At 68.5% G+C, this 56,093-nt stretch carries 56 protein-coding genes and 2 tRNA genes (2 of these 58 running past the window's edge); 32 read left to right on the plus strand and 26 right to left on the minus strand.

The genetic code is table 11. The features are described from left to right. The 7 genes in view from pyrH to ACT53O_RS06360 are tightly spaced (at most 56 nt apart) and all read left to right on the plus strand, a layout consistent with a single transcriptional unit that may run on beyond the window. Positions 1–98, plus strand: the end of a protein-coding gene (gene pyrH, locus ACT53O_RS06330) for a UMP kinase (protein WP_036316647.1). Its footprint begins 622 nt before the window's first position; only the last 98 of its 720 coding nucleotides appear in the window; its start codon lies beyond the left edge, outside the window; the stop codon is at positions 96–98. A 56-nt stretch (positions 99–154) separates the two neighbouring features. Continuing rightward, positions 155–709 (plus strand): ribosome recycling factor, encoded by a 555-nt coding sequence (gene frr, locus ACT53O_RS06335; protein WP_036316663.1) that lies wholly within the window; start codon positions 155–157, stop codon positions 707–709. Positions 710–713: 4 nt separating this feature from the next. Next, entirely contained in the window at positions 714–1,736 is a 1,023-nt protein-coding gene (locus ACT53O_RS06340; RefSeq protein ID WP_036316648.1) for a phosphatidate cytidylyltransferase, read from the plus strand. Next, positions 1,733–2,299, plus strand: a complete 567-nt coding sequence (locus tag ACT53O_RS06345) for a DivIVA domain-containing protein (RefSeq protein WP_036316650.1) — start codon at positions 1,733–1,735, stop codon at positions 2,297–2,299. The genes ACT53O_RS06340 and ACT53O_RS06345 overlap by 4 nt, the downstream gene beginning before the upstream one ends. A gap of 48 nt (positions 2,300–2,347) precedes the next feature. After that, positions 2,348–3,085, plus strand: coding sequence for an aggregation-promoting factor C-terminal-like domain-containing protein (locus tag ACT53O_RS06350; protein ID WP_239498585.1), 738 nt, complete (start codon positions 2,348–2,350; stop codon positions 3,083–3,085). A 4-nt stretch (positions 3,086–3,089) separates the two neighbouring features. Further along, a complete protein-coding gene (locus ACT53O_RS06355; protein ID WP_476151601.1) occupies positions 3,090–3,371 on the plus strand; it encodes a hypothetical protein in 282 nt (93 codons plus the stop codon). A gap of 1 nt (position 3,372) precedes the next feature. After that, positions 3,373–4,086 carry an alpha/beta hydrolase gene (locus tag ACT53O_RS06360; protein ID WP_036316654.1) on the plus strand — a complete coding sequence of 238 codons (714 nt, stop codon included), beginning with the start codon at positions 3,373–3,375 and terminating at the stop codon, positions 4,084–4,086. 3 nt (positions 4,087–4,089) lie between these two features. Here the strand turns inward: ACT53O_RS06360 and ACT53O_RS06365 are convergent, their stop codons facing one another. After that, the gene (locus tag ACT53O_RS06365; RefSeq protein WP_036316666.1) at positions 4,090–5,169 is read right to left on the minus strand and encodes an AI-2E family transporter; all 1,080 of its coding nucleotides are present in this window, start codon (positions 5,167–5,169) and stop codon (positions 4,090–4,092) included. A 167-nt stretch (positions 5,170–5,336) separates the two neighbouring features. Between ACT53O_RS06365 and ACT53O_RS06370 the strand changes: the two genes are divergently transcribed. Then, positions 5,337–7,094 carry a DUF8094 domain-containing protein gene (locus tag ACT53O_RS06370; RefSeq protein ID WP_476151602.1) on the plus strand — a complete coding sequence of 586 codons (1,758 nt, stop codon included), beginning with the start codon at positions 5,337–5,339 and terminating at the stop codon, positions 7,092–7,094. Further along, the gene (locus tag ACT53O_RS06375) at positions 7,095–8,021 is read left to right on the plus strand and encodes a tetratricopeptide repeat protein (RefSeq protein WP_476151603.1); all 927 of its coding nucleotides are present in this window, start codon (positions 7,095–7,097) and stop codon (positions 8,019–8,021) included. A gap of 31 nt (positions 8,022–8,052) precedes the next feature. On the opposite strand, the gene glgB is transcribed toward ACT53O_RS06375, so the two are convergent. From glgB to glgX, 3 genes are all read right to left on the minus strand, one after another. Beyond that, on the minus strand, positions 8,053–10,191 hold the full coding sequence (glgB, locus tag ACT53O_RS06380) for a 1,4-alpha-glucan branching protein GlgB (protein ID WP_476151604.1): 2,139 nt from the start codon (positions 10,189–10,191) through the stop codon (positions 8,053–8,055). Beyond that, a complete protein-coding gene (locus ACT53O_RS06385; RefSeq protein WP_476151964.1) occupies positions 10,188–12,155 on the minus strand; it encodes an alpha-1,4-glucan--maltose-1-phosphate maltosyltransferase in 1,968 nt (655 codons plus the stop codon). Before ACT53O_RS06385 ends, glgB begins: the two co-directional genes overlap by 4 nt. Positions 12,156–12,343: 188 nt before the next feature. Next, positions 12,344–14,443, minus strand: coding sequence for a glycogen debranching protein GlgX (gene glgX / locus ACT53O_RS06390; protein WP_476151605.1), 2,100 nt, complete (start codon positions 14,441–14,443; stop codon positions 12,344–12,346). 54 nt (positions 14,444–14,497) lie between these two features. Here glgX and ACT53O_RS06395 point away from each other — a divergent pair, with 54 nt between their 5' ends. The 3 genes from ACT53O_RS06395 (at position 14,498) to ligA (ending at position 19,235) form a co-directional block, all read left to right on the plus strand. After that, positions 14,498–15,706: a cysteine desulfurase family protein gene (locus tag ACT53O_RS06395; RefSeq protein ID WP_295774766.1), complete on the plus strand. Its 1,209-nt coding sequence runs from the start codon at positions 14,498–14,500 to the stop codon at positions 15,704–15,706. A 9-nt stretch (positions 15,707–15,715) separates the two neighbouring features. After that, the gene (gene mnmA / locus ACT53O_RS06400) at positions 15,716–16,813 is read left to right on the plus strand and encodes a tRNA 2-thiouridine(34) synthase MnmA (protein WP_476151606.1); all 1,098 of its coding nucleotides are present in this window, start codon (positions 15,716–15,718) and stop codon (positions 16,811–16,813) included. A 94-nt stretch (positions 16,814–16,907) separates the two neighbouring features. Continuing rightward, complete coding sequence (gene ligA / locus ACT53O_RS06405) at positions 16,908–19,235, plus strand: NAD-dependent DNA ligase LigA (RefSeq protein WP_476151607.1); 2,328 nt, start codon at positions 16,908–16,910, stop codon at positions 19,233–19,235. A 5-nt stretch (positions 19,236–19,240) separates the two neighbouring features. On the opposite strand, the gene ACT53O_RS06410 is transcribed toward ligA, so the two are convergent. Continuing rightward, a complete protein-coding gene (locus ACT53O_RS06410; protein ID WP_476151608.1) occupies positions 19,241–20,959 on the minus strand; it encodes a long-chain-fatty-acid--CoA ligase in 1,719 nt (572 codons plus the stop codon). 58 nt (positions 20,960–21,017) lie between these two features. On the opposite strand from ACT53O_RS06410, the gene gatC reads away from it, so the two are divergent. The 6 genes from gatC to ACT53O_RS06440 are packed head-to-tail and all read left to right on the plus strand — an operon-like array spanning position 21,018 to position 26,561. Continuing rightward, positions 21,018–21,317, plus strand: coding sequence for an Asp-tRNA(Asn)/Glu-tRNA(Gln) amidotransferase subunit GatC (gene gatC / locus ACT53O_RS06415; protein WP_036285370.1), 300 nt, complete (start codon positions 21,018–21,020; stop codon positions 21,315–21,317). Next, positions 21,314–22,825 (plus strand): Asp-tRNA(Asn)/Glu-tRNA(Gln) amidotransferase subunit GatA, encoded by a 1,512-nt coding sequence (gene gatA / locus ACT53O_RS06420; protein ID WP_476151609.1) that lies wholly within the window; start codon positions 21,314–21,316, stop codon positions 22,823–22,825. The genes gatC and gatA overlap by 4 nt, the downstream gene beginning before the upstream one ends. Continuing rightward, entirely contained in the window at positions 22,825–24,339 is a 1,515-nt protein-coding gene (gatB, locus tag ACT53O_RS06425; protein WP_036316685.1) for an Asp-tRNA(Asn)/Glu-tRNA(Gln) amidotransferase subunit GatB, read from the plus strand. Before gatA ends, gatB begins: the two co-directional genes overlap by 1 nt. Before the next feature lie 60 nt (positions 24,340–24,399). Continuing rightward, entirely contained in the window at positions 24,400–25,659 is a 1,260-nt protein-coding gene (dinB, locus tag ACT53O_RS06430) for a DNA polymerase IV (RefSeq protein ID WP_295816899.1), read from the plus strand. Positions 25,660–25,681: 22 nt separating this feature from the next. Continuing rightward, on the plus strand, positions 25,682–26,002 hold the full coding sequence (locus tag ACT53O_RS06435; RefSeq protein WP_036285382.1) for a hypothetical protein: 321 nt from the start codon (positions 25,682–25,684) through the stop codon (positions 26,000–26,002). Continuing rightward, positions 25,986–26,561 carry a nucleoside/nucleotide kinase family protein gene (locus ACT53O_RS06440; RefSeq protein ID WP_036285384.1) on the plus strand — a complete coding sequence of 192 codons (576 nt, stop codon included), beginning with the start codon at positions 25,986–25,988 and terminating at the stop codon, positions 26,559–26,561. Before ACT53O_RS06435 ends, ACT53O_RS06440 begins: the two co-directional genes overlap by 17 nt. Before the next feature lie 13 nt (positions 26,562–26,574). On the opposite strand, the gene ACT53O_RS06445 is transcribed toward ACT53O_RS06440, so the two are convergent. The 5 genes from ACT53O_RS06445 to orn form a co-directional block, all read right to left on the minus strand. Beyond that, the gene (locus tag ACT53O_RS06445) at positions 26,575–27,060 is read right to left on the minus strand and encodes a DUF2017 family protein (RefSeq protein ID WP_347417278.1); all 486 of its coding nucleotides are present in this window, start codon (positions 27,058–27,060) and stop codon (positions 26,575–26,577) included. Further along, positions 27,057–27,341 (minus strand): ATP-dependent Clp protease adapter ClpS, encoded by a 285-nt coding sequence (clpS, locus tag ACT53O_RS06450; protein ID WP_039416848.1) that lies wholly within the window; start codon positions 27,339–27,341, stop codon positions 27,057–27,059. Before clpS ends, ACT53O_RS06445 begins: the two co-directional genes overlap by 4 nt. Further along, positions 27,338–27,688, minus strand: coding sequence for a metallopeptidase family protein (locus ACT53O_RS06455; protein ID WP_036316694.1), 351 nt, complete (start codon positions 27,686–27,688; stop codon positions 27,338–27,340). Before ACT53O_RS06455 ends, clpS begins: the two co-directional genes overlap by 4 nt. 25 nt (positions 27,689–27,713) lie before the next feature. Beyond that, positions 27,714–27,789 (minus strand) — tRNA-His (locus tag ACT53O_RS06460). 34 nt (positions 27,790–27,823) lie between these two features. Then, positions 27,824–28,447: an oligoribonuclease gene (gene orn / locus ACT53O_RS06465; RefSeq protein ID WP_036285393.1), complete on the minus strand. Its 624-nt coding sequence runs from the start codon at positions 28,445–28,447 to the stop codon at positions 27,824–27,826. An 86-nt stretch (positions 28,448–28,533) separates the two neighbouring features. Here orn and ACT53O_RS06470 point away from each other — a divergent pair. After that, positions 28,534–28,605 (plus strand) — tRNA-Arg (locus ACT53O_RS06470). Between the two features lie 17 nt (positions 28,606–28,622). Here ACT53O_RS06470 and ACT53O_RS06475 read toward each other — a convergent pair. Continuing rightward, positions 28,623–29,684, minus strand: a complete 1,062-nt coding sequence (locus ACT53O_RS06475; RefSeq protein ID WP_112931424.1) for a methionine synthase — start codon at positions 29,682–29,684, stop codon at positions 28,623–28,625. Further along, a complete protein-coding gene (locus ACT53O_RS06480; RefSeq protein ID WP_036316695.1) occupies positions 29,681–30,673 on the minus strand; it encodes a putative oxygenase MesX in 993 nt (330 codons plus the stop codon). The genes ACT53O_RS06475 and ACT53O_RS06480 overlap by 4 nt, the downstream gene beginning before the upstream one ends. Before the next feature lie 118 nt (positions 30,674–30,791). Here ACT53O_RS06480 and ACT53O_RS06485 point away from each other — a divergent pair, with 118 nt between their 5' ends. Further along, positions 30,792–31,733, plus strand: a complete 942-nt coding sequence (locus tag ACT53O_RS06485; protein WP_112931426.1) for a LysR family transcriptional regulator — start codon at positions 30,792–30,794, stop codon at positions 31,731–31,733. 67 nt (positions 31,734–31,800) lie between these two features. Further along, positions 31,801–32,010 (plus strand): hypothetical protein, encoded by a 210-nt coding sequence (locus tag ACT53O_RS06490; RefSeq protein ID WP_036285410.1) that lies wholly within the window; start codon positions 31,801–31,803, stop codon positions 32,008–32,010. 53 nt (positions 32,011–32,063) lie between these two features. On the opposite strand, the gene yczE is transcribed toward ACT53O_RS06490, so the two are convergent. Then, positions 32,064–32,708 (minus strand): membrane protein YczE, encoded by a 645-nt coding sequence (yczE, locus tag ACT53O_RS06495; RefSeq protein ID WP_239498586.1) that lies wholly within the window; start codon positions 32,706–32,708, stop codon positions 32,064–32,066. A 62-nt stretch (positions 32,709–32,770) separates the two neighbouring features. On the opposite strand from yczE, the gene yczR reads away from it, so the two are divergent. After that, positions 32,771–34,186, plus strand: coding sequence for a MocR-like transcription factor YczR (gene yczR / locus ACT53O_RS06500; protein ID WP_476151610.1), 1,416 nt, complete (start codon positions 32,771–32,773; stop codon positions 34,184–34,186). A gap of 21 nt (positions 34,187–34,207) precedes the next feature. Here the strand turns inward: yczR and ACT53O_RS06505 are convergent, their stop codons facing one another. Then, positions 34,208–34,354, minus strand: coding sequence for a hypothetical protein (locus tag ACT53O_RS06505; protein ID WP_231477064.1), 147 nt, complete (start codon positions 34,352–34,354; stop codon positions 34,208–34,210). A gap of 390 nt (positions 34,355–34,744) precedes the next feature. Between ACT53O_RS06505 and ACT53O_RS06510 the strand changes: the two genes are divergently transcribed. From ACT53O_RS06510 to ACT53O_RS06525, 4 genes are read left to right on the plus strand one after another with little or no spacing between them, the layout of a single operon-like run. Beyond that, the gene (locus ACT53O_RS06510; protein ID WP_476151611.1) at positions 34,745–35,278 is read left to right on the plus strand and encodes a single-stranded DNA-binding protein; all 534 of its coding nucleotides are present in this window, start codon (positions 34,745–34,747) and stop codon (positions 35,276–35,278) included. Between the two features lie 19 nt (positions 35,279–35,297). Then, positions 35,298–35,789 carry a DUF6993 domain-containing protein gene (locus ACT53O_RS06515; protein ID WP_036316709.1) on the plus strand — a complete coding sequence of 164 codons (492 nt, stop codon included), beginning with the start codon at positions 35,298–35,300 and terminating at the stop codon, positions 35,787–35,789. 53 nt (positions 35,790–35,842) lie between these two features. Next, positions 35,843–37,522 (plus strand): energy-dependent translational throttle protein EttA, encoded by a 1,680-nt coding sequence (ettA, locus tag ACT53O_RS06520; RefSeq protein ID WP_039416832.1) that lies wholly within the window; start codon positions 35,843–35,845, stop codon positions 37,520–37,522. Beyond that, positions 37,515–37,988: an acyl-CoA thioesterase gene (locus tag ACT53O_RS06525; protein ID WP_036320082.1), complete on the plus strand. Its 474-nt coding sequence runs from the start codon at positions 37,515–37,517 to the stop codon at positions 37,986–37,988. The genes ettA and ACT53O_RS06525 overlap by 8 nt, the downstream gene beginning before the upstream one ends. Positions 37,989–38,008: 20 nt before the next feature. Here the strand turns inward: ACT53O_RS06525 and ACT53O_RS06530 are convergent, their stop codons facing one another. Then, positions 38,009–38,875, minus strand: a complete 867-nt coding sequence (locus ACT53O_RS06530; protein ID WP_135949166.1) for an acyl-CoA thioesterase — start codon at positions 38,873–38,875, stop codon at positions 38,009–38,011. A gap of 56 nt (positions 38,876–38,931) precedes the next feature. On the opposite strand from ACT53O_RS06530, the gene ACT53O_RS06535 reads away from it, so the two are divergent. Beyond that, a complete protein-coding gene (locus ACT53O_RS06535; RefSeq protein ID WP_112931429.1) occupies positions 38,932–39,600 on the plus strand; it encodes a DUF8185 domain-containing protein in 669 nt (222 codons plus the stop codon). Between the two features lie 33 nt (positions 39,601–39,633). On the opposite strand, the gene ACT53O_RS06540 is transcribed toward ACT53O_RS06535, so the two are convergent. From ACT53O_RS06540 to ACT53O_RS06570, 7 genes are read right to left on the minus strand one after another with little or no spacing between them, the layout of a single operon-like run. Further along, positions 39,634–41,295, minus strand: coding sequence for an FAD-binding dehydrogenase (locus ACT53O_RS06540; protein WP_135949167.1), 1,662 nt, complete (start codon positions 41,293–41,295; stop codon positions 39,634–39,636). 42 nt (positions 41,296–41,337) lie between these two features. After that, the gene (locus ACT53O_RS06545; protein ID WP_135949168.1) at positions 41,338–41,796 is read right to left on the minus strand and encodes a globin; all 459 of its coding nucleotides are present in this window, start codon (positions 41,794–41,796) and stop codon (positions 41,338–41,340) included. Next, positions 41,793–42,953 carry a mechanosensitive ion channel family protein gene (locus ACT53O_RS06550; RefSeq protein WP_135949169.1) on the minus strand — a complete coding sequence of 387 codons (1,161 nt, stop codon included), beginning with the start codon at positions 42,951–42,953 and terminating at the stop codon, positions 41,793–41,795. Before ACT53O_RS06550 ends, ACT53O_RS06545 begins: the two co-directional genes overlap by 4 nt. A 10-nt stretch (positions 42,954–42,963) precedes the next feature. Beyond that, on the minus strand, positions 42,964–43,686 hold the full coding sequence (locus ACT53O_RS06555) for a response regulator (protein WP_112931433.1): 723 nt from the start codon (positions 43,684–43,686) through the stop codon (positions 42,964–42,966). Beyond that, positions 43,683–44,927 (minus strand): sensor histidine kinase, encoded by a 1,245-nt coding sequence (locus ACT53O_RS06560; protein ID WP_135949170.1) that lies wholly within the window; start codon positions 44,925–44,927, stop codon positions 43,683–43,685. The genes ACT53O_RS06555 and ACT53O_RS06560 overlap by 4 nt, the downstream gene beginning before the upstream one ends. 10 nt (positions 44,928–44,937) lie before the next feature. Further along, a complete protein-coding gene (locus tag ACT53O_RS06565; protein WP_036320104.1) occupies positions 44,938–45,753 on the minus strand; it encodes an ABC transporter permease in 816 nt (271 codons plus the stop codon). Then, complete coding sequence (locus ACT53O_RS06570) at positions 45,750–46,661, minus strand: ABC transporter ATP-binding protein (protein ID WP_036320105.1); 912 nt, start codon at positions 46,659–46,661, stop codon at positions 45,750–45,752. The genes ACT53O_RS06565 and ACT53O_RS06570 overlap by 4 nt, the downstream gene beginning before the upstream one ends. A gap of 138 nt (positions 46,662–46,799) precedes the next feature. Between ACT53O_RS06570 and ACT53O_RS06575 the strand changes: the two genes are divergently transcribed. Beyond that, positions 46,800–47,174 (plus strand): SdpI family protein, encoded by a 375-nt coding sequence (locus ACT53O_RS06575; RefSeq protein WP_167487143.1) that lies wholly within the window; start codon positions 46,800–46,802, stop codon positions 47,172–47,174. A gap of 4 nt (positions 47,175–47,178) precedes the next feature. Here ACT53O_RS06575 and pepN read toward each other — a convergent pair whose 3' ends face one another. The 3 genes from pepN to ACT53O_RS06590 all read right to left on the minus strand — a co-directional run bounded on the left by pepN (position 47,179) and on the right by ACT53O_RS06590 (position 51,811). Continuing rightward, positions 47,179–49,725 carry an aminopeptidase N gene (gene pepN, locus ACT53O_RS06580; protein ID WP_135949209.1) on the minus strand — a complete coding sequence of 849 codons (2,547 nt, stop codon included), beginning with the start codon at positions 49,723–49,725 and terminating at the stop codon, positions 47,179–47,181. A gap of 74 nt (positions 49,726–49,799) precedes the next feature. Continuing rightward, positions 49,800–51,446: a SulP family inorganic anion transporter gene (locus ACT53O_RS06585; RefSeq protein WP_476151612.1), complete on the minus strand. Its 1,647-nt coding sequence runs from the start codon at positions 51,444–51,446 to the stop codon at positions 49,800–49,802. Next, a complete protein-coding gene (locus tag ACT53O_RS06590) occupies positions 51,443–51,811 on the minus strand; it encodes an ArsR/SmtB family transcription factor (RefSeq protein ID WP_039416813.1) in 369 nt (122 codons plus the stop codon). The genes ACT53O_RS06585 and ACT53O_RS06590 overlap by 4 nt, the downstream gene beginning before the upstream one ends. A gap of 90 nt (positions 51,812–51,901) precedes the next feature. On the opposite strand from ACT53O_RS06590, the gene ACT53O_RS06595 reads away from it, so the two are divergent. From ACT53O_RS06595 to ACT53O_RS06610, 4 genes are read left to right on the plus strand one after another with little or no spacing between them, the layout of a single operon-like run. After that, the gene (locus ACT53O_RS06595; protein ID WP_036318338.1) at positions 51,902–52,444 is read left to right on the plus strand and encodes a ribose-5-phosphate isomerase; all 543 of its coding nucleotides are present in this window, start codon (positions 51,902–51,904) and stop codon (positions 52,442–52,444) included. Beyond that, positions 52,444–53,442, plus strand: coding sequence for an Fpg/Nei family DNA glycosylase (locus ACT53O_RS06600; protein ID WP_135949172.1), 999 nt, complete (start codon positions 52,444–52,446; stop codon positions 53,440–53,442). Before ACT53O_RS06595 ends, ACT53O_RS06600 begins: the two co-directional genes overlap by 1 nt. 7 nt (positions 53,443–53,449) lie before the next feature. After that, a complete protein-coding gene (locus ACT53O_RS06605; protein ID WP_476151613.1) occupies positions 53,450–54,160 on the plus strand; it encodes an FMN-binding negative transcriptional regulator in 711 nt (236 codons plus the stop codon). 5 nt (positions 54,161–54,165) lie between these two features. Beyond that, positions 54,166–55,662, plus strand: a complete 1,497-nt coding sequence (locus tag ACT53O_RS06610) for an amidohydrolase (protein ID WP_476151614.1) — start codon at positions 54,166–54,168, stop codon at positions 55,660–55,662. A 59-nt stretch (positions 55,663–55,721) separates the two neighbouring features. Here the strand turns inward: ACT53O_RS06610 and ACT53O_RS06615 are convergent, their stop codons facing one another. After that, on the minus strand, positions 55,722–56,093 hold the 3' portion of the coding sequence (locus ACT53O_RS06615) for a Dps family protein (RefSeq protein ID WP_476151615.1). Its footprint extends 114 nt past the window's final position; the window shows 372 of its 486 coding nt (coding positions 115–486); the start codon falls outside the window, past its right edge — the gene reads right to left on this strand; the stop codon is at positions 55,722–55,724.

The raw sequence follows: 56,093 nt of genomic DNA on the forward strand, positions 1-56,093 counted from the left end.
ACAACGGCATCGACATGCGCGTGTTCGGCATGGAGCCGGCGGGCAACGTCACGCGCGCGCTGCTCGGCGAGTCGATCGGCACGCTCGTCAGCGTCTGAGCGACGGGGCGCCCCGCACTAGACTCGATCTGACGTACCGAACGAATGGAGTGACCGTGATCGCCGAGATCCTGGCCGACACGTCCGCCCGCATGGACCGCGCCGTGGAGGCCGCGAAGGACGACTTCGCGACCGTGCGCACGGGACGCGCGAACCCCCAGCTCTTCCAGAAGATCCTGGTCGACTACTACGGGTCGCCGACGCCGCTGTCGCAGCTGGCGTCGCTGAACACGCCCGAAGCACGCACGCTCGTCGTGACGCCGTACGACAAGTCGGCACTGAAGGCGATCGAACAGGCGATTCGCGACATGCCGAACCTGGGCGCGAACCCCACGAACGACGGCAACATCATCCGTGTCACGATGCCCGAACTGACGGCGGACCGCCGCAAGGAGTACGTGAAGCTCGTGCGCTCGAAGGGTGAAGACGCGAAGGTGCACCTCCGCGGCATCCGTCGCAAGGCGAAGGACGAGCTCGACGCTCTCAAGAGCGAGGTCGGCGAGGACGATCTCGTTCGCGCCGAGAAGGAGCTCGACGGCGTCACGCGCAGCCATGTCGACGAGATCGATGAGGCTCTGAAGCGCAAAGAAGCCGAGCTTCTCGAGGTCTGAGGACGTGCCCACCACCGACTCGCCAGGGGATGCCGGGACCGGAGGCGCTTCGGACCCGGAGGGGGATCGTACGCGCTCCGCAAGCCCGGCGAGCTTCCAGGCTCACGTGCGCGCCGCGCGCACCGAGATCGAGCACCAGATGGACCGGGCTCGGGCGGACTTCGAAGAAGTCACAGATCGCATCAACGCGCGCACCGGTCGCAACCTTCTGATGGCGATCCTCATCGGCCTCGCCGTCGGAGCGGTCGTGCTGGGCTCGTTGCTCTTCATCAAGTGGCTCTTCCTCGTCTTCGCCGTGCCGGTGTGTCTGCTCGGAGTGTTCGAGTTCAGCCGCGCGTTGCAGACGGCGGGCCGGCGCGTCGATGTGTGGCCGCAGATCGTCGCCGGCGCGGTCATCATGCTGTCGGCCTTCTTCGCCGGCCACCTGACCCATTGGGCGCTCACCTTCGGCGCTGTCACCGCGGTGATCGTCTGGCGGCTTCTCGCCCAGATGGTGGCTCGTGACGGCCGCCGCTACGGCGAGGTCCTCGGCGATGTGCTGATCGCCGGCTTCCTCCCGCTGTACGTGCCGTTCCTCGCCAGCCTCGCGCTCGTCCTGCTCCGCCAAGACCAGGGCGAGTACTGGGTGCTCGGCATGCTGATCGCGGTCGTCGCGACCGACACCGGGGCCTACGCGTCCGGGCTCGCGTTCGGATCGCATCCGATGGCCCCGCGCATCAGCCCGAAGAAGACCTGGGAAGGGTTCGCCGGGGGAGCCGTCGCGACGCTCGTCGCCTCTGTCCTGTGGGCGCTGTTCATGCTCGGCATCCCGTGGTGGGCCGGCGTGGTCTTCGGACTGCTGATCTTGGGATGTGCAACCGTGGGCGACCTCGGCGAGTCGATGATCAAGCGCGATCTGGGCATCAAGGACATGAGCTCGTGGCTGCCGGGCCACGGCGGCGTACTCGACCGACTGGACTCGATTCTGCCCTCCGCCGCAGCCGCTCTCGCCCTTTACTTCCTCTTCTTCCCCCTGGTGGTCTCATGAACGACGCCCCCGAGACGAGCGCGACGCCGTTTCCGCTGACAACCGGCCGCACCCGCGGCTACCGTGCGGATGCGGTCGACGACTTCCTCGCCCGTGCTCGCGCCGCGTTCGAGTCCGGCGACTCGACGGAGATCGATGCGTCGGCCGTCCGCACGGCCGCGTTCCCGCTGGTGCGCCGCGGATACCAGGTTGCGGCGGTGGATGCCGCGCTCAGTCGCATCGAAGACGCGTTCGCCGCCCGTGAGCGCGAGCAGGCGCTGTCGCGCCGTGGCGCTCGGGCGTGGGTCGGACAGTCGCGCAAGCTGGCCCAGGAGGTGCTCGATCGCCTCACCCGCCCCAAGGGGCGCCGCTTCCGTCGTGTCGGGCTGCTGCGCTTCGGCTACCGGGTCGACGAGGTCGATCTGGTCGCCGACAAGATCGCCCGCTTCCTCGAGAACGGCGAAGCCGTGACCGTCGACCAGGTGCGCTCCGTCGCCTTCCGCATGCAGCGGCGGGGCTACAGCGAGGCGCAGGTCGACGCCGTCCTCGACGCGACGGTCGAGGTCATGCTCGCCGTCGTCTGAGCCGACCCGCCTGACACGCCCAACGCCGGGCGCTAGAATCGGAGGACTGTGACTGCCGACGCCGATCTGACGCCCGCCAGCGCCGACGTCCCTGCGACGCGTGCCGCGCGGAGGAACCACGTCGCCGGGCGTCGCGTCCGTCCAGCCGCGACGACGGCAAAGTGGTCGCGCCGACGCGGCGTCATGAGCGTCTTCGCGGTCCTGGCCGTTCTCGGCTTCGGCGCCGCCTACATCGGCCCGATGACGGCGGCGAGCCCGCGCGCGCACGCCGCAGAGGTGGCTCCGATCTCCCTCTATGCGTCCACCATCGCGAACGCACAGGCTTACCTCGCCGCATCCGACCAGACAGTCGGACTCGGACGAGACGGCGTCGTGTACAGCGTGTACGTCACACCCAAGCCCACCCCCACCCCGACGCCGTCAGCGGCGACGGGGTCGTCCGCGTCGAGTTCGTCGTGGTCGCCTCCGTTCGTCGCACCCGATCCGGGCACGGCGCAGTCGATCGCCTACGCCATGGTGCAGCAACGCGGTTGGGGCGACGACGAGTTCGCCTGCCTGGTGGCGCTGTGGAACAAGGAGTCCGGATGGCGTGTGGGCGCGTACAACGCCGGAAGCGGTGCCTACGGCATTCCGCAGGCGCTTCCGGGAAGCAAGATGGCATCCGCGGGCGCCGATTGGGAGACCAACCCCGCCACGCAGATCGCCTGGGGTCTCGGCTACATCGGCGGACGCTACAGCAGCCCGTGCGGGGCGTGGTCGCACTCACAGTCCACGGGGTGGTACTGAGAAGATGCCGCGCGCGAACCGACGGCAGCCCTCACCAGCCGACGATTCGTTCGATCGGCTGCTGAGCGGCTGGAAGCGCACCGAGAGCCGGCGCGGCGCGGAATGGACCGTACAACCCGTGAGCGCCGTACAGGCGCAGAAGAACTACACGTGTCCCGGGTGCGGTCGGTCGATCTCGCCCGGCACGGCCCACGTGGTGGTGTGGCGTGCCGATGGCGTCCTGGGCGACGCCGCGGATCTGGCCGCGCGTCGGCACTGGCACACGGCTTGTTGGAAGGTGGCATGAGATGGAGATTCGCGGACCGGTGCTTTTGCCCGCCCGGCGTGAGGAGATCGAGCTTCAGACCCTCGACGGGTTGACCCTCGTGGGCGAACTCGCCCTTCCCGAACAGCGCGACCCCGTCGCGACGCTCGTGACACTGCATCCGCTGCCGACGGCCGGCGGGTTCATGGACTCGCACATCCTGAGAAAGGCAGCCGGACGGCTGCCGGCTCTGGCCGACCTTGCGGTCCTGCGCTTCAACACGCGCGGCACGACATCGCCCCGCGGAACGAGTGAGGGAGCCTTCGACGGCGGACGCGCCGAAGAGTTCGACGTCGCCGCGGCGCTCGCTTTCGTCGAGGCGCGAGGGCTGCCGCATCCTTGGCTAGTGGGATGGTCTTTCGGTACCGAGCTCGCTCTCAAATACGGCCGGGATCACGCGATCGACGGCGTCATCCTGCTCTCACCGCCGTTGCATCGTGCGACGGCAGAGGACGTCGCCGCGTGGCAGGGGGAGTCTCGGCAGCTGGTGGCGCTGATCCCGGAGTTCGACGACTACCTTCGCCCTGAGCAGGCTCGGGACCGCTTCGCGCCGGTCGACCACGCGAGAGTGATCGCCGTCGACGGGGGCAAGCATCTCTGGGTGGGGGAGACGCAGACCCGCCGCGTTCTGACGGAGATCGTCGCAGCCGTCAACCCGGACGCGCTGCCCCTCGCCACCGAATGGGACGAGGGATAGGACTCAGCGCTCGTTCTGACGGGGAATGATGACCTGCCGGTAGATGATCAGGACGCTGGCCGCGACAGGAATCGCGATGAGCGCGCCGAGAAGCCCGAGGAGGGCGCCGCCGGCCAATGCGGCGATCACGACGACGGCGCCGGGCACCGACACGGCACGATTCATGATGCGCGGCGACAGGATGTAAGCCTCCACCTGCATGTACACGACGTACCAGACGAGTGCCACGATCGCCGTCAGAGGCGAGCTGAGCCCGGGGATGAGACAGGTGAGCACGATGATCGCCGAGCCGGTGAGGGTGCCGACGAGGGGGATCAGCGAGAAGAAGAACGCGATCACCGCCAAGACGGCCGGGAACGGGGCGCCGATGATCGAGAGGAACGCGGCGCTGAGCACACCGTTGATCGCACCGAGCGTGACCTGACCCATGACGTAGTGACCCACGGATGCGGTGATCTGCTCGGAGAGATCGATGTATCGCGCGCGCTTCGAGGCGGGCACGAGCTGAGCGGCAGCCGCCTTCAGCGAAGGGGTCGAGGCCGTGAAGTAGATCGTGAGGATCAGGATGATGATCGCGCCGGTGATGAGCGAGATGATCGAGGCGCCGATGCCGAGGATCACGTTGCCGGCAGAGGTGCCGATCTGAGCGAAGTCCAGGCTGTTGAACCAGTCGGATGCGTACTTGAACGCCATGTCGACGTCCAGCGCGGGGAAGGTCGAGTGCAGCCACTTCGACAGATCGTCGACGGGGTTCCATGACCCGTTGACTGCGCTGTCGATGAGGCGCTGGACCTGTGTGATCAGCTGCGCGATCTGCCCCACGAGGACCGGGATGACGATCAGCACGATGCCGGTGAACACCGCCAGCACGGCGGCGAAGGTGATCAGAAGCGCTGCCCACCGCGGCAGACGGCGGCGCTCGAGCCAGCTCACGAGAGGATCGAGGCCGAGCGCCAGGAAGAGAGCCGTCCCCACGTACAGCAGAATCGTCGACAGCGACTGCACGCTGGAGATGAGCAGGATGCCGACCCCGACGCCGAGAGTGGCGACGAGAGCCGTTCGGAACGGATGCTGCAGCTTCATGGTGATGTCAGAATACGCACCGAGCGGCGCTTTTCCCGTCAACACGGCCACGCAGTTCCACCGCAGGGCGAGGGTGCTCCCGGGCGACGCACAGCAGGATGTCGCTAGGCTGGAATGTCGATTGCGCGCCGCGATCCCGTCTGCGGTGCGCGCGGGAGGTGTCTTACGTGCGTTTCGTCTGGGCTGTGACAGCCTTCGTGCTGGCTGCGGTCATGATCGGTGCCGGCATCGCCCAGCGCACCGTGCTGCAGGGTCCGCGCACCGAGAGCGAGACGATCTCCGTCACCGGCGACGCGCCGTACATCCTGATCGACGGCAGCGTGCTCAACAGCCACAGCGGATCGCAGACTCTCCGCGTTCAGGAAGCGGGCACGATTTTCGCGTCCTACGGGCGCACGGCCGACCTGAAAGCGTGGTTGACGCCCTCGTCGTACACCCACGTGAACCTCGACGGGGGCGCCACCACGACGACAGCGGTCGCGGCGAAGAACCCGCCCGCGGCCGGCAGCGCGCCGATCACGCCCGTCGGCTCCGACCTCTGGCTGGACGAGTTCCAGCAGGACGACGTCCTCATCACCCCTCTGCAGCTTCCCGCGGACATGAGCCTGCTCGTCGCCACTGACGGAGTGAAGCCGGCACCGAGCAGCCTCACCCTCAGCTGGCCGACGGGCGCGACCACTCCCTGGGCGGGGCCGCTCATCGTGCTGGGCAGCATCTTCCTGCTGGTCGGCATCATCGTGTACGTCCTCGGCGTGCGACATGCGCGCCGATCGCGGGGACCGCGCCGCAAGGGCCTTCCCATGCCCGTGACCGAGCCCATCGACGTCGCGGTCACGGATGCCGACAAGGGTGTCATCAGCGCCACGCCCTCGCGGCGTCAGCTGACGCGCGGCAAGCGCGCACTGCTCGCGGCTCCGGCCCTCGGCGTCGCCGCGTTGCTGTTCACCGGCTGCACCGCGGACGCATGGCCTCAGCTGGCCGGCACCCCGACCCCCACGGCATCCGAGAGCGTCGTCGTGCCGCAGGATCAAGGACAGCCCGCCGTGACGCAGCAGCAAGGCGAGCGCATCCTCACGCGGATCTCCGAGCAGGTGGCGAAGGCAGACGCCGCGAAGGATCCTGCGGCGGCCGCGCTGCGGTTGACGGGATCGGCACTGGCGGCTCGAGAGACCGACTACAAGCTGCGCGACGTCGCCGGGCACACCGCGCTGAACGCCGTGCCGGACAAGCCGGTGAAGATCATTCTCCCCGAGGCCTACGACGGGTGGCCGCGCACGTTCTTCGCTGTCATCGAGACGGGGGACGTCATTCTGAGCGTGACCCAGGAGGACCCCTGGTCTCCGTACAAGGTGAGCAGGGAAGCCGAGCTGGTGTCGCAGGCCAGTCTCAACCTCGCGCCCTCCTACGTCGGCGCGATCTCCATCGACCCGGAGTCGCCGTTCCTCGCGCTGGCTCCCAACAAGGTGGCCGCGGCCTACGCCGACATCCTCACCAACGGCGACAGCAGCGCGTTCGCAGCACAGTTCGACTCGACGAACGACCCCTTCCGCAAGCTGGTCGCGGACAACCGCGCCACGCGACTGCAGGCGTTCAATCAGACCGGGGCGCAGACCGGGACGCTGACCTACGCCGCATCCGCCGGCCCGGACGAACCCATCTCGCTCGCCACGCTGGATTCGGGAGCGATCGTCGCGGTGACCGTGCATGAAAGCGACACGGTCAAGCCCACGAACACCGACGCGGTCATCAAGCTCGACAACAACGCAATCGTGCAGTCCCTCACCGGAGTGAATCAGTCCTCGACCGGTTTCACGACGACCTTCGTCGACCAGCTCTTCTTCTTCGTCCCTTCTCAGAGTTCCAGCAAGCGCATTCAGCTGCTGGGATACTCGACCTCCATCCTCGACGCGAAAGTAGCCCCCTAAGTGAGCGATCCCACCTCGGGCGCCGTGCTGCGCGGTGCCGTCGACCTGTCGTCTTTGCGTTCGCGCCCGTCGGCACCGGCCGGTACGGCGTCGCCGGCCGCGGGCTCCCGCGCGTCGCTGATCTTCGATGCCACCGACGAGAGCTTCGGCCAGGTGCTCGAGCTGTCGCGATCCGTGCCGGTCGTGGTCGACTTGTGGGCCGAGTGGTGTGGCCCCTGCAAGCAGCTGAGCCCGATTCTCGAGAAAGTCGTGACCGAGCTCGACGGACGTGTGGTGCTCGCCAAGGTCGATGTCGACGCGAACCCTCAGCTCGCCCAGGGCTTCCGCGCGCAGTCGATCCCCATGGTCGTCGCCCTCGTCGCGGGGCAGCCCGTTCCGCTGTTCACCGGCGCGGTGCCGGAGCAGCAGGTCCGCGACGTCTTCGCCCAGCTGCTGCAGCTGGCTGCCCAGAACGGCGTCACGGGCACGGTCCCCGTCGACGGGGCGTCCGAGCCGGAATCCGACGAGCCCGTCCTGCCCCCGCGGCACCAAGAGGCGTTCGATGCGATCGAAGCGGGTGACTACGCGCGTGCCGTCGCGGCGTACGAAGCGGCGCTTGCGGAGAACCCGCGCGACGACGAGGCTCGGGCCGGTCTCGGCCAGGTACGTCTCCTGCAGCGCGTCCAGGGCCTGGATCTCCAGCAGGCACGGGATGCCGCGGCATCCGCGCCCCGCGACATCGATGCGCAGTTCGCCGTGGCCGACCTCGACGTCGTCGGCGGTCACGTCGACGACGCGTTCGCGCGCCTGCTCGACCTGTTCGCCGTGCTACCCGCGGATGAGCGCGGCGCCGTGCGCGACCGCCTCGTCGAGCTCTTCGGACTGATCGGCGACGGCGACCCGCGCGTCATCCGCGCCCGTGGTCGTCTGACCTCACTGCTGTTCTGACACGGAACGTTCCGGCACCGGTCGCCGGCTGTTAGGCGGAGCGGCCGAGCCAGAGCACACCGAGCGGCGGCAGAACGAGCGTCGCGCGCCCGTTGTCATCGGCGTGCACGGTCCCGAAGTTGCCCACTCCGGAGCCGCCGTAGGCCTCCGCATCGGAGTTGAGCAGTTCCCGCCACGCTCCGCCGGCGGGCAGGTCCAGGGCGTAGTCGTGAAGGGGAACACCGGAGAAGTTGCAGATGACGACCACGGTGTTGCCCCGGTCGTCATCCCGGGCGAAGGCGATGACGTTCGGGTTCCAGGTGGGGGCCCCGAGGCGCCGGAAGGCGGAGCCGTCGCTGTCGCGCGCCCACAGCGGTGAGTTCTCCCGGTAGACGCGATTGAGCGCAGCCACGAAGTCGAGGAGCTGACGGTGCGGCGGCTGATCGAGCATCCACCAGTCCAGTCCTCGCCCCTCCGACCATTCGGACAGCTGCCCGAAGTCCTGGCCCATGAACAGCAGCTGCTTGCCCGGATGACCCCACATGTACGCCAGGAAGGCGCGGGTGTTGGCGAGCTTCTGCCAGTGATCACCCGGCATCCGTGTGAACAACGTGCCCTTCCCGTGAACGACCTCGTCATGGCTGATCGGAAGGACGAAGTGTTCGCTGAAGGCGTACACGAAGGAGAAGGACAGTTCGCCCTCATGATGGCCGCGGTACATGGGGTCACGCTTGATGTACTCGAGCGAGTCGTTCATCCAGCCCATGTTCCACTTGAGACCGAAGCCGAGGCCTCCGGCGCTCGTGGGCGCCGTGACGCCCGGGTAGCTGGTGGACTCCTCCGCGATCATGGCGATGCCGGGGTAACGCTTGTATGCGGTGGCGTTGACCTCCTGAAGGAACCGGATGGCCTCCAGGTTCTCGCGACCGCCGTAGATGTTCGGCTCCCACTCGCCGGCTTCGCGCGAATAGTCGAGGTAGAGCATCGAGGCCACGGCATCGACGCGCAGCCCGTCGACGTGGAACTCCTCGAACCAGTACAACGCGTTGGCCACGAGGAAGTTGCGCACCTCGTTGCGGCCGTAGTCGAAGATGAGCGTGCCCCAGTCCTTGTGCTCGCCACGGCGGGGATCGGGGTGCTCGTAGAGGGGGTCGCCGTCGAAGCGGGCGAGAGCGAAGGCGTCTTTCGGGAAATGGCCCGGAACCCAGTCCATGATGACGCCGAAGCCGCCCTGGTGCAGGCGGTCGATCAGATAGCGCAGGTCGTCGGGGCTGCCGAAACGGCTCGTCGGCGCGTAGTAGCCACTGACCTGATAGCCCCATGAGCCGCCGAACGGATGCTCGGCCAGCGGCAGGAACTCGACGTGGGTGTAGCCGGTCTCGGTGAGATAAGCGATCAGGGGCTCGGCCGCGTCCCGGTAGCCGAGTCCGGGTCGCCACGACCCGAGGTGGAGCTCGTACGTCGACATCGGCTGGGACAGGACATCGCGGCCGGCGCGGGCGGCCATCCACTCCTCGTCGCCCCAGCTGTACGCGCTTTCGGTCACGACGGAGCCGGTCGCCGGCGGGACCTCGGCACGCTGGGCCATCGGATCGGCCTTGAGAATCCAGCCGCCGTGGCGCGTGAGGATCTCGTACTTGTAGACCGTGCCGGCAGTGAGCCCGGGCACGAACAACTCCCAGACACCGCTGGAGCCGAGGCTGCGCAGCGCGTGCCCCTGGCCGTCCCACGCGTTGAAGTCGCCGACCACGCGAACCGCGCGCGCATTCGGAGCCCACACGGCGAACGACACACCGCTGATGCCGTCGTAATGACGCACGTGCGCGCCGAGTGCCTGCCAGAGCTGCTCGTGCCGACCCTCCGCGATCAGGTGGCGGTCGACGTCGCCCAGGGTCGGAAGGTGACGGTAGGGATCGTCGACGCGGTAGTCGGCACCGCCCTCGTAGGTGGCCACCAACTCGTACACCCGCGGCTGTGTCGGGCTTTCGCCCTCCCAGATTCCTCCGCGCACGTGATCGAGCGCGATCTCGGTGCCGTCGTCCGCGACGGCCGTCACCGACGACGCCATCGGCCGACGCGCACGGATGACCCACGATCCATCGGCGCGCTGATGCGGACCGAGGACGTCGTGCGGGGCGTGATACGAACCCGTCGCGACCGTGTCGAGGACCTCGTCCGAGATATCGCTCATCGCGTCTCCTTCACGTGCAGGATGTGAACGGGTTCGTCGAATGCGTCGAGACGGACGAAGTTGTCCTGATTCCAGGTCCAGCTCGCGCCGGTCACGAGGTCTTCGACGACGTAGTCGGCGCCGCGGGCAACGCCGAACACGGTGGAGTCGATGTGCACCGTGGTCTGGCGGGTCGAATGCGGGTCGACATTGGCGACGACGATGATCGTGTCGTCCACGCCGTCGACGCTCAGCGCCGCGGGAAGGTGCTTGACGTAGACGAGGATCGCGTCGTCGTCGCTCCAGTGGAGAGAGACGTCACGCAGCTGTCGCAGCGCCGGATGAGCGCGGCGGATCTCGTTGAGGCGCGTCAGGTAGGGCGCGATGGAAAGGCCCTGGGATGCCGCGGCATCCCAGTCGCGCAACTTGTACTCGTACTTCTCGTTGTCGATGTTCTCTTCCGACCCCGGCCGGGCCACGTTCTCGATCAGCTCGTAGCCGGCGTACACGCCGTAGGAGGCGCCGGCGGTGGCGGCCAGGGCTGCCCGGATCTTGTAGGCGGGGCGCCCCCCGTACTGGAGGTACTCGGTGAGGATGTCAGGCGTGTTGACGAAGAGATTAGGCCGCATGAAGTCGGCGGTGTCGTGGGACACCCAGCGAAGGAACTCCTCCAACTCCGCCTTGGTGTTGCGCCACGTGAAGTACGAGTAGCTCTGCTGGAAGCCGGCCTGCGCGAGCGCCTGAAGAGGAGCTGGACGAGTGAAGGCCTCGGCCAGGAAGATCACGTCCGGGTGCTCGGCATTCACCGTGGCGATGAGCCATTCCCAGAACTGCAGCGGCTTCGTGTGCGGGTTGTCCACGCGGAAGATCTTCACGCCCTGCGCGATCCAGTGCCGGACGATGCGGAGGACTTCGGCGCGAATGCCCGCAGGATCGTTGTCGAAGTTGATCGGGTAGATGTCCTGGTACTTCTTCGGGGGATTCTCCGCGTAGGCGATCGTGCCGTCGGGCAAGGTGGTGAACCACTCCGGGTGAGCAGCGACCCACGGGTGATCGGGCGCCGCCTGAAGAGCGAGGTCGAGCGCGACCTCGAGTCCCTCGGTCCGCGCCGCACGGACGAAGGCCCGGAAGTCTGCGAGGGTGCCCAGGTCGGGGTGCACCGTGTCGTGGCCGCCGGCTGCCGACCCGATGGCCCACGGCGAGCCGGGATCGCCCGCGGCGGCGGTCAGCGTGTTGTTGGGTCCCTTGCGGTTGACCTCGCCGATGGGGTGAATCGGCGGCAGGTACAGCACGTCGAAGCCCATCGCGGCGACCGCCGGCAGCCGCTTGGTGGCCGTGCGGAAGGTGCCGCTCTTGATCGATCCGTCCTTCAATCGCTTCGCGCCCTCGGACCGAGGGAAGAACTCGTACCAGGCGCCGACGCCCGCGCGCTCCCGCTCCACGAGCAGCTCGAGATCGGGGCCCACGGTGACGAGCGACTGCAGGGGACGTGCGTCGAAGTACGCGGCGATCGCGGGGTCGCGGACGATGGCCAACGCCTCGTCATCGCTCGTCTCCGGGTCGCGCAGCGCGCCGGCGGCAGCGCTCAACGCCTTGCGTTCGGCTGCCGGGCGATCCTTCTCCCGCGCCGCATCGGCGAACAGTCTCGCGCCCATCTCGCGCATGAGCGGGGTGTCGACCCCCGCCGCGATCTTCACGTCGGCCGCGTGCTCCCACGTCGCGACATCGTCGCCGAACGCTTCGAAGCGGAACCGCCAGATGCCCTCTTCCAGGGGAGCGATGTCGACGCTCCAGCGGTCGAAGCCGTCGCCGCGTGCAGACAGCCGGTGCAACGACTCCTCTCCGGAGGGGGAGAAGAGCCGCACGTGCACGCCGATGAGGTCGTGGCCCTCGCGGAAGGCGGTGACGGTGAACGCAACGGCTTCGCCGGAGAAGGCGGATGGCCGAAACAGCGCGTCCGGCACGGACGGGTGCGGCAGTGCCATCGGGATCCGTCCCGCCCGCGTGTCGGTGACGCCCCGCCAGACGGTGACCGGGCGGACCGGAATCTGTGCAGCGCTGCGCAGCGTCGTCGCGCGAGGAGGAACGGAGGGAGCGGAGCGCGTCGTCGAAGCCACGTCTCGAACCTACCGCCGAACACCGAACGGGCACACCACTCGGCGTCCGGTTCGCGTCATTGCATCCGGAACAGATGCAGAGCGGTTCCGGGGAGGGTGAGCACGGCGCCCGGCGCGAACAGCGGCTCGGTCGTGTCGGGACGGTCAGGCACGCTGGACCACAGTGACACGTAGCCGCTCACGCCCTCGATCGTGGGAAGCGTGACCTCGACCGGCCTCTCGGTGCCGTGCACGACCAGGAGGATCCGGTTCGGGTCCTCCTCTTCCGGCGTGGATGCCGCGTCATACTGCAGGGTCCGGTGAGCGGGATCGGTCCACCGCTCGATCGACATCGTCTCGCCGTTCTCGTCGTACCAGTCGATGACCGACGCGCTGGGGACGACGTGAGCGTCGCGGGCGAAACGGCGCGGTCGCAGGGCGGGGTTGTCGCGGCGCAGCTGAATGAGACGGCGGACGTGGGCCTGCAGGTCCTCCTGCCAGGGTGCGTGCTCCCAGTTGACCCACGTGAGAGGAGAGTCGTGGCAGTAGGCGTTGTTGTTCCCTCGCTGGGTCCGGCCGGCCTCGTCTCCCGCCGTCATCATCGGCACGCCGGCCGACAGCAGCAGCGTTCCCATGAGGTTGCGCATGGCCTTGCGGCGCGTCGCGAGGATCGTGTCGTCGTCGGTGCGGCCTTCGGCGCCGTGGTTGAAGGACCGGTTGGTGTCGGCCCCGTCACGGTTCTGCTCGCCGTTGCCGAGGTTGTGCTTGACGTCGTAGGAGACGAGGTCGCGCAGCGTGAACCCGTCGTGCGCCGTGACGAAGTTGATGCTCGCGAGCGGCCCGCGTTCCGCGGTGAAGGTGTTCGATGAGCCGGCGAGCCGCGTCGCGAACCCTCCGATGCCGACGGGGGATGTCGACGCGCGGCGGGCGTAGTCGATGTCGCTCAGCCAGAAGTTGCGGACGCGGTCGCGGTAGCGGTCGTTCCATTCGGCCCAGCCGCTCCCGAAGTTACCCGTCTGCCAGCCGCCCATACCGACGTCCCATGGCTCGGCGATCATCTTCAGATCCGCGAGCGCCGGGTCCTCGACGATGGCCCGCAGCAGCGGGTGATGGGGATCGAAGGCGTTGTCACTCCCACGACCGAGGGTCACGGCCAGGTCGAAGCGGAAACCGTCGATCTGCACGTTGTCGGCCCAGTACCGCAGGGAGTCCAGCACCAGACGCGCGGCGGCGTCGGTCGCCGTGTTGACGGCGTTTCCGCAGCCTGTGACGTCGATGTACGCGCCGTCGTCTTCCTGTCGGTAGTAGCCCCGGTTGTCGATGCCGCGGAAGCTGGATCTCGGTCCGCCCAGACCGAGCTCGGACGTGTGGTTGTACACCACGTCGAGGATGACCTCGATGCCCGCCGCATGGAGGTCGCGCACCATGGTCTTCACCTCCCGCAGCACGGCATCCGGGCCGGCGGCGACGGCCTCCGCCGTCGCGTACGGGGCGTGTGCGCTGAAGAAGTTGAGAGTGTTGTAGCCCCAGTAGTTCGTCAGTCCCTGATGCAGAAGACGGGGCTCCGTCTCGAACGCGTGGATCGGCAGGAGTTCGACGGCCGTCACGCCGAGATCCCGCAGGTGCGCGATCATCGCCGGATGGCCGAGTCCCGCGTAAGTGCCGTGCAATGCCGGCGGGATGTCCGGGTGCCGCTTGGTGAGACCCTTCACGTGCGCCTCGTAGATGACGGTGCGGTCCATCGGCGTGTGTGGGCGCGGCACGTCGTTCCAGTCGAATGCGTCATCGACGACGGCCGCGCGCCACTGGCCGATGCGCACGGGCACGAGTCCTCGCGCATAGGGGTCGAGGAGCAGGCTCTCCGGGTTGAAGGTCTGCCCGGGACCGGACGGTCCTGTCACGCGAAGCGCGTAGCACGCCCCTACGCGCAGATCCGGTGTCGTCACCTGCCAGACATCGCCTCCCGCGGGGGCCAACGGGATGGTCGCGATGATCCAGTCGAGATCATCCGCGTCGAAGACGACGAGATCGATGCCGGTCGCATCCTCCGACCACACGCGCAGAGTCCCGCCTTCGGCGCCGAGGGTGACGCCGAGCCGGTCGAAGGCGGGTCCGAGGAAGGGAGCGGGCGTGGCAGGGTGGGCTTCGGCGACACGGGACGGCTTCGGGCTGGCCATGCGCTCTAGAGTAGTGACGCGGTGAGTCCGCGTCGTCACGAGGGCGGGAGCGTCATGTCGATCTACCTCGATCATGCGGCGTCGACGCCCCTGCGTGACAGCGCCCGCGTCGCATGGATGGCGGCGGCGACGCTGACGGGCAATGCGTCCTCGGTGCACGGTGCCGGACAGGCCGCACGACGACTGCTGGAGGAGTCGCGCGAGCGCATCGCCGCCGTGCTCGGCTGCGACCCGATCGAGGTGGTGCTCACCTCCGGTGGGACCGAAGGCATCAACCTGGCGCTGAAGGGTCTGTGGTGGAGCAAGCCCGATGATCGAGACGCCGTCGTCCTGCCCGACGGCGAGCACCATGCGAGCGTGGACACCGTGGATTGGCTGCGCCTGCGGGGCGCCCGCGTGCGCGCGGTCGCTCTCGATTCAGTCGGGCACATTCCTCTCGACCGATTCCGAACGGCGCTGAGCGCCCCCGACCCCGCGGCCCTGGCGACCGCGCTGGTCGCCAACAACGAGGTGGGTACGGTCCAGGATGCCGCTCAGCTGGCGGCATCCGCCGCGGCCGCCGACGTGCCGCTGCACCTCGACGCCGTCGCCGCGATGGGTCACCTGCCGGTGTCCTTCTCCACGTGGCGCGGCGATGCCCCACCGGGCGCCGGTCTGGTGGCCCTCAGCATCTCGGGGCACAAGGTCGGTGCTCCCGTCGGAACGGGCGCCGTCGTCGTCTCACGCCATGCCCGTATCGCAGCGCTGCTGCACGGCGGAGGCCAGCAACGCGGACTGCGCTCGGGCACGCCGGACATCGCCGGAGCCGCGGCGCTCGCCGTCGCCCTCGAAGACGCCGAGACCGAACGCGTCAGCGAACAGACACGGCTGGCGGCGCTGGGAGATCGGCTGCTGTCCGGCATCCGGGCCGCGATCCCGCAGGCCGAGTTACTGGGCGATGCCCGAGATCGCCTGGCAGGCAATGTGCACGTCCATCTGCCGGGCGCGATGGGGGAGACGTTGCTGTTCCTTCTCGATCAGGAAGGGATCTCGGTCTCGACCGGGTCTGCGTGCCAGGCCGGTGTCGCTGAACCCTCGCACGTCGTCCTCGCTCTGGGGCGCGACGAGGCCGTCGCGCGCTCGGTGCTGCGGATTACCCTCGGCCGCACCACCGCGCCGAGTGATGTCGATGCTCTGATCGCGGCGCTTCCGCTGGCCTATGCCCGGGCGACCAGTGCCGCCCGGCCGCGCGGACTCGGAGCCGCGGGCGTGCAGCCCTCGTAGACTGGAGCGATGCGTATCCTGGCGGCCATGAGCGGCGGCGTCGATTCCGCCGTGGCCGCTGCACGCGCCGTGGATGCCGGTCACGACGTCGTCGGCGTCCATCTCGCCCTCTCGCGTGCCGGTGGCACCCTGCGAACGGGAAGCCGCGGCTGCTGCACGATCGAAGACGCGATGGATGCGCGCCGGGCGGCCGATCGGCTCGGCATCCCCTTCTACGTCTGGGATTTCTCCGAGCGGTTCCGCGACGACGTCATCGACGATTTCATCGCCGAGTATCGCGCGGGTCGGACGCCGAACCCGTGCATGCGCTGCAACGAGAAGATCAAGTTCGCAGCTCTGCTCGAGCGTGCGCTCGAGCTCGGCTTCGACGCGGTGTGCACCGGTCACTACGCGATGATCGTCGATACACCCGACGGACGCGAACTGCACCGGGCGAGCGACGAGGCCAAGGATCAGTCCTACGTCTTGGGGGTGCTGACGGCCTCACAGCTGGCCCACACCTACTTTCCGCTGGGGTCGACGCCCTCCAAGGCCCTCGTCCGTGCCGAAGCAGCAGAGCGCGGCCTGACGGTCGCCCAGAAGCCCGACAGCCACGACATCTGCTTCATCCCCGACGGCGATACCCGCGGGTGGCTTGCCGAAAAGGTCGGCACCGCGCACGGCGACATCATCCACCGTGACGGCGCGGTCGTGGGAAGCCACGACGGCGCGCACGGGTACACGGTCGGACAGCGTCGCGGTCTGCAGCTGGGCGTTCCCGCGTCCGATGGCAAGCCGCGCTTCGTCCTCGAGGTCCGTCCCGTCTCGAACACGGTCGTCGTCGGCCCGAAGGAAGCGCTGGCCACGGCGGAGATCGCCGGCTCCCGTCATAGCTGGGCCGGCCGAGCCCCGGCGGATGCCGAGTTCTTCTGCCAGGTGCAGATCCGCGCCCACGCCGACCCCGTGAGGGCGTCGGCCGTGGTCCGCGACGGCATCGTCACGGTGCGCCCAGATGCCCCCTTCGACGGCGTCGCGCCGGGTCAGACCGCGGTGCTCTACGACGGCACGCGGGTGATCGGGCAATTCACGGTCGACCGCACGGTCTCGGCCGTCCCCATCGCGGGTTGAGCTCGACCCCCGTCAGCGTGCGACCGCCGGCACCGGGCCACGCGCGGCGCGCAAGGAGCAGGGCGATGTCGGCCGCCCCACCTACACTGGCCGGGTGACGGATGATGAAGTCTCCCTTCCGACGAACCTCGACGACGCCCGCCTCGACGCGGAGCGATTGACCGACCTCATCCTCGGCGCCCGCGACGCGTACTACGGGCGCGACGCCGAGATCGTCGACGACGCGACCTACGACGGGTGGATGCGGCGGCTCGAAGCAGTGGAGCGCGCCTTCCCCGAGGTGCAGGGACAGGATTCGCCGACGCAGTCGGTGGGCGCGGCGCAGAGCTCGATGTTCGCGCCCGTCGAACACGCCGAGCGCATGCTCAGCCTCGACAACGTCTTCAGCGCGGACGAGCTGCGAGACTGGTGCACGAAGACATCGGCTGCCGCGGGACGACACGTCCGTTGGCTGCTGGAGCTGAAGATCGACGGCCTGGCCATCAATCTCCGCTACGAGCACGGCGTTCTCGTGTCGGCCGCCACCCGCGGCGACGGACGAGTGGGCGAGGACGTCACCGTCAATGCGCTCCAGGTCGCGGGCATTCCTGCACGACTCGCGGGTGAAGGGCATCCTCCGATCGTGGAGGTGCGCGGCGAGGTCTACATCCCCGTCGCGGCCTTCGACGAACTCAACGCTCTCCAGGCCCGGTTGCGCGAGCGTGTCATCACGGACGGTCGTGAGCGCGGAGGCGACGAGGAGAAGCTCACCCGAAGCGCCGCCCGCCGATTCCCGGCATTCGCGAACCCGCGAAACGCGGCCAGCGGCGGGCTTCGCCAGCAACTCGACAAGAAAAGCGGCATGGAGCTCGAAGCCGGACGCGCCCGGCTCGCATCGCTGCGGCTGCTCGTCCATGGGATCGGGGCGTGGCCGGAGCCGCCCGTGTCCTCGCAGAGCGAGGTCTACGCACTGCTCGCGACGTGGGGGCTGCCGACGAGCACGTCTTTCCGCACCGCGGACGACATCGACGGCGTGGCGGCGTTCGTCGCGTACTACGGCGAGCATCGCCACGACGTCGAGCACGAGATCGACGGCGTCGTGGTCAAGGTCGATGAGCTGGCGTTGCACGGCGAGCTGGGCGCGACCAGTCGTGCCCCGCGATGGGCCATCGCGTACAAGTACCCGCCGGAACAGGTCAACACGAAGTTGCTGGACATCGTCGTCTCGGTCGGCCGCACCGGCCGGGCGACACCCTTCGCCGTGATGGCTCCCGCCCGCGTCGCGGGCTCGGTCGTCCGGCAGGCGACGCTTCACAACCAGGACGTCGTCGTGTCCAAGGGAGTTCTCATCGGTGACACCGTCGTGCTGCGCAAAGCCGGCGATGTCATTCCCGAGGTGCTCGGTCCCGTGGTCGAGCTGCGCGACGGCACGGAGCGGGCATTCGTCATGCCGACCCGGTGCCCGGAATGCGGCTCGACGCTGGCACCCGCGAAAGACGGCGACATCGACCTGCGCTGCCCCAACACGCGCGCCTGTCCCGCCCAGGTTCGGGGCCGCGTCGAGCACATCGGCTCCCGTGGCGCCCTCGACATCGAAGCCCTCGGTGAGGTCACCGCAGCGGCCTTGACGCAGCCGTCGGTGCCCGCCGTGCCTCCGCTGATCACCGAGGCCGGTCTGTTCGACCTCACACTCGAACAGCTCGTCCCGATCGAGGTGATCGTCCGCGACAGCGAAACGGGGGAGGCCAAACTCGATGACGACAGCGGCGAACCGATCACCCGCGCGCCCTTCCGTCGCCAGCCCTCGTCGGCGGAGAAGAAGGAGGGACTCACAGGTCCCCAGCCGTCGGCCCAGGCGCTCACCCTTCTCGAGGAACTCGAGAAGGCCAAGACGAAGGACCTGTGGCGGTTTCTGGTCGCGTTGAACATCCGCCACGTCGGCCCGGTCGCCGCGCGGGCACTCGCGCAGTGGTTCGGTTCGCTGGACGCGATCCGCGCGGCCGAGCGCGACGCTCTCGCCGACGTCGACGGCGTCGGCGGCATCATCGCGGACTCGCTCCTGGAATGGTTCGCCGTCGACTGGCATCAGGAGATCGTGGAACGCTGGGCGGCGGCGGGCGCGGTCTTGGAGATTCCAGGTCACCCCGGCCCGGGAGCTGCCGTCGCCGCCGGCGGCGTGCTCGAGGGTGTCACGGTCGTTGCGACCGGCACGCTGGAGGGCTACACCCGAGAGGGCGCACAGGAGGCGATCATTGCCGCTGGCGGGAAAGCAGCCTCTTCCGTGTCGAAGAAGACCGACTTCGTCGCCGCAGGCCCGGGCGCGGGCTCGAAACTCGCCAAGGCGGAGGAGCTCGGCATCCGCATCATCGATGCCGCGCAGTTTCGCATCCTCGTCGAGCAGGGGCCCGCCGCGCTCGGGGCACTCGATCCCGACGCGGGCTGATCGGTTCAGTCTCCTCCGGGATGCGTGAGCTCGAGCAAGGACTCACGCACCTGGCGACGCAGCACCTTTCCGATCAGCGACTTCGGCAGCTCGTCGACGATGAAGATCCGGCGGGGGACCTTGTAGGGCGTGAGGATGCTGCGGGCGTAGTCCCGGATGGAGTCCGTGTCGACGTCGGCTCCGGACCCGTCGAGCACCACGGCGGCGACGACCTCTTCGCCCGAATGCTCGCTTGGCAGGCCCACGACAGCGGCATCCACCACGCGCGGGTGCTGCCTCAGTGCGTTCTCGACTTCGGTGGGCGCCACATTGAACCCGCCGGTGATGATGAGCTCCTTGATGCGATCCACGATGCGCACGAACCCCTCGTCGTCGATCTGGACGATGTCGCCGGTGCGGAACCACCCGTCCACGAAGACCTCCTCGGTGGCTTCCGGCTTGCCGTAGTAGCCCTGGAAGACCTGCGGGCCCCGCACGATCAGCTCGCCCCGCTCACCGGAGGGCATGTCCACGGTGGGATCGTCCGGATCGACCACGCGACACTCGGTGCCGGGGAGGGGGAGTCCGACCGTTCCCGCCTTGCGATTGTCGGCGACCGGGTTCGCCATGAGAACCGGCGAGCACTCGGACAGCCCGTAGCCCTCGACGAGGTAGCCACCAGTTGCCTGCTCGAACGGCACGACGAGATCATGCGGCAACGCCATCGCTCCGGAAATGGCGACCTCCGTGCCGGCCAAAGAGACGCCCTCGGCGCGCGCCGCGGCGAGCAGTCGATCGGCGATCGGCGGCACCAGCGGCAAGAACGTCGCCGGGTGCTTCTTCGTCACTTCGAGGACCATCGCGGGTTCGAAGCGGGGAAACAGCACCAGACGGGCACCCATCGACATCGCGAAAGTGAGGCACAGGGTCAGCCCGTAGGCGTGGAACATCGGCAGCACCGCGTACACGACGCATCCCTTGCCGCGCTGGATCGACGGGACCCACGCCTGAGCCTGCCGAGCGTTGGCCAGAAGGTTGCGGTGGGTGAGCACCGCGCCTTTCGGCGTTCCCGTCGTTCCGCTCGTGTACTGGATGATGGCGACGTCGTCGGTGACCGGACCGGGGAAGGATGCCGCCAGTGCTTCGCTGCGTGCCAGGTGTTCCCAGGGCACGGCGTGCGACACGCGCGTGGTGAGCGCGTCGCGCGACTGACGGGCTTTCGCGACGGGAAGCCGCAGCGCGAGACGCAGCGAGAGCGGCATGGCGGTCGTGATGTCGACGCTGACCAGCGTGGTGACGGCGAGATCGGCGGGGAACGCCTGCACGGTGGCGGCGACCTTGCTCCAGACGATGGCCGTGCGCGCCCCGTGGTCTTCGAACTGCTTGCGCAGCTCCCGTGGAGTGTAGAGCGGATTGTGCTCCACCGCGATGGCGCCGAGGCGCAGAATCGCGTAGAAGGCGATGATGTGCTGGGGACAGTTGGGCAGTACGATCGCGACCGTGTCGCCTTTGCCGACGCCACGCTCTCGGAGACCCGCCGCCACGCGATCGATCGCCTCGACGAGGTCGCGGTACGAGGTCGTGCGACCGAAGAACTGCAGCGCGGGCGCATCCGGGTAGTCACGCGCCGACGCCGTGACGATGTCCAGGAGCGAGCCGGTGACCGGTTCGAGATCATCGGGGACTCCGGCGGCGTAGCTGGCGATCCACGGGCGGGGCGGGTCGTACGGGGCAGCGGCACTCACGCGGGCCAGCCTATCGGCCGTGAGAAGCGGGCCGAAGGGGGCCGACTAGAATCGACGGGTGTCTGAAATCACCCCTGAACTCGTTCGCCATCTCGGCGTTCTGGCCCGGATTCAGCTCGACGAGCACGAGGTGCAACGCCTGACGGGGCAGCTCTCGGTGATCGTCGACAACATCGCGAAGGTGTCCGAGGTGGCAACGCCCGACGTCCCCGCGACGAGCCATCCCCTCCCGCTCGAGAACGTCTTCCGTCCCGACGTCGTCGGCCAGATGCTGACGGTGGAGCAGGTGCTGCAGAACGCGCCGGACGCCGCCGACGGGCGCTTCCGTGTCACGGCGATTCTGGGGGAGGAGCAGTGACCGATCTCACACGGCTGAACGCCGCAGACCTGGCCGCACGACTGGCCTCCGGTGACGTGTCCAGCGTCGAAGCGACGCAGGCCCACCTCGACCGGATCGCCGCCGTCGACGGCGATGTGCACGCCTTCCTGCACGTGAGCGACCACGCCCTCGAGGTTGCCGCCGGCATCGATCGCCGCCGCGCCGCCGGTGAAGCCCTGGGCGAGCTCGCCGGAGTTCCCCTCGCGATCAAGGACGTGCTCGTCACGACCGACATGCCCTCTACGAGCGGCTCGAAGATCCTGGAGGGATTCCTGTCGCCCTACGACGCCACCGTCGTCGCGCGTTCGCGCGCCGCCGGCTTGGTGCCCCTGGGAAAGACGAACATGGATGAGTTCGCCATGGGATCGTCGACGGAGCACTCGGCGTACGGTCCCACCCACAACCCGTGGGACCTCGATCGCATCCCCGGAGGCTCCGGGGGCGGATCGGCGGCCGCCGTCGCCGCCTTCGAGGCTCCGCTGGCTCTCGGCTCGGACACGGGCGGGTCGATCCGCCAGCCGGCGCACGTCACGGGAACCGTCGGCATGAAGCCGACCTACGGCGGGGTGAGCCGGTTCGGCGCCATCGCGCTGGCGTCCTCACTCGACCAGGTCGGTCCGGTCTCGCGCACCGTGCTCGACTCGGCGCTCCTGCACGACGTCATCGGCGGCCACGACCCGCACGACGCGACGTCGCTGACCGACAACTGGCCCTCCTTTGCGGCGGCCGCACGCGAAGGCGCCGCCGGCGCCGGTCTTGCAGGGCTGAAGGTCGGCGTGATTCGCGAGCTGCCCGACAGCGGCTTCCAGGCCGGCGTGTCGGCATCGTTCCGCGCGGCGCTGGCGCTCCTCGAAGCGCAGGGCGCGGAGATCGTTGAGGTCAGCGCCCCGCACTTCGAGTACGGCGTCGCCGCGTATTACCTGATCCTTCCCGCGGAGGCGTCGAGCAACCTCGCCAAATTCGACTCCGTCCGTTTCGGCCTGCGAGTCGACGTCCCGGGCGGCACGGTCGAAGACGTCATGGCTGCCACTCGAGACGCCGGCTTCGGCGAGGAGGTGAAGCGTCGCATCATTCTCGGCACCTACGCGCTGTCGGCCGGATACTACGACGCCTACTACGGCAGCGCCCAGAAGGTGCGTACGCTCATCCAGCGCGACTTCGACGCGGCGTTCGCTCAGGTCGATGTCATCGCGACGCCGTCGGCTCCCACCACTGCGTTCAAGCTCGGCGAGAAGATCGATGACCCGCTGCAGATGTACCTCAACGATGTCACCACGATTCCGGTGAACCTGGCCGGCGTCCCCGGCATCTCGATTCCGTCGGGTCTGGCAGAGGAGGACGGGCTGCCCGTCGGCATCCAGTTCATCGCGCCGGCGCGGGAGGACGCCCGTCTGTACCGGGTCGGCGCCGCTGCCGAGGCATTGCTCGTCGATTCGTGGGGTGGTCCTCTGCTGGACCGTGCCCCGCTTCTGGGAGGGAACCGCTGATGGCCACGGCCGCACTGATGGACTTCGACGAGGCACTGAAGCTCTACGAGCCCGTGCTCGGCTTCGAGGTGCACGTCGAACTCAACACCGAGACGAAGATGTTCTCGCCCGCGGGAAATCCGGCGCACGCTTCGAACCACGATGCCGCCCCCAACACCCTCGTGGCGCCTGTCGATATGGGCCTTCCGGGGTCGCTGCCGGTGGTCAACGAGACGGCGGTGCGGTTCTCGATCAGCCTCGGGCTCGCCCTCGGATGCCAGATCGCGCCATCGAGCCGCTTCGCGCGCAAGAACTACTTCTACCCCGACCTCGGCAAGAACTACCAGATCTCGCAGTACGACGAGCCCATCGCCTTCGAGGGCCAGATCGAGGTGGAACTGACCGACGGGACGGTCTTCGAGGTGCCCATCGAGCGGGCGCATATGGAGGAGGATGCCGGCAAGCTCACGCACGTCGGCGGCTCCACCGGCCGCATTCAGGGCGCGGAGTACTCGCTCGTGGATTACAACCGCGCCGGCGTCCCGCTCGTGGAGATCGTGACCAAGCCGATCTTCGGCGCGGAACACCGTGCACCCGAGCTGGCCGCCGCGTACGTGCGGGCGATTCGCGACGTGGTGCTCTCGCTCGGCATCTCTGAGGCCCGCATGGAACGCGGAAACCTCCGCTGCGATGCGAACGTGTCCCTGCGCCCGCGCGGGCAGGAGAAGCTCGGCACGCGCACCGAGACGAAGAACGTCAACTCGATGCGCTCGGTCGAACGCGCCGTGCGTTACGAGATTCAGCGTCAAGCGGCGATCCTCGCCGCGGGCGGGACGATCACGCAGGAGACGCGGCACTGGCACGAAGACACCGGGACGACCTCTCCGGGGCGTCCGAAGTCGGATGCCGACGACTACCGGTACTTCCCGGAGCCCGACCTCCTGCCCGTCGCACCGTCCTCCGCGCTGGTCGAGTCGTTGCGTGCTGCTCTTCCGGAGCCGCCCGCCGCGCGTCGGCGACGTCTGAAGGCCGAGTGGGGCTTCGCCGACATCGATTTCCAGGGAATCGTGAACGCGGGCCTGCTCGCCGAGGTGGACGCGACCGTCGCAGCGGGCGCTGCGCCTGCGGCCGCGCGCAAGTGGTGGATGAGCGAGATCTCTCGCATCGCCAACGCTCAGGGAGTCGAAGCTTCATCGCTCGTCACCCCCGCATCGGTGGCCGCGCTGCAGCAGCTCGTGGACGCCGGCACGCTCACCGACAAGCTGGCGCGTCAGGTGCTCGAGGGCGTCATCGCCGGCGAAGGCACGCCGCAGCAGGTCGTCGACGCACGCGGTCTTGCGGTCGTCTCAGACGACGGCGCGCTGATCGCCGCGATCGACGATGCTCTCGCCGCGCAGCCCGACGTGCTGGAGAAGATCCGCGACGGCAAGGTGCAGGCCGCCGGTGCCGTCATCGGCGCCGTCATGAAAGCGATGAAGGGTCAGGCCGACGCCGCACGCGTCCGCGAGCTCGTTCTGGAGCGCGCGGCGCAGTAGTCGCACACGCTGCCTTCTCGGTGGCGCCGCGATGTCGGCGGCGTCACCGAGAATGGACTCATGGGACGGGGTGACGGGTCGGGGCGGGTCGTCTCGCCGCCCGGCGCCGACGACACCGGCACGCGGATTCTTCACGTGGACATGGACGCCTTCTATGCGTCGGTCGAGGTCCTCCACGATCCCTCCCTGGCCGGCAAGCCGCTGATCGTCGGCGGTATGGAGGGACGCGGTGTGGTCTCCAGCGCCTCCTACGAGGCTCGTCGATTCGGCGTGCGGTCGGCAATGGGCGTCGCACAAGCTCTTCGGTTGTGTCCGCAGGCCGTCGTGGTCACTCCGCACTTCGAGCGGTATGCGAGCCTGTCACGTCAGGTGATGGCGATCTTCCACGACATCACCCCCCTCGTGGAGCCGCTCTCGATCGATGAGGCGTTCCTCGACGTGTCCGGCGCACGGCGGCTCTGGGGAACTCCGGGGGAGATCGCCCGGATGCTCCGGGCCCGCGTGACAGCGGAGACGGGACTGATCTGCAGCGTCGGGGTGGCGGCCACGAAGCATGTGGCGAAGATCGCCTCCACGCGCTCGAAGCCCGACGGGCTGCTCATCGTCAGCGAACCCGACACCGCCGCCTTCCTCGCCGCGCTGCCCGTCTCGGCGCTGTGGGGGGTGGGGCCGAAGGCCGCGGAGACGCTGGAGGGTCGCGGCATCCGGCTCGTCTCCGACATCCTCGCCTCGCCGCGGGCCGTCCTGGATCGCGCACTCGGACCCGCCGGCGGGGAGCGCATCTGGCAACTCGCGCACGGCATCGACCCCCGAGCCGTCGAGACGGAACGCACGGAGAAGAGCATCGGGCATGAGGAGACCTTCCTCACCGACGTCGCCGACCCGGCAGTCCTGCGCAGCGAGCTTCGCCGGCTCTCCGATCGCGTCGCGGCGCGTCTCCGCGACGGAGGCTGGCGAGCCGGAACCGTCGCGTTGAAGCTGCGCTATGCCGACTTCACCACGCTTTCGCGCTCGCTGTCGCTGGCAGAGCCGTCGGACGTCGGCCAGCGGATCGGCGACGTCGCCATCGGCTTGTTCGACGCGCTGGAGCTGAGCCAGCCGGTGCGCCTGATCGGCGTGCGCGCAGAGAAGCTGCGCGGCGGTGACGGTGGATCCGTGCCGCTCTGGGATGAGGATGCCGAGTGGCGACGGGTCGACGCCGCCTTGGACGACGCGCGTGAGCGTTTCGGCGGGGGAGCGGTCACCCGGGCGAGCGTCCTCGGCCCGCGCCGTGATGTGAATGCTCTGCCGACGAATCCGCGGCTCCCTCGCACCGAGTGAGCTTCCCGGCTACGGTGGGAACATGCCCAATCTCGCACTCGAACTCGGCAAGCAGTCGGCATCGCTCGGCGTCAACAGCGTCTACGGCGAGCAGCAGGACGTCGACGGCATCCGCCTCATCCCCGTGGCTCTGTCGTGGTCGGGCTTCGGCGCCGGCGAGGATGAGAGCGGCAACAACGGCGGGGGCGGCGGCGGCTTCGCGGTTCCCCTCGGTGCCTACATCCGCAAGGGCGACGATCTGCGTTTCGAGCCGAACCTCGTGTCGCTGGTCGCGGTGGCGATCCCCTTCGTGTGGGTTGCGGGACGCACGCTCAGCCGCATCATCCGTGCCCTCAAGCGCTGACGAGGTCGATGCGGCGCTCACGAGCGGGGTCGACCGCATCGAGTCCGCCATTGCGGCCTTGGAGCCGGAGATCACACCGATCGTCCTGATCGATGGACGTTCCGGCGCGGGCAAATCGACCCTCGCGCGACGGGTGCGCGAGCGGTGGGGGCGCCCCGTCAGCATGATCGGCCTCGACGAGCTGTATCCGGGGTGGGACGGGCTCTCGGCCGGTTCAACTCTGGCGCGGGAGTTCATCCTGATCCCCGTCAGCGAGGCAAGGGCGGCCGTGTGGCGACGGTGGGACTGGGCAGCCGATCGTCCGGGGGCCGAGGTGGAGACGCCCGCCGACGTCCCCCTGATCCTCGAGGGAGCAGGGGTGCTCACCCCGAGCACCGCGCCTCTGGCGCACGTGCGCGTATGGGTGGAATCGCCCGAGAGTGCGCGGCGCGACCGCGCGCTCGCTCGAGACGGCGACACCTACCGGCCGCACTGGCGTCGCTGGGCCGACCAGGAAGAGGAGCACCTCCGCGCGCATCGCCCGCAATCGCTCGCAACGATCGTCATCGACGTCCCGTGAGGGCTGGAGGCGGTCATTCCTCGATCGCCTGGAGCAGGCCTTCGAGGCGGAAGCCCAGCCAGTTGTAGACACCGAAGCGGGGGTCGTCGTCCTGCTCCTCTTCTGTGGTGATCCCGAGGCGTGTCGCGATCACCAGCCGCACCGCGGTCAACGTTCGCAACCACGCCGCGACCGCACCGGCATCCAGTTCGACGATCACCTCGGCCTCGGCGTCCGCGCGGTCCAGGTCTTGCGGACGTCGTGTCTGGCCATCGCGTTGCAGCGTCGCCAGCACCAGCGCCGCATCATCACGACGCCGATCGAGGAGGTCGTCCTGGGTCAGACGACGAAACTCCGCGGCATCCTCCGGAGCGTCCCGGTAGCCGTCGGGAACGAGGCGCGCGACGCCCGGATCATCGACTCCGTCGATGGACTCGGCGAGCAGATCCGTGAACTGCAGGACGATGTCCGTGAGATGCGCGGCTTCCAGCGCGGACACCGCCATCCGCACCCTCGTCATGTGTCGGCCTTCCTGACGGTCGCCCAGAGGCCGTAGTCGTGCATCGCCTGGACGTGGAGCTCCATCTGCTCACGTGCGCCTTCGGCGACGACCGCGTGGCCCTCGTGGTGCACCAGCAGCATCAGACGCTCGGCATGCTCGCGGGTGTAACCGAAGTAGGTGCGGAAGACATGGACGACGTAGCTCATCAAGTTGACCGGATCGTTCCAGACCACCGTCTGCCAGGGACCGGTCACCTCCGAGCGCTCCTCCAGGCGGACATCCTCGAGGGGAATCGTCATGCCCAACCCAACTCGTGCAGGCGCTCGTCGTCGATCCCGTAGAAGTGCGCGATCTCGTGCACCAGTGTGGTGTGCACTTCGTCCCGGAGCTCCGCGATCGATCCGCAGGCGTGCAGATGCGGCTCACGGTAGAGGATGATCCGGTCGGGCAGCTCCCCGGTGCCGTAACGGTCGCGCTCTGTCAACGCCAGACCGTCGTAGAGACCCAGCAGGTCGAGGGAACCGTCCTCGGGCCGGTCCTCGACGACGAAGACGACGTTGTCGAGTCCGACGAGCATGCGCTCGGGCAGCAGATCGAGTTCGTCGGAGACGAGAGCTTCGAACGCGTCGGCGTCCATCTCGATCATGTCGACATCCCGATCGGGGAGAAAGTGGGGTGGCTAACGGGGCTTGAACCCGCGACCCCCGCGACCACAACGCGGTGCTCTACCAACTGAGCTATAGCCACCATGCGCCTGCTTCCAGGCAACCAGACGATTGTATTACACACCGGAGGCATACGACGACACGACGGCGGCCGCCGCGTCGCGTGCCTGGTCGCTGGAGGGCCCCGGCTCCGGAACGAAGACGGCCTGCCGGTAGTACGCCAGCTCACGAATCGACTCGAGGATGTCGGCCAGTGCCCGGTGGCCACCGTCCTTCGCCGGCGCGTTGAAGTACGCGCGCGGGTACCAGCGACGAGACAGCTCTTTGATGCTGGAGACGTCGACGCTGCGGTAATGGAGCCAGCGGTCGACACGCGGCATGTACTTTGCAAGGAACATCCGGTCGGTGCCGATCGTGTTTCCCGCAAGCGGCGCCTTGCCCTCAGGAGCGAACCGCTGGATGTACTCGAGAGCTTCGAACTCCGCCTCGGCCAGGCTGATACCGTCCGGGATCTCGGCGAGGAGACCGGAGGTCTCGTGCATACGCGTGACGAAATCGTTCATGTTCGCCAGCGCCGAGGCGTCGGGTTTGATCACCACCTGGAAGCCGGGGTCGAGGACGTTGAGCTCGAAGTCGGTGACCACGATCGCGATCTCGACGAGTTCGTCGACGTCGAGGTCGAGACCGGTCATCTCGCAATCGATCCAGACGAGACGATCGTTCTCCGCGGCATTCACCATGCGTTCATCCTAATGAGGGCCTGCGACCTCGGCGCCGACGCGTCACGATCAGCGACGGGCCGGCGACCGCAGTAGGCTGGGAGAGCGCCTCCGTAGCTCAGTGGAAGAGCGACGGCCTTCTAATCCGTTGGTCGCAGGTTCGAATCCTGCCGGGGGCACCGCATCGAGCCGCCCGTCACGAGTCCGCGCCTGCCAGCTCGGCGCGCACGAGTGCTGCTCCGGCGGACAGTGCGCTCAGTTTGCCGAATGCGACCTCCCGTGACAGCGGGGCCATCCCGCAGTTCGAACTCGGAATCAGCTTGTCGGCGTCGACGAACGGTAACGCCCGCCGCAGCACCGCCGCGACCTCTTCCGGGGTCTCGACGTGCGCGCTGGCCACGTCGAGGGCGCCGAGCATGACCTTCTTGCCGCGGATGAGTTCGATGAGCTCGATCGGCACATTCGAGTGCTGGCTCTCCAGCGAGACGATATCGATACGCGAGCGCTGCAGAAGAGGGAAGGACTCCTCGTACTGACGCCACTCGGATCCGAGTGTCGCCTTCCAGTCGGTGTTCGCCTTGATGCCGTACCCGTAGCAGATGTGCACCGCGGTCTCGACGCGCAGGCCCTCCGCGGCGCGTTCGAGCGCAGCGATTCCCCAGTCCTTCAACTCGTCGAAGAAGACGTTGAACGCCGGCTCGTCGAACTGGATGATGTCCACTCCGGCGGCTTCGAGTTCGCGAGCCTCCTCATTGAGGATCGTCGCGAACTCCCACGCGAGCTTTTCACGGCTGCCATAGTGCCGATCCGCCAACGTGTCGATCATCGTCATCGGTCCTGGCAGAGCCCATTTGATGGGCAGGTCGGTCTGCCCGCGCAAGAACGCGGCATCCTCGACGAAGACGGACGCGCGACGACCGACCGCGCCGACCACCGTCGGCACGCTGGCGTCGTAGCGGTTGCGGATGCGCACCGTCTCGCGGTTGTCGAAGTCGACGCCGTCGAGGTGCTCGATGAAGGTCGTGACGAAGTGCTGACGGGTCTGTTCGCCATCGGTGATGATGTCGACGCCGCGCCGCTGCTGCTCGTGCACCACGGCGCGCAGCGCGTCGCGTTTGCCATCGGCGAGCACGTCGCCGTGCAGCTGCCACGGCGACCAGAGCACCTCGGGCTCGGCGAGCCAGGCGGGCTTGGGGAGGCTGCCGACCGTCGTCACCGGCAGCAGAGGAGCCTGATGGACGGTGCCGTCGCCGGTCATGCGACGGGCTCCGCCACGCCGGCGATCCACTGTTCCAGGGTCTGGAGGTGGGGCTTCACGAAGTACTCCTCGGCGTAGCGGCCCTGGGTGACGGCCAGCTGGCTGCGCTCCTCACGGTCGTAGTCGATCTCGGTGCGGACGAAGTCGACATGGTCCAGGGTGGGACGGTAGACCTCGCCGGCGGGGGTGAGTGCGTTGTACACCTCGGGACGATAGATCTTCTGGAACGTCTCCATCGTCGCGATCGTGCCGATCAGTTGCAGATCGGAGAAGTCGTTCAGCAGGTCGCCGCGGAAGTAGAACGCCAGTGGTGCGACGGAGCCGCGCGGCATGAAGTAGCGCACCTGCAGACCCATCCGGGCGAAGTAATCGTCGGTGAGAGAGAAGGCATCCTGAACGTACTCGGTGCCGAGTACCGGGTGCACGAGGCCCGTGCGACGGTACGTTCGGCTTGTCGACACGCTGATGCAGATCACCGGGGAGCCCGCGAAGCGCTGCCGGTAGGCATCCGACGCCAGGAACCGTTGGAAGAGCTCACCGTGCAGGATGCCGAAATCCTCCGGAACGGTGAACGTCCCCGCGGCGGCTGTCGCTGCCGGCAGCACGACGCTGAAATCGTAGTCGCGCAGATATGAGGAGAAGTTGTTCCCGACGATGCCGCGGTGGCGCTCACCCGTGCGGTGATCGAGGATGCCGACGTCGAGAACCTCGATGATGGGGAAGCGCTCGGCCTCGGCCGTGTCGTCGAATTGAAGCTGCACCGTGACGATGTCGAGTTCGACCCGATAGCGCTCGGCGCCCTGATCGTCGCCGGCGGCGAGCTCGTTGAACCGACGGTCGATCATCGCGAGCGCGTTGCGGAGGTTCTGGCGGCGCCCGGCGCCACGCGCCAGATTCGCGAAGTTCGTCGTCACACGCGAATGTGCGGCGGGTGCGTAGTCCTCGTCGAAACGAGTGGTCGTGATGCTGAAAGCGATGTCGTTCGCCATGCGAGGGCCAATCCTGGGCAGGGCCGGTGCGGCCGCGAATGATGCTGATCCGAGCATGCGGGACGAGCGCTGTCATCGAGTAATGCGCTCAAACTATGCACCCATATAGTCTGTGGCTATGTCTCGACCCCCGATGGGAATCACGCTGCAGCAGCTCCAGTACTTCATCGAGGTCGCTGCGGAGGGGTCGATCAGTGCGGCGGCTGACCTGCTGTTCGTGTCGCAGCCGACGATGTCCGCTGCGATGCGCGACCTCGAGAAGAAGATCGGACGCGACCTGCTGCTGCGATCCGCCCGGGGAGTGAGCCTGACCACCGACGGCATCGAGTTCCTCGGATACGCCCGCCAGGTCGTCGAGCAGGCTGCGCTGCTCGAACAGCGCTACCTCGGCACTGCTCCCTCGCGGCGCCTGCTGGGCGTCTCCACCCAGCACTACTCCTTCGCCGTCGACGCGTTCGTCCGCATGGTCAGAGCAACTGATGCCGCCGAGTACGAGTTCTCGCTGCGGGAGACGCGCACCTTCGACATCATCGAGGATGTGCGCACGCTGCGCAGCGAACTCGGCATCCTGTTTCGCAATGAGTTCAACCGCAACGTCATCGGAAAGCTCCTGCGCGACTCGGGGCTGGCATTTCACACGCTCTTCGTCGCCGCGCCCCACGTCTTCGTCTCGCGCCGAAACCCGCTCTCGCTGCAGCGGAGCGTGAGTCTCGAAGACCTCTCATCGTTGCCTCGACTCACGTTCGATCAGGGTGCGAACAACTCGTTCTACTTCGCCGAAGAGATCCTGTCGACGCTGTCGAGCTCGCGCGAGATCCGCGTCTCGGATCGCGCCACGATCTTCAACCTGATGATCGGCTTGAACGGTTACACCATCTCGACGGGCATCATCAGCGACGACCTCGATCCCGAGATCGTGGCCGTTGCGCTCGACGTCGACGAGCAGATCGAGATCGGATGGATCGGGCGCACGGCGGTGCCGTTGACCGACCAGGCCCAGCGATACCTCACCGAACTGCGCCAGGTGGTGGCCGGCTTCGGAGTGTCGCTCGTCGGATGACGGCGAGCCGACCCCTCGATAGTTCCGCCGCGAGCGCGTACCGTCGGCGGTGACGAGAGGAGTCATCATGACCTCGGCATCATCCACCTTGTGGGTCGCGTACGGCACTGACGGCAACGTCGTCGGCACGGTGAGAAAGAGCGAGGAGGGCTACACGCCCACGGTCGCCGGCGCCACCGCGAGTGTCGGCACGTATCCGTCCATGGAGGTCGCGAAGAGCGCCCTCCACAGCCACCTTGCTCCCGGGTCCGACTGGCCGCAGTTCCGCCAGCACTAGGCGCTCTGCTGCGCAGCCCGCACCGCCACGGCGCGCGTCCCTGCGCGATCGGATCAGCCCACGCGCGGGGCGCCCGCCGCCGCGACCGGGTCTCGACCGGGGTCGACCTCGGCCGCGGCCCCGCGACGTGACACGTCGAGCAGTCGCAGAGCGACGTGGACCAGGGGACCGATGCCGGCTGCGAACAGCACCGTGCCGATGCCCACGGTGCCGCCGAGGAGCCACCCGAACAGAAGCACGGTCGCCTCGATCGTGAGTCGACATGCCCACACCGGCCACCCGAGCCGGGAGTTCATGCCGGTCATGAGGCCATCGCGCGGCCCCGGCCCCAAACGCGCTCCGATGTAGATTCCCGAGGCCAGCGCGACCAGCGCCATCCCGCCGACGAACACGATCACTTGCGTCACGAATCCATTCATCGTCGGAAGCGCCAAGATCGTCAGCTGCATGCTGGTTCCGACGAGGAGGATATTGGCAAGGGTGCCGATGCCCGGCCGTTGGCGCAGCGGAATCCACAGCAGCAGCACGAGCAGGCCGACGAGGTTCGTGATCCATCCGATGCCCACCCCCGTCTGCACCGACAGTCCCTGCGCGAAGACCGTCCAAGGATCCACGCCGATCTGGGCCTGCACCATGACGCCGCAACCAACGCCGTAGAGGATGAGACCGATGAGCAGGCGAGCAAGACGTGCAGTCATGCAGCAATCCAATCTCACAATTGGACATCTACTACCAGTCCAATTCGGATACCGTGGCCACCATGGACTCGAGGATCGGGGCACGGACGTTCGCCGGGATGCTGGGCGGGTGGCGCACGCGGGAGCCGGCGTATGAGGCCCTCGCCGACAGCATCCGCATCCTGTGCCTCGACAACCGCATCGCCGCGCACACCGCTCTTCCCGCCGAACGAGAACTCGCCGCTGCACTCTCGGTGAGCCGAACGACGGTCGCTGCGGCATATCGAAGCCTGCGCGACACCGGTCATATCACAAGCCTTCGCGGATCGGGAAGCGTGACGACGGCGCGGCCGAGCCGTGACATCGGAGGCGCAGCGGCCACGACCGGCGCCATCGATTTGCAACAGGCCAGTCCCGCCGCGTGGCCGGGGCTCGCCGGCATCATCGCGGAGGCCGCGGCGGATGCCGCACGCATCGTCGCCCGGTCGGGCTATGACATCCGGGGCGCCATCGAACTCCGAGAAGCGATTGCAGACCGATACAGCGCACGCGGCATCCCGACCGACCCGAGCCAGATCGTCGTGACGACAGGTGCGCAGTCGGCGATCCACCTGCTGTCGACCGTCCTCGTCGGTCGTGGGGATCGGGTGGTCATCGAGACGCCGACGTACCCCCATGCGGCCGAGGCGATTCGTGCCGCCGGCGCGCGACTGGTAGCTGTGCCGGTCACGATCGGCGGAGGCTGGGACCTCGATCGCGCGGCTCAAGTGTTCACACGAACGCAGCCACGGATGGCCTATCTGATGCCACGCTTCCAGAACCCGACGGGCCGCTCGATGACGGACGAGGAAGAGGCAGCCTTCGCACACGCTGCCCGCGCCTCGCGCTCCACTCTCGTCATCGACGAGACGACCGCCGATCTGACCATCGACGTTCCCGCCGCATCACCGGCGTTCGGCCACGATGCCGTGGTGCGCGTCGGCTCGCTCGGCAAGATCGTCTGGGGTGGTCTGCGCATCGGGTGGATCCGCGCGGACGGGGAACTCGTGCAGCGAATCGTCGCGGCGCGCCCCGCCAGGGAACTGGGCACACCGGATTTCGAGCAGGCGGTCGCCGCTCGTCTCTTCAGCCACCTGCCGGAGATTCTCACGCAGCGTACTCTGCTGCTCAGATCGGGCCGAGACGCTCTCGTCGATGCGCTCACCCGCCGCCTGCCGGAGTGGAAGATCCCGCAGGTGCACGGCGGCGTGGCGCTCTGGGTGGAGCTAGATGCGCCTCTGAGCACGGGGCTCGTCCTCGCAGCCCGCGCCCATGGCGTTTCTCTCTCGTCCGGGTCGCGATTCGGGGTCGACGGGACGCACGACCGTCATCTGCGCCTGCCTTTCACGGCACCACCCGAGGAGCTCCGACGCGCCGTCGACACGCTCGCCGACGCGTGGCCCTCGGTGCGAGCGGCCGCGCCCGTGCACGGCGGCGAGATCCTCGACGCGGTGGTGTGACGAGCGCGGCTTGCTCGCTCGTCAGCGCAGATACGCCAGGCACTCGACCGCCTCGTCGAGCCTGCAGAACGAGCCCAGCTCGCGCATTCTGGCTCGGGCGAGTTCGAAGCGCTCCGCGTGAAAACGCGTCCCCTGCGCCGACTGCTCGCGCCGGACGTGTCCGATCACGACGCCGCGCCTGTCGATGACCCTCCACCGACGGTCGGACACCGCCCGCAAGGAACACCCGCGCACGGACCGAGGTAGGGCCGTTGCCGCACTGATCATGTCGCCACTCCCGTCACCATCGCGTCACCGCCACGTCACCGTCACTGACACCGCTACTTTCGAAGATACGTTCCCCCTCCGACATCGGCGGCACCCCCGTGCCCCGCCGACGGACGACCGATCGACACCTCCTCCCCACCTCTGCGCTTCGGCGCCGTCTCCACAATCTGCTCGCGCCTCGCGTCGACGCTCTGCGGCGAGAAGGACGCTGGGGGTGCCGCGGCGCACGAAGGGTACGCCGGTCGCGGCGCCAGCCGGATCGTCCGGGCATCGAAGACAAGGAGAGTCATCATGAGCGATCGCATCACCGTCATCGGCAACGTCGCGTCCCAGCCCGAGCGTCGGGAACTGCCGGGCGGCATCCCCGCCATCAGTTTTCGACTCGCGAGCAGCGAACGACGCCTCGAGAACGGTCAGTGGGTCGACAGTCACACCAACTGGTACTGGGTTTCGGCATACAGGAAGCTGGCCGATCACGCGCTGGCATCGTTGGAGAAGGGGCAGCGGGTCATCGTCACCGGACGGTTCCGCGTCAAGCAATGGGAATCGGGAGGAAAGAGCGGATCCTCCGCCGAGATCGACGCGGAAGGACTCGGCCACGACCTCATGTTCGGCATCACGAGCTTCCAGAAGGGAACCACACCGTCGGCGTCGGCTACTGTGGCGCAGAGCACGGGGTGGGCCGTGCCCGGCGACGGCCCCTCCGACATTCCACAGAGCACGGAGGCTTCCAGCGACGCGGCCTCCTCACCCGAAGAACCGGATGTCGCCCTCGTCAGCGCCAGCGGGTGGGCCACAGCGGGCGAGGACACAACCCCGTTCTGACGCCGCCTAGACTCGTGACGTGCGAAACGTCGGTCAGCGTGCGGTCCCTTTCTCCCTCGCCGCATGCGTCGGCGTGGTCCTCATGCTCAGCGGCTGCACCACCGCAGCCCCCACCCCGACACCCACACTGTCGGTGTCCCTCACGCCCACGGCGACACCCACACCGACTCCGACGGGACCAGCGCTGATGCCGAACGGCTCTGCCACCCAGAACCTGCCCTACTTCACGTCGATCGTCGACGCGGTGGCGTCCGGTCCACAGGCGGCGCAGGGGCGGGCATACATCGACGCGCTCACTGCGGGCGGCTTCGACAAGTCGGCCATGGAAGTCACGCAGGACCTGACGACGGTCGGAAATCAGGCCGACTCGATCCAGTTCTCCGTCAAGTGGAAGGGCGAGTGCCTGGTCGGACAGGTCGGCCCGTCGGTGCCCGGCCCGCAGGCACGCGTGCTTCCGCTCGTGCCGGAGGGCACGTGCCTGGTTGGACAGACACGCCCGATCGACTGGTGACCGGGCGTCCGCACGCCGTGGAGGTCACCACGGCCGCGTAGACTTGGGCCGTTATGGCCGAATACATCTACTCCATGGTCCGTGCCCGCAAAGCGGTGGGCGAGAAGCTCATCCTCGACGACGTCACGATGGCGTTCCTCCCCGGGGCCAAGATCGGCATGGTCGGCCCCAACGGCGCCGGCAAGTCGACGATCCTGAAGATCATGGCCGGTCTCGACGCACCGTCGAACGGGGAGGCCAAGCTGACGCCGGGCTTCACCGTCGGCATCCTGATGCAGGAGCCCGAGCTCGACGAGACCAAGACCGTCCTGGAGAACATCCAGGACGGCGTAGCCATCAAGGCCAAGCTCGATCGCTTCAACGAGATCTCCGCGCTGATGGCCGACCCGGATGCGGATTTCGATGCCCTGCTGGCCGAAATGGGCGTGCTGCAGGAAGAGATCGACGCGGCCGACGGCTGGGACCTCGACTCGCAGCTCGAGCAGGCCATGGACGCGCTGCGCACCCCGCCCGCGGACGAGCCCGTGACCAAGCTCTCCGGAGGCGAGCGCCGCCGGGTGGCACTGGCGAAGCTGCTGCTGCAGAAGCCCGACCTGCTGCTGCTGGACGAGCCCACCAACCACCTCGACGCGGAGAGCGTTCTCTGGCTCGAACAGCACCTGCAGTCGTACAAGGGCGCAGTCATCGCCATCACCCACGACCGGTACTTCCTGGACAATGTCGCGGAGTGGATCGCGGAGGTCGATCGCGGTCGACTGATCGGCTATGAGGGCAACTACTCGACCTATCTCGAGAAGAAGGCAGAACGCCTCGACATCCAGGGCAAGAAGGACGCGAAGCTCGCCAAACGCCTGAAGGACGAGCTCGAGTGGGTCCGTTCCTCGGCGAAGGGACGGCAGACGAAGTCGAAGGCCCGCCTCGCCCGATACGAGGAGATGGCCGCCGAGGCGGAGCGCACGCGCAAGCTCGACTTCGAAGAGATCCAGATCCCGGCCGGTCCGCGCCTGGGCAGTGTGGTCATCGAAGCCAAGAAGCTGCAGAAGGGGTTCGGCGATCGTTCCCTGATCGACGGCCTGAGCTTCAGCCTGCCGCCGAACGGCATCGTGGGCGTCATCGGCCCCAACGGTGTCGGCAAGACGACGCTCTTCAAGACGATCGTGGGGCTGGAGCCGCTCGACGGCGGCGATCTGAAGGTCGGCGAGACGGTCAAGATCAGCTACGTCGACCAGAGCCGCGCCAACATCGACCCGAACAAGACGCTGTGGGAGGTCGTTTCGGACGGTCTCGACATCATCACCGTCGGCAAGACCGAGATCCCCTCGCGTGCGTACGTGTCGAAGTTCGGCTTCAAGGGCCCCGACCAGCAGAAGAAGGCGGGAGTGCTCTCCGGCGGTGAGCGCAATCGCCTGAACCTGGCGCTCACCCTGAAGGAGGGCGGAAACCTGCTGCTGCTCGACGAGCCCACCAACGACCTCGATGTCGAGACGCTGAGCTCGCTGGAGAACGCCCTCTTGGAGTTTCCCGGATGTGCGGTGGTGATCACCCACGACCGGTGGTTCCTCGACCGCATCGCGACCCACATCCTCGCCTACGAGGGCACCGACGAGCACCCCGACAAGTGGTACTGGTTCGAGGGCAACTTCGAGGCGTACGAGGCCAACAAGATCGAGCGCCTCGGGCCCGACGCCGCCAACCCGCACCGATCGACCCACCGCAAGCTCACCCGTGACTGAGCGACTGCACGTGCCCATCCATTTGCGATGGGGAGACCTGGACGCGTTCAACCACGTCAACAACGCGACGATGTTGAAGCTGCTCGAAGAAGCGCGCGTGCGGGTGTTCTGGACGCCGGTCTTCGGCGACGAAGCGCCCGACACCGCGGTGATCGACGCGGGCACCGATGCCGGCGTGCTGACGCTCATCGCACATCAGGAGATCGAGTACCTCGCGCCGGTGCCGTACCGGCGCGAGCCGCTCGACGTGCAGATGTGGTTCGGAAAACTCGGAGGATCGAGCATCGAGGTCTGCTACGAGGTCTACAGTCCACGAAGCGACGACCACCGCACGCTCTACGCGAAGGCATCCTCTTCCGTCGTGCTGGTCGACGCTCACACCTTCCGGCCGGTGCGACTCACCGACACGATGCGTGACGCGTGGGGCCCCTACCTCGGCGAACCCGTCTCGTTCCGGCGCCGCTGAGCGGGCGAGGACGGCCCGCGTCAGGGGACGCGGACCATGATCTCCTGCCCGACAGATGCGACGAGCTCGCCCTCGCGGGTGAAGATCCGCCCCGATGAGAGTCCTCGCCCTGCGCGGGCGCTGGGCGAGTTCTGCACGTACAAGAGCCACTCGTCGACGCGCACGGGCCGGTGCCACCACATCGCGTGGTCGAGGCTGGCGACTTTGAGTCCGGGCTGCGACCAGGGGATGCCGTGTCCACGCAGCACCGGCTCCTGGATGGTCAGATCGCTCATGTACGCCAGCACGGCGCGGTGCAGGGCGGCATCGTCTGCGAGGGGCCGCTTCGCTCGCATCCAGACGTTCTGGGCGGCAACGTGGGCACCCTCCACCGCATCGTAGATCGCACCCTCGGCATGCACGACTTCGATCGGATTGCGGTCCAGGAGGCGCTGCGACAGCGGATGTCGCCGCGTTGTCTCCCACCGCGCCAGGGCCTCCTCGGGGCTGAGGACGTCCTCGGGCATACGGCTCTGATGGTCGAGGCCGTCATCCTCGTGTTCGAACGAGGCGATCATCGAGAAGATCGGCACCCCGTCCTGGTATACCTGCGTACGGCGTGTGGAGAAGGAACGGCCGTCGTGGATGCGGTCGACGGACAGCGTCACGCCCCGCATTGCGTCGCCGGGGCGCAGGAAGTAGCCGTGCATGGAATGCGGAACGCGGTCGTCGCCGGTCGTCCTGTCCGCCGCGATGATGGCTTGAGCCAGCACCTGGCCGCCGAAGATGCGGCCCGACGGCATCGGGTGGGAGATCCCGGTGAAGATGTCTTCAGTGGTCCGCGCATCGCCGGAGGAGATATCCAGGACCTCCAGCATTTCGGCGACCGGATCGCTTTCGCCCTGCATTCCCGTTCCCACACGCTCTCCGTCCGTGGTGCATACAGCTTGATAGTTTAGGTCGGATGTCCGCACAGCTGTTGTTCCCCGATCCGTCGACGGCGTCCGACGTCCTCACCTTCGCCGACCGTGCCGCGCGACTCGGCGATGGAGCCGTGCGCTTGCGCGCCGTGCAGGGGACGCTCGGGGTGACATCGGCGCCGCTTGCGCCCCAGACGCTCCTGGAGTCGACCCCCACCGTTCTCGGGATGCGGTTCGTGCGCGTGGACCCCGACCTCGAGTGCGACCTCGTCGTGGATGCCGCGTCGCTCACGATCGGCGACGATGAGCGCTCGGTCCTTCTGCCCGACTCCGCCGTCTCGGCACCGTGGGCGGGTGTGTCGCCGCCCCGGGGCGGCTGGACGCAGGCGAGCGGCATCGATGCCGCCACTCTCGCATCGCGCGCCCAGTGGGGGATCGCAGCCGTGGCCGAAGCGGTGCCTGCGTCCGCCGGCGAAGATGTGGTGCGTCTCGTGCGCGCTCAGGTATGGGGAGAGCCCGACGCCGAGCTCGCGGATCTTCCCCGGGGAGTCGCGTTCGCCGCCTTCGCTCTGGGCTTTGTCGCCGGCGCCGAGACGGCTGCCGTGCGCCGCAGCGGCCCGTGGACGCGGATCACCCTGCAGCGAGGTCACGTGCTGACGAGGACGCGAGTGCACACGGGGCTGACGGAGGTCCGAGCCACGGGCGCCCTCTGAGACGGGCCGGAGCCCGCGTTCGGCGGCGACGGATCAGCCGGCCGCGGCCCGTCCGGCAATGCGCCCGGAGAAGAGGCATCCGCCGACGAAGGTGCCCTCCAGAGCTCGGTAGCCGTGCACACCGCCACCTCCGAAGCCGGCCGCCTCACCCGCGGCGAACAGACCGGGGATCACTGTGCCTCGTTCGTCCAATGCCCGCGCGGACAGGTCTGTCTCGATACCTCCGAGGGACTTCCGCGTGAGGATGTGCAGCTTGACCGCGATGAGGGGCCCGTTCGCCGGGTCGAGAATCGCATGCGGCGCCGCCGTGCGGATGAGACGGTCACCGCGGAATGCGCGCGCCGACCTGAGCATCGCGATCTGCGCATCCTTCGTGAAGTCGTTGGTGATCTCGCGGTCGCGCGCCTCGATCTCACGGCGCACGAGCTGGGGATCCAGCAGCTCGCCTCCCGGGAGCGCCTGCATACCGTCGATCAACTCGTCCAACGAACGCCGGACGACGAAGTCCGCGCCCTGATCCATGAAGGCCTGGACGGGCCCCGCGGCCCCCTTGCCCAGGCGCGATCGCAACAGCAGGCGTACGTCCTTGCCGGTGAGATCGGGATTCTGCTCGCTTCCGGAGAGCGTGAACTCCTTCTCGATGATCTTCTGCGACAGCACGAACCAGGAATGGTCATGGCCGGTGCGTCGCAGGTGCGCGAGTGTCCCGAGAGTGTCGAAGCCCGGGTACAGCGGCACCGGCAGTCGTGCACCGGTCGCATCGAGCCACACGGACGACGGGCCGGGGAGGATCCGGATGCCGTGGTTCGGCCAGATCGGGTTCCAGTTCTGGATGCCTTCGACGTAGTGCCACATGCGATCCCCGTTGATGAGATGCGCTCCCGCCGCCCGAGCGACCGGCTGCATGGACCCGTCGACGTACGCGGGAACGCCCGTGATCATCTGGGTCGGGGGCGGGCCCAATCGCGCCGGCCACTGCGCGCGGACGAGCTCGTGGTTGCCACCGATGCCCCCCGAGCACACGATCGTCGCGCTCGCGCGGATCTCGAAGGAGCCGGCGACCTCTCGTGACGTCTGCTCTCCTCGCGCGGCCGCCGAGGGGACGAGCACCTCGCCGTGCGCGCCCGTGACAGCGTCCGCGTCGGTCAGCAGGGCGGTGACGCGGTGACGGGGGAGTACGGTGATGCGACCGGAGGCCTCTGCGGCCTCCACCTCGGCCTGAAACGGCGCGACCAGCCCTGGGCCCGTTCCCCAGGTGATGTGGAACCGAGGCACCGAGTTTCCCGGACCGGTCGCGTTGTAGCCGCCGCGCTCGGCCCAGCCGACGACGGGGAAGAACCCGACTCCTTTCCCGCGCAGCCAGGCCCGCTTCTCTCCATGCGCGAAGTCGAGGTAGGCATCGGCCCATCGGCGGGGCCACTGATCTTCGTCGCGGTCGAACTGCGCCGTCGCGAACCAGTCCTGACGCGCGAGTTCCAGCGAGTCGGAGATACCGAGTCGTCGCTGCTCCGGCGAATCGACGAAGAACAAGCCGCCGAACGACCAGAACGCCTGGCCGCCGAGGTTGCATCGTGGTTCCTGATCGACGATGATCACTCGGCGCCCGGCCGCGGCGGCCTCCGTGGCGGCAACGAGCCCGGCGAGCCCCCATCCGATCACCAGGATGTCCGTCTCGTGAAGCTGCGTCTTCGCCAAGGTCGACTCCTTCGTCGTGATCTCGGTGCCCGGGGACGGGCGTCAGTCGGTCTGGTCCGAGGAACGGACCGCCAGCGAGGATGCCGTCGCTGGCCGTTCCGGGCCGATTCCGGTGGGCTCGAATGTGTTCACCATGGCATGCGCGGCGCGCTGGAGATAGTCCCAGAGCGTGGCCTCGTGCAGCGGCGACAACTCCAGCTCGTCGACGGCGCGGCGCATGTGGAGCAACCACCGATCACGAGCATCCGGATTCACGTGGAACGGCACATGCCGCATGCGCAGACGAGGATGTCCGCGTCGCTCGCTGTAGGTCGTCGGTCCGCCCCAATACTGCTCGAGAAAGAGGGTCAGCCGCTCGGCGGCCGGGCCGAGGTCTTCCTCGGGGTACATCGGCTTGAGCACGTCGTCGGCCGCCACACCGCGGTAGAACGCGTCCACCAGGCGCGCGAAGGTCTCGTGCCCGCCGACCTGTGCATAGAACGTCTCTGCGTCGTCGCTCACGCGTCCCCCTCATCGGTCCTCTTCGGCGCGGGTGTCTTCGGTGCCGGCGTCGCGCCGGATGGGGGCGTCGCGACCTCCACCTCGCCGTCGACCGCGGGCGCCTGAGTCGCTCGGCCGCCGCGCTTGGGCTTCCAGATGCCTTTTCCGTCGGCGGTCGCGACGGGTGTCGGTCGGGTACGCGGCGGATTGGCACCGCGCACGCGCTGGGCGCCCTCGAGGCCGGCCAGCATGACGGTGTTCATCGAGGGGAGCGTGACGCCCAACTCGTCCATCGCGCGCTTCAGGCGCATCCTCAGCTCGCGGGCGACATCATCCTTCGCGTTCGCGCGGGTCTTCATCACGAGGCGGATGACGAGGGCATCGCCGGTGATCGACTCCAGGCCCCAGACCTCGGGCTGCTCGATCACGCGGGTGCGCCACTTCGGATCCTTCGCGAGGTTCTTCGCCGTGGCGAGCATCGTCTTCTCGACCTGCTCGATGTCGACGTCGACCGGCAGAGCGAGGTCGATGATCACGCGAGACCATCCCTGGGACATGTTGCCGATGCGGGTGATCTCGCCGTTGCGCACGTACCAGAGCGTCCCGTTGACGTCGCGGACGTGCGTGATGCGGACGCTGACGTACTCCACGATGCCGGTGGCCAACCCCAGATCGACGACGTCGCCGATGCCGACCTGATCCTCGGCGACAATGAAGATGCCGTTCAGCACGTCTTTGACGATGTTCTGGGCACCGAAACCGAGGCCGGCGCCGATGGCCGCCGAGAGCAGGGCGAACGACCCGAGGGCGTCCGGAGCGATCCTCCCGAAGATCAGCAGGATGGCGATGGTGACGATCGCGACGTTGACGATGTTCTGCAGGATCGAACCCAGCGTGCGCGTTCGCTGCACGAGCCGCATCGCGGCGAGGGGCGAGCGCTCCAAGGCCTGGGTGTCATCGACGTTCGCCTTGCTCTTCGCGCCCGACACGATCCGGTTGACGATCCGCCGGATGACCAGACGCAGCACCCACGAGACGATGAACGCGCCGACGATGATTCCCGCGATCGTGAGGAGGTTCACCCCGGCCTCCCCGAGCCAGGTGAGAATCGCCGTCCACACTCCCGGGTCGATCACGGGGGCCGTCGCTCCACCGCCGGAGTCAGAGAAGTAGCGCATCACCCCGATCCTAACGAGGCTCGCTCTGTCCGCTCTGGGAACCCGCGGGGGAGTCGTCCGCCCACCCGCCCCGATGGGCGAGGATGACGGCCTGGATCCGATCCCGCGCTCCCAGTTTCGCCAGCACGCGTCCGACATGGGTCTTCACGGTCGTCTCGCTGAGGAACAGCTCCGCCGCGATCTCGGCGTTCGTCAGCCCGCGCACCAGCGCGAGGAACACGTCGCTCTCGCGAGGCGTGAGTTCGCGCACGCGCGCCGCGATGGCGGACCTGTCCGCGCGTTCGGACGCGGCGGATGCCGGTGTGCTCCCGGCCCGCCGGCGCAGCACTTCGCGGGTCACCCGTGGCGACAGTACGGCGTCGCCGGCGGCCACGGCGCGGATGGCCGTGACCAGCGCGCTGCGCTCGACGTCCTTGAGCAGGAATCCGCTGGCCCCGGCATCCAGAGCGCCGAAGGCGTACTCGTCGAGATCGAACGTCGTCAGCACGAGCACCCGCGTCTGCGGCGCCTCGGCGACCACACGCGCCGTCGCCGCCACACCGTCGAGCCGGGGCATCCGCACGTCCATCAGCACCACGTCGGGCCGGAGGGCGACGCACAGGGCGACCGCATCGACCCCGTCGATCGCCTCACCCACCACCGCGATGTCGGGCTCGGCGTCGAGCACGAGACCGAAGCCGAGCCGGATGAGCTGCTGGTCGTCGGCGATCACGACACGGATCGGGTCCGTCATGCCGGGGTCCTCTCCGCCGAAGCCGGCAGGGTCAGTCGCACATGCCACCGTCCGTCGGGGCGCCGCCCCGCCTCCGCGACGCCGCCCACCTGCGCCGCACGTTCCTGCAGACCGCGGATGCCGTACCCTCCGCGGGAGACGGCCCCGTGGACGCCGTCGTTGACGACCTCGACGACCACTTCGCTCGCCGTCGACGAGATCGACACGATCACCTCCTGCGCCGACGGTGCGTGCCGGATGACGTTGGTCAATCCCTCCTGCACCACGCGCGCCACAGCCAGGCGCACGGGAAGATCGGCGATCTCACCGCCGGTCGTCCGCAGCACGACGGGGATGCCTGCGCTGCGCGCGGCCGTGACGGCATCGCGCACCGTGTCCCCGTCCAGCGGCCCCAGCGGCGCATCGTCGGCGTCGCCGCTGCGCAGCACGCCCAACATGGCCCTCATCTGAGTGAGCGCGCCTCGGCCGGTCGCCGCGATCTGCGCCGTCGCCGCGCGGGCGCGCACCGCATCGTCGGTCGCCGTCGCCCCCTCGGCAAGGGCCACCATCACGGTGAGCGAGTGGGACACCACGTCATGCATCTCCCGCGCGATGCGCGCACGCTCGGCGGCAGCGGCGTGCACCGCGTGCTGCGCACGCTCCGCCCACAGCTGACGGGACGTCTCCATCAACGCCGCGACGTAGCGCGCACGGTTGCCGATGTTGACGCCGACGAGGCAGCCGACCAGGAGGCCCACCGCGAGAGCCGCGCACCCGTTCACCGCCGTCGACCACGGCAGCACCCCGACAAGGACAGCGATCCCCGCAGCGAGCGTCGTCGCACCGATGGCGATCCCCGACGAGATCCAGGCGGCCGACGACCCCGCATACACCGCGACCGCGTAGACAGCGACGGCCGTCGTGCCCGATCCCACCCCCGAGCCCGAAGACACCGCCAGAAGCGCGCCCAGCGCCGCGAGCGAGAACGACACGAGTGGGCAACGGCGACGCCAGAGCATCGCCACGCACGCGAGCGTGAGCACCACGACGACCACGGGACGAAGGCCCGTCCACAGCGGATCATCGCCGCTGAGACCGGCTCGTCCCGGCGCGGGAAAGGTCACCAAAGCGGTGAGGAGGGCGACGATGACGTCGGTCAGCCGTGGATGCCGTGCCCAGAAGCGACGGATCACGCCCGGGGCACGCGGAAGCCGCAGCTCGCTGGATGCGGGATCCAGCGAGCTGCGGGCTTCTGCGGTCATCTCTTCCAGCTCAGGTGTCCCGGCTGCGCAGGCTCGCCCACGCTCCCAGCAGCAGCGCAGCGGGCCACGCGGCGAGGGTCACCAGGCCGCGCATCACGTCCTCGCCGCCGGCGGTGGTGGCGGACTGCGCACCCGACATAGGCAGGTACGCGCTGGCATCCACGATCCACTTCCAGCCTTCGCCTGCGAAGGAGAACATGCTGAGGACGATGGGGAGCACGAACAGCACCCCCACGGTGGCCGCGATCGCACCGGCGCCGTTGCGCACGATGAAGCCGAAGCCGAGGCCGATCAGGGCGAACATCGCCATGGCGAACACACCCGCGAGCAGCGGGAACCAGGACAGCGTGGGATCCGACCAGTCGATCGCCGTCTTGAGGATCGGTGCCGTCGTCAGCACGGCGATCGCGTAGGTGACCGCGGTCGTCAGGGCCAGGACGACCGCCACGACGAGGGCCTTCGCGACCAGCACGGCGCCACGACGCGGCTCTGCCGTCAGAGTCGAGCGGATCATCCCCGTGGAGTACTCCCCGGTGATGGCGATCGCTCCCAGGATGCCGGCGACGAGCATCGTGAACTGCATCGGCATGACGATGACCATCACCGGCGCGAACCCCGCGTCGAAGTCACGCAGGGCCGAGGCCATCAGCAGCGAGATGCCCACCGAGAGCGCAACGGTGATCGCGAGCGACCACCAGGTCGAGCGCAGCGACAGCAGTTTGAGCCACTCGCTGCGAACGACGCGGGCGAACGTGAGGTGGTAGGGCGAGGCCGCGGCACGTGTCTGCGCAGCGGACGATGCCGTCGGGGCGGTCGCGGTGGTCATGCGATCTCCTTCGTCTTGTACTGCACGGAGCCCTCGGTGAGCGCCATGTATGCCTCTTCGAGCGACCCGGTCCGTGGGGTGAGCTCGTGTAGGGGGATGCCGCGATCCGCGGCGAGGTCGCCGATGGCGCGCGCGCTGACACCCGCGACCAGCAGGGATCCGTCCCCGGCGTCGGTGACCGTGACGTCCGGCGACGCGAGCACGCCGACGAGGTCGGCCGCTCGAGGGGTGCGAACGAGCACTTCGTTGCGTGTCCATGCCCGCACCAGCTCGGGAAGCGGCGCGTCGGCGAGCACGCGACCACGGCCCAGGACGATCACGTGGTCGGCGGTCTGCGACATCTCGCTCATCAGGTGGCTCGACAGCAGCACGGTACGGCCCTCACCGGCGAGGTGACGGACGAGCTGTCGCACCCATCGCACGCCTTCGGGGTCGAGGCCGTTGACCGGCTCGTCGAGAATCAGCGTCTGCGGGTCGCCGAGAAGTGCCGCCGCGATGCCGAGCCGCTGTCCCATGCCCAGCGAGAACTTTCCCGCTCGCTTGCCGGCGACCGCCTCGAGACCCGTCAGGGCGATCACCTCGTCGACGCGGGAATTCGGGATGCCGTGGGTCGCGGCCATCGCACGCAGGTGTCCTCGCGCCGAACGTCCGGTGTGCACGGCTTTCGCGTCGAGGAGCACGCCGACTTCGGTGAGCGGCGAGCGGCTCCGCGCGTAGCGGTGTCCGCCCACGCTGACGCTGCCGGACGAGGGGGCGTCCAGCCCGACGATCATTCGCATCGTCGTCGACTTTCCCGCGCCGTTGGGGCCGAGGAAGCCGGTCACCTGCCCGGGTCGCACCGCGAACGAGACGTCGTCGACGGCGGTGGTGCTTCCGTATCTCTTGGTGAGGTTCTCCGCAACAATCATGCTTCGACGCTACGGCGACGGAGGTCGGCACCACATCCTGCGGGAGGATGAGATCAGCGACATCAGATGTCGTCCTCGCGGACGATCACCCGCGATCCCGTCGTCGTCAGGATGGAACTTGACGACAGGGGACACAGGATGATCGAGACAGGTGTGGGCGCTCTCGCCCTTGCGGGCTTCGCCGCGCTGCTCGCGTGGTGGGCACGCAGTGCTCACACGGGCAGTCTTCCGCGCAACGCGTTGCTCGGCTATCGCAGTCGCCTGACGCTCCACGATGCAGAGGCCTGGCGGGTCGTCAACCGCGCGACATCCGCGTCGGTCTACGTCGCCGCCGCAGGGACGGCCTTCGGCGCGGTGCTCTCGATCGTTCTCGCCCCGACGGTGGGCCCCGACGCGGCGGCCGCCGCACTCGGGACGGCAGTCGTCTGGGCTCTCGTGTGGATCATCGTGGGGTTCTTTCCCGCGCGTCGGGCCTCGCGCGAATATACGCGCGCGGCCCGACGCCCGCGGTGACGCCTCAGCGGTCGGCGTCGCGCTCCTGCACGGCGAGGGCGCGCTCGACACCGGCGAGATTCTCGTTGACGAGTCGGCGAAGGGCCGCCGGCGCGTCGGCGTGGGCGGCGAGCCACTGGCGGGTCGCGTCGCGCAGTGCGAGAGAAGCCAGTGGCGCGGGATACAGCCCCGTAATCAGGTAGTTCGCGATCTGGTAGGTCCGCGACTCCCAGACCGGCAGCAGCATGTCGAAGTACGGCTGGACGAAAGACTCCAGCGCCGCGACGCCGGCCGGGTGCACGAATCCGAGAGCGGCCGAGCGCACGACGGTGTTCGGCAGATCGGCGCTGTCGACGAGCGACGCCCACGCCGCGCGCTTGGCGTCGACCGTGGGCAGGGCCGCCTTCGCCTGCGCTGCGAACTCTCCGCCCTTGGCCGTGTTGTCTGCAGCCAGCGCCGCATCGATCTGCTCGGCCGAGACGACACCACCTGCTGCCAGCGACACCAGCAACGCCCACGAGAGGTCGGCGTCGATCTCGAGTCCCGGCAGCGTCAGCTCCCCGTCGCGCAGGGTGCGCACCGTCTCCCACTGGGCGGGAGTCGCCGCCGCCGAGGCGAAGGCGGTGACGAACTGCAGCTGGCTGTCGCTGCCCGCCTCGGCATCCTGAGCCAGTTCCCACAGCCCGTTGGCGACGCGTACCCGCGCGGCCTCGCGCTTGTCCGAGCCGACGTAGGCGTTCGCGGCGAGCTGCAGCTGCGCGAGGGTCGTGCGTACCGTCGTCGACTCGGTCTCGGCGCCGATGTTGCGCAGCACCAGGTCGATGTAGTCGGATGCCGACGCTTCGGCATCCCGCGTCTGGTCCCAGGCCGCACCCCACACGAGCGAGCGCGCCAGCGGGTCGCTGATGCCGGCGAGGTGGTCGATCGCGGTGGTGAGCGATCTCGCATCGAGACGGATCTTCGCGTAGGCGAGGTCGTCGTCGTTCAACAGGATGAGGTCGGGCTGACGTTCACCGACGAGCTCGGGCACCTCGGTGAGGTCGCCGTCGACATCCAGTTCGATGTGGCGCGTGCGCACGAGCGCTCCGCCCTCGAGCGCATAGAAGCCGACGCCGAGGCGGTGCGGACGGATCGTGGGATAGTCGGCCGGCGCGGTCTGCACGATGGCGAACCGCGAGATGACGCCGTCATCGCTCACGCGAAGCTCCGGCGCCAGCGTGTTGACGCCCGCGGTCTCGAGCCACTTCTGCGACCAGCCGGACAGGTCGCGCCCGCTCGTCGCCTCGAGCTCGACCAGCAGGTCGGACAGCTCGGTGTTGCCGAACGCGTGCTTCTGGAAGTACTGACCGACGCCCGCGAAGAAGGCGTCGATGCCCACCCACGCCGCCAACTGCTTGAGCACGGATCCACCCTTGGCGTAGGTGATGCCGTCGAAGTTGACCTGGACGTCTTCGAGGTCGTTGATCGTGGCGACGACCGGATGCGTGGAGGGAAGCTGATCCTGGCGGTAGGCCCAGGTCTTCTCCATCGCGTTGAAAGTCGTCCATGCCTCGGTCCACTCGGTCGCCTCGGCTGTGGCGATGGTCGACGCCCACTCGGCGAATGACTCGTTGAGCCAGAGGTCGTTCCACCACTTCATGGTCACGAGGTCGCCGAACCACATGTGGGCGAGTTCGTGCAGGATCGTGACGACGCGGCGCTCCTTGACGGCGTCGGTCACCTTGCTGCGGAAGACGTAGGTTTCGGTGAACGTCACTGCACCGGCGTTCTCCATCGCCCCTGCGTTGAACTCGGGGACGAAGAGCTGGTCGTACTTGGCGAACGGGTAGGGGACGCCGAACTTCTCCTCGTAGTACGCGAATCCCTGGCGAGTCTTGTCGAAGATGTACTCGGCGTCGAGGTGCTGCCAGAGGCTCTTGCGGCCGTAGACACCAAGCGGAATGACGGCGCCCGAAGCGCTGGTCAGCTCGCTGAAGGTCGCCTCGTACGGGCCGGCGACGATCGCCGTGATATAGGAAGAGATCCGCGGGGTGGGCTCGAACGCCCAGATCGCGGCGCCACCGTCGCCGGGCACCGGCTCGGGAGTGGGGGAGTTGGAGATGACCTTCCAGGCGGCGGGGGCCGTGACGGTGAAGCGGAACGTCGCCTTCAGATCGGGCTGCTCGAACACGGCGAAGACGCGGCGAGAGTCGGGAACCTCGAACTGCGAGTAGAGATAGACCTCGCCATCGACCGGGTCGACGAAGCGGTGCAGGCCTTCGCCCGTGTTGGTGTACAGGCAGTCGGCGTCGACGATGAGCTCGTTCTGCGCACGCAGACCCTCCAGGGCGATGCGGGAGTCGGCGAAGGCGGACACCTCCACGGCGCCACCGTTCAGGGTGATCTCACGCACATCGCGGGCGATGAGGTCGATGAAGGTCGAGGCCCCCTCGGTGGCGCCGAAGCGCACGACCGTGCGTGAGCCGAACACCTCCGGGCCACGAGTGAGGTCGAGCGCGATGTCGTACGACTGCGTCTCGACGGTGGCGCGGCGCTCCTGCGCCTCGATGCGGGTGAGGTTCTCTCCAGGCACTGCGGTACTCCCGTGGGTGAGGGGTGTGGTCTGAACCATCCGGCACTGCTGGCGCCGACGGCAACCCGACCAGCCTACGCGGTCGCCGTTTCGCGCTGCACGTGGGTGCGGGCGTGTGCGATAGCGGAGGGCAGATCCGCGAACAGGTGGTTGTGGTGACGGAGAGCCGCCAGCACGCCCACCGAACGGAACAGCTCTTCGTGTCGGGGCTGCACCCCCTTGATCAGCACCGTGATGCCGCGGCGCTCCAGAGCCTGCGTGAGCTCGCCGAGCATGTGCGCCCCGGTCGCATCGACCAGTTCGAGCTGACTCATCCGCATGATGACGACCGAGACGTCTCGAATCGCGTTGACCTCGGCCGACACCCGGTCGGCCGAGGTGAACGACAGCGGTCCGTCGAAGCGCAGGATCGCGATGCGCTCGTCACCGGGCTGCGTGTGTCCACGCACGTCTTCCCGCCGCACCTGTGACGCTTGCGACATGCCGCGCAGCACGAAGAATCCGGCGAAGGCGACTCCGATGACGACCGCCACGATCAGATCGAACGAGACGGTGATGACGGCCGTGGCGACGAAGGCCACGGCATCCGCGCGCGTGGAGCGCAGAATGGCCCGCACGGTGTCCACGTGCACCATCCGGACCGCGGTGACCATCAGCACGCCCGCCAGGGCGGCGAGAGGGATCTGCCCGACGGGGCCGGCGGCCGCGATCACGACCAGGAGCAGGACGACGGCATGCGTCACCGCGGCGAGGCGGCTGCGGGCGCCGGAGCGGACGTTCACGGCAGTGCGCGCGATCGCTCCGGTCGCGGGCATTCCACCGAACAGCGATGAACCGATCGATGCGAGCCCTTGCCCGACGAGCTCGCGGTCGGGGTCGTACGTGCCCGTGTCCCCGAGGCTCGCCGCGACGCGGGCGGACAGGAGCGATTCGATCGCGGCCAGGGCCGCAACCGTCGCCGCGGGAGCGGCCAGAGCCGTGAGGCTCGAAAGATCGATCGCCGGCAGCGCAGGAGCGGGCAGCGTGCCGGGGAGAGCGCCGATCCGCGCCAGCGGAGCGCCGATGACGAGCGCCGCGACGGCGACGACGACGATGCCGACCAGAGAACCGGGAACGCCGCGGTGCAACCGAGGGGCGCCCCACATGCAGACCACGACGATGCCGACGGCTCCCAGCGCCCACGCGGCATACGCGGGATCGAGATCGGTGACGGCCTGCACGGCTGCGACGATCGCGTTGGAGCTGTGCTCGCTCGCGCCCGCGACATGGGGGGATACGAGTGCCGGGATCTGCTGAGCGAAGATGATCACCGCGATGCCGAGCGTGAATCCTTCGATGACCGGCCACGGGATGAACGAGACGGCCCGCCCGAGTCGCAGCACGCCGGCGAGCATCACCAGGATGCCCGCCAACAGCGTCACCACCACGACGGCGCCCGGCCCGCGTGTGGCCACGATCGGGACCAGGACGACGACCATCGCTCCGGTGGGTCCGGAGACCTGGACGTGGGAGCCACCGAACACCGCCGCGAGCACCCCGGCCACGACGGCCGTCACCAGGCCCGCCTCCGCGCTGAGGCCCGCGCTCACGCCGAAGCCCAGCGCCAGGGGGAGGGCGACGATCCCCACCGTCACACCCGCGACAAGGTCACCGCGCCACGAGCGCGCGAGACCCGCGTAGTCCGCGCGCGAGGGCAGCAGGGTGCGGACCCGCAGGTTCACGAGCGCGCCGCCGGCAGGGCGGGCAACGACTGCGCATCGACGAGGAGGTCGCCGTCCGCGCTCAGGATGCCGAGAAGCAGCTCGCGCGCCGCGGTCAGCAGGTCCGCGACGCGGGGATCGGCCAACCGGTAATAGACGTGACTGGCGCGGCGCTCGGACTCGACGAGGCGGTGACGGCGCAGCACGGAGAGGTGCTGCGACAAGTGGGACGCCTCCAGCCCGGTCTCCGCCTGGAGGTCCGCGACGCGCACCTCCTCGGCCCCGGCGAGCAGTTCGAGAAGGCGAATGCGGAAGGGGTGCGCGAGGCCTTTGAAGAGGTTCGCCTTGACCTCGTAGAGGGGACGCTGACTCTGGGTGAATGGCATGATCAATCCATCATATCGACACGTGCTGCGGCGCCACAGTGACGTCGCAGCGACGCCGCAGTGACGCCGAGCGCTCCCTAGGATGGGGGCATGCGCATCCACATCGCCACCGATCATGCGGGGCTCGAGTTCTCGACGCAGCTGCAGCACCACCTCGCGGAGCAGGGCCACGACGTCGTGGACCACGGCCCGATCGAGTATGACCCGCTCGACGACTACCCCGCCTTCTGCATCCGTGCCGCCCAGGCCGTCGTGCGCGACCAGGCCGCCGGGATCGAGACGCTGGGCGTCGTCTTCGGCGGATCGGGTAACGGCGAGCAGATCGCCGCCAACAAGGTACGCGGCATCCGGGCGGCGCTCGTGTGGAGCATCGCCACGGCCGAGCTGGCGCGGGAGCACAACGATGCCAACGTGATCTCCATCGGCGCGCGCCAGCACACCGTTGATGAGGCGATCGCCTTCATCGACCGCTTCATCGCGACACCGTTCTCGGGTGAGGAGCGCCACGCGCGCCGCATCGCTCAGCTGGCCGCATTCGAGACGGACGGCACTCTGGTTCCCGACCCGCGGGCGGGGACGTCGGCGCCGGCCGGTGGCGAGTCCGTCGACGCGATGGATCCCGAAGCCGGCTGATGCCCGAAGGTCACTCCGTACACCGCATCGCGCGCCAGTTCGATCGGAACTTCGTCGGACGAGAGGTCTCGGCATCCAGTCCGCAGGGCCGCTTCGCCGAGGGCGCCGCGGTCGTCGACGGCCGTGAAGCCCTAGAGGTGCGCGCCGTCGGCAAGCAGATGTTCCTCGCCTTCGACGGCGACGTCTGGCTGCGTGTGCACCTCGGCATGTACGGCGCGTGGGACTTCGCAGGCGAGATCGAGATCGACCCCACCATCGCCTCGGCCAACGGCCGCATGGGACAGACCAATCAACGGGGAACCGACCTCGGTGCCGTCTACGACGCCGCCGGCGAGAACTCGCTGAGCTCGATCGGCGCACCGCGCAAGGCTCGCGTGCACGTCCGGATGAGCGAGCAGACACGCGGCCTCGACGGCGCCGACGAGACCGCGTGGCCTCCGCCGATCGTCGGACAGGTTCGGCTGCGCCTGCTCACCGCCGTCACCTCCGCGGACCTCCGAGGCCCCACCGCCTGCGAGCTGCAGACGCCGGACGAGGTGCAGGCGACGATCGCGAAGCTCGGACCCGACCCTCTGGTCGATGATCTCGCCGAGGGGGAGGAGCGCCTCGTCGCGGCCGTCCGCCGCAAGGCGACGCCGATCGGCCTTCTGCTCATGGACCAGTCCGTCGTCAGCGGCATCGGCAACGTCTACCGCGCCGAGCTGCTGTACCGCGCACTGCTCGACCCGCACACGCCCGGAAAGATCGTTCCCGAAGAGCTCGTCCGACAGCTCTGGCGCGACTGGACGCGCCTGCTCGTGATCGGAGTCGAGACGGGTCAGATGATGACCATGGACGACCTCGATCCCGAGGCCTATCGGCGCGCGATGGCGAGTCGCGATGATCGGCACTGGGTGTACCACCGCGCCGGGCTGCCCTGTCGCGTCTGCGGCACCGAGATCGTGCTCGAGGAGATGGCCGCCCGAAAGCTCTACTGGTGCCCGAACTGCCAGAAGTGAGGCATCGATGAGACAGAACCCGAGCTTCACCGTGACCGACGTCGCGGAGCTGCGTCGCATCCTCGACGAGAACCCCTGGATGACGCTCGTGAGCCACGGCCCCGATGGTCTGGTCGCCTCGCATTACGCCGTGCTCCTGGACGACGACCACGACGACCTCACGGTCGTCGGTCACGTCGGCAAGCCGGACGATGCGATCCACGGTCTGGGACAGCACGAGCTGCTGGTGATCGCCCAGGGGCCGCACGGGTACATCTCGCCGCAGTGGTACCTGCCGGGGCCGAACGTCCCGACCTGGAACTACGTCGCCGTGCACCTCTCCGGCATCCCCGAGATCCTCACCCCGGACGAGAATCTCCGTGTGTTGGAGCGGCTGGTGGCACGCTTCGAGAGCGCACTGCCCCAGCCGCGGCTGATGTGGCAGCCGCCCAACGACGAAGACTTCATCCGCCGACTGGAACGGGGCACGGTCGGCTTCCGCCTGACGCCCACGAAGGTGGTGGCCAAGCGCAAGCTGAGTCAGAACCGACCAGACGAGACCGTCGACGAGATCGTCGAACAGTTGGAAGCCGGCAGTCCCTACGCCGACCCGCGCCTGGCCGGGGAGATGCGCCGCGCGCACGAGGCCCTGCGGGCCGCGCGTGGTGCGCAACTCCGCCTGAACGGGCCGGGGCAGCCGTCGCCGGCGCGGGCGCCAGGTCCTGAGGAGGAGTTGTGAACGGGATGCCGCCGCGAGGCGCGACCGTCGACGTGATCGCCGATGCCCGCCTGACGGGTGCGGAGCGTCTCGACCCGTTCGGTGACGACCCGGTCGACATCCACCTCACCCAGGGGCGGATCGTCGACATCGCCCCGTCGCGCGCGCTTCGCCGACGCGGCGAGGTGCTCGACGCGGATGGCGGCTGGGTGATCCCGGGACTCTGGGACCACCACGTGCACACCGTCCAGTGGGCGCTCGTCGCGCAGCGCGTGGCGCTGGGCGGAGTCAGATCGGCCGCAGAGGCTGCAGCGATCATGGGCCGCACCGCACCGTTGGCCGACGGTCGCCGGGTCGGAACGGGCTTCCGTGACGCACTGTGGCCCGACGAGATGTCACTCGCGACCCTGGATGCAGCGACCGGCGACGTTCCGACGTACCTCATCAACGCCGATGTGCACAGCGTGTGGCTCAACACGGCGGCGTTCCGTCGTGAAGGGTTCACGCCCGACGACAGCGGCGTTCTCCGCGAAGAGCCCGCCTTCGAGATCTCGCGCAGGCTCAACGCCGCCGATCCTCTGGAGGGCGATCGCCTTGTCGGCGACGCGCTGAGCGCGGCTGCAGCTCGCGGGGTCGTGGGCATCGTCGATCTCGACATGGCCTGGAACGCCGACGCCTGGCGGCGTCGCCTGTCCGCCGGCTTCGACACGACCCGCGTGCGCTTCGGCATCTATCCACCGCAGCTCGATCGAGCCCTGTCGGAGGGACTGGCGTCGGGAGACGCCCTGGACGCCTCAGGACTCGTGCGGGTCGGTCCGCTCAAGATCATCACCGACGGGTCGCTCGGCACCCGGACGGCGGCGTGCTCGCACGCCTACCCCGACGATCCGCACAACCACGGCGTGCTGACCGTGACGCCGGAGGTGCTCGTCGACCTGATGACGCGCGCCACCGGGGGAGGCCTGGCCTGTGCCGTCCACGCCATCGGCGACGTCGCGAACTCGCACGCTCTCGACGCCTTCGCCGGCACGGGAGCGACGGGGACGATCGAACACGCGCAGTTGGTCGCGCATGCGGATATCCCGCGCTTCGGGAGGCTCGGCGTCGGCGCGAGCGTCCAACCCGAGCACGCGATCGATGACCGCGACATGACCGACACGATCTGGGCGACACAGACGAGTGTGCCGTACGCGCTGCGCTCGCTCGCCGCAACAGGGGCGAACCTTCTGTTCGGATCCGACGCGCCGGTCGCGGCCCTCGACCCCTGGGCCGCGATGGCGGCCGCCGTGTTCCGCACGCGCGACGGCCGCCCGGCCTGGCGCCCGGACGAGGGAGTGGATGCCGCCACCGCCCTCGCCGCGTCCACGGAGGGCGGCTCGCACACCGGCTCGGCGCTGTTTCCCGGCGACATCGCCGACCTCGTGATCGTCGACCGCGACCCGCTGACAGCCGCGGAGGCGGATCTGCGCGCGACGCGCGCACACGTGACCATGATCGAAGGCCGCCTCACACACGTGGGGTGAGCCCGAGAAACGACGAACGCCCCGGGATCCGATCCCGGGGCGTTCGTGTCGAGCCGTCGTTACGCGGCGAGGTGGGCCGAGAGGAACCAACGGTCCTTCTCGAGACCGGCCTTGATCGCGATCGCGACGTCCTGACTGGTGAGGTCGGTCTCGTCGAGGCCGTCGATCGCGGCCTGCACGTCGGCGATGATGGCATCCATGTCCGAGACGATGGCGACGATCTCGTCCTGCCACTGCGCGAAGCCAGCGGGAACCGCGGTCGCTCCGGTCTTCTCCGCGACGGTGGACACGCGCGCGTCGAGAGGCAGGCCGAGGGCGACGATGCGCTCGGCGGCCAGGTCGGCGAAGCCCTGGGCGTTGCTGACGACCTGGTCGAGCAGCTCATGGATCGCGATGAAGTTCGCGCCGCGCACGTTCCAGTGCGCCTGCTT

The organism is Microbacterium sp. DMC48 (assembly GCF_056313825.1).

Bases quoted from the DNA above. Each gene is read 5' to 3' on its own strand.
- ACT53O_RS06605 (WP_476151613.1), top strand. From the start codon at position 53,450: ATGAGACAGAACCCGAGCTTCACCGTGACCGACGTCGCGGAGCTGCGT.
- ACT53O_RS06345 (WP_036316650.1), top strand. From the start codon at position 1,733: ATGAACGACGCCCCCGAGACGAGCGCGACGCCGTTTCCGCTGACAACC.
- ACT53O_RS06550 (WP_135949169.1), bottom strand. From the start codon at position 42,953: ATGCGCTACTTCTCTGACTCCGGCGGTGGAGCGACGGCCCCCGTGATC.
- ACT53O_RS06610 (WP_476151614.1), top strand. From the start codon at position 54,166: ATGCCGCCGCGAGGCGCGACCGTCGACGTGATCGCCGATGCCCGCCTG.
- ACT53O_RS06555 (WP_112931433.1), bottom strand. From the start codon at position 43,686: ATGACGGACCCGATCCGTGTCGTGATCGCCGACGACCAGCAGCTCATC.
- ACT53O_RS06480 (WP_036316695.1), bottom strand. From the start codon at position 30,673: ATGGCGAACGACATCGCTTTCAGCATCACGACCACTCGTTTCGACGAG.
- ACT53O_RS06560 (WP_135949170.1), bottom strand. From the start codon at position 44,927: ATGACCGCAGAAGCCCGCAGCTCGCTGGATCCCGCATCCAGCGAGCTG.
- ACT53O_RS06535 (WP_112931429.1), top strand. From the start codon at position 38,932: ATGTCCGCACAGCTGTTGTTCCCCGATCCGTCGACGGCGTCCGACGTC.
- ACT53O_RS06385 (WP_476151964.1), bottom strand. From the start codon at position 12,155: ATGGCACTGCCGCACCCGTCCGTGCCGGACGCGCTGTTTCGGCCATCC.
- ACT53O_RS06590 (WP_039416813.1), bottom strand. From the start codon at position 51,811: ATGCCATTCACCCAGAGTCAGCGTCCCCTCTACGAGGTCAAGGCGAAC.
- ACT53O_RS06530 (WP_135949166.1), bottom strand. From the start codon at position 38,875: ATGCAGGGCGAAAGCGATCCGGTCGCCGAAATGCTGGAGGTCCTGGAT.
- ACT53O_RS06595 (WP_036318338.1), top strand. From the start codon at position 51,902: ATGCGCATCCACATCGCCACCGATCATGCGGGGCTCGAGTTCTCGACG.
- ACT53O_RS06435 (WP_036285382.1), top strand. From the start codon at position 25,682: ATGCCCAATCTCGCACTCGAACTCGGCAAGCAGTCGGCATCGCTCGGC.
- ACT53O_RS06445 (WP_347417278.1), bottom strand. From the start codon at position 27,060: ATGACGAGGGTGCGGATGGCGGTGTCCGCGCTGGAAGCCGCGCATCTC.
- ACT53O_RS06510 (WP_476151611.1), top strand. From the start codon at position 34,745: ATGAGCGATCGCATCACCGTCATCGGCAACGTCGCGTCCCAGCCCGAG.
- ACT53O_RS06360 (WP_036316654.1), top strand. From the start codon at position 3,373: ATGGAGATTCGCGGACCGGTGCTTTTGCCCGCCCGGCGTGAGGAGATC.
- ACT53O_RS06365 (WP_036316666.1), bottom strand. From the start codon at position 5,169: ATGAAGCTGCAGCATCCGTTCCGAACGGCTCTCGTCGCCACTCTCGGC.
- orn (WP_036285393.1), bottom strand. From the start codon at position 28,447: ATGGTGAATGCCGCGGAGAACGATCGTCTCGTCTGGATCGATTGCGAG.
- mnmA (WP_476151606.1), top strand. From the start codon at position 15,716: ATGCGTATCCTGGCGGCCATGAGCGGCGGCGTCGATTCCGCCGTGGCC.
- ettA (WP_039416832.1), top strand. From the start codon at position 35,843: ATGGCCGAATACATCTACTCCATGGTCCGTGCCCGCAAAGCGGTGGGC.
- ACT53O_RS06490 (WP_036285410.1), top strand. From the start codon at position 31,801: ATGACCTCGGCATCATCCACCTTGTGGGTCGCGTACGGCACTGACGGC.
- clpS (WP_039416848.1), bottom strand. From the start codon at position 27,341: ATGACGATTCCCCTCGAGGATGTCCGCCTGGAGGAGCGCTCGGAGGTG.
- glgX (WP_476151605.1), bottom strand. From the start codon at position 14,443: ATGGCCAGCCCGAAGCCGTCCCGTGTCGCCGAAGCCCACCCTGCCACG.
- ACT53O_RS06485 (WP_112931426.1), top strand. From the start codon at position 30,792: ATGTCTCGACCCCCGATGGGAATCACGCTGCAGCAGCTCCAGTACTTC.
- glgB (WP_476151604.1), bottom strand. From the start codon at position 10,191: ATGAGCGATATCTCGGACGAGGTCCTCGACACGGTCGCGACGGGTTCG.
- dinB (WP_295816899.1), top strand. From the start codon at position 24,400: ATGGGACGGGGTGACGGGTCGGGGCGGGTCGTCTCGCCGCCCGGCGCC.
- ACT53O_RS06575 (WP_167487143.1), top strand. From the start codon at position 46,800: ATGATCGAGACAGGTGTGGGCGCTCTCGCCCTTGCGGGCTTCGCCGCG.
- ACT53O_RS06355 (WP_476151601.1), top strand. From the start codon at position 3,090: ATGCCGCGCGCGAACCGACGGCAGCCCTCACCAGCCGACGATTCGTTC.
- yczE (WP_239498586.1), bottom strand. From the start codon at position 32,708: ATGACTGCACGTCTTGCTCGCCTGCTCATCGGTCTCATCCTCTACGGC.
- ACT53O_RS06475 (WP_112931424.1), bottom strand. From the start codon at position 29,684: ATGACCGGCGACGGCACCGTCCATCAGGCTCCTCTGCTGCCGGTGACG.
- ACT53O_RS06565 (WP_036320104.1), bottom strand. From the start codon at position 45,753: ATGACCACCGCGACCGCCCCGACGGCATCGTCCGCTGCGCAGACACGT.
- yczR (WP_476151610.1), top strand. From the start codon at position 32,771: ATGGACTCGAGGATCGGGGCACGGACGTTCGCCGGGATGCTGGGCGGG.
- ACT53O_RS06600 (WP_135949172.1), top strand. From the start codon at position 52,444: ATGCCCGAAGGTCACTCCGTACACCGCATCGCGCGCCAGTTCGATCGG.
- gatB (WP_036316685.1), top strand. From the start codon at position 22,825: ATGGCCACGGCCGCACTGATGGACTTCGACGAGGCACTGAAGCTCTAC.
- ACT53O_RS06570 (WP_036320105.1), bottom strand. From the start codon at position 46,661: ATGATTGTTGCGGAGAACCTCACCAAGAGATACGGAAGCACCACCGCC.
- ACT53O_RS06455 (WP_036316694.1), bottom strand. From the start codon at position 27,688: ATGATCGAGATGGACGCCGACGCGTTCGAAGCTCTCGTCTCCGACGAA.
- ACT53O_RS06395 (WP_295774766.1), top strand. From the start codon at position 14,498: ATGTCGATCTACCTCGATCATGCGGCGTCGACGCCCCTGCGTGACAGC.